Origin of the sequence: Streptomyces sp. NPDC056373 (genome assembly GCF_042262425.1) — a bacterium.
Classification (GTDB): domain Bacteria; phylum Actinomycetota; class Actinomycetes; order Streptomycetales; family Streptomycetaceae; genus Streptomyces.
This window is the reverse complement of the sequence record NZ_JBHJPX010000004.1, coordinates 167,477-224,028: the sequence shown is the minus strand read 5'-3', so window position 1 is coordinate 224,028 and position 56,552 is coordinate 167,477. Positions and strand designations below refer to the sequence as shown.

Below are 56,552 nucleotides of genomic sequence, written 5' to 3'. Positions count from 1 at the left end.
CGTTCGAACTTGCGAGCACTGTCCGAGATGTCGGGCCTTGTCACCCCCACCGCAAGGAGAACCCGCATGAACCCCGGTTCCCGCACGTCCCGCACCCTCCGCAGACGCACCGCCCTGCTCGCTCTCCCCGCAGCGGCCCTGCTCGCCCTGATCCCCGGCACGGCGTCGGCGTACCCCAACCCCGGTCGTGTCACCGGGGACGTCGTCACCCACGATCCGTCGATGATCCGCACCTCGTCCGGCCAGTACCTGCTCTACGCCACCGGCGGCGGCATCGCCGGCAAGGCCAGCGGTGACCGCACCGCCTTCAGGAACAGCGCAGACGCCTTCTCCAGCAGGCCGGGCTGGTGGCGGAACTATTCGTCCGTTCCGGAGGCCTGGGCGCCGGACATCTCGTACCAGGGCGGCAAGTACCTGATGTACTACTCCGTCTCGACATTCGGCTCGAAGACCTCCGCCATCGGCCTCGCCACCTCCGGCACCGGCCGGCCGGGCAGCTGGACCGACCAGGGAACCGTCTACACCTCGAACCCTTCCCGCGACTTCAACGCCATCGACCCGAACCTCTTCGTGAACGACGACGGCAAGTGGTGGCTCTCGTTCGGCAGTTGGTCGACCGGGATCAAGATGATCCGGATCGATCCGTCCACCGGGAAGCAGCTCGCCTCCGACACCACCCGGTACTCGCTGGCCTCCCGCCCCACCGGGACCGAGGCCGTCGAGGCGCCGTTCATCGTCAAACGGGGCGGCTACTACTACCTCTTCGCCTCGTACGACACCTGCTGCAACGGGACCGGCTCGACGTACAAGGTGAAGGTCGGGCGCGCCTCCGCTGTCACCGGGCCCTACCGCGACAAGAACGGCGTCGACCTGATGAACAACGGCGGCACACCGGTCCTCGAGTCGCACGGCAACGTCATCGGCCCCGGCGGCCAGTCCATCCTGAAGGACACCGAAGGCGACCTGATCGTCTACCACTACTACGACGGCAACGCGGGCGGCACACCCAAGCTCGGCATCAACCTCCTGAACTGGAGCAGCGGATGGCCCGTCGCCCACTGACCCCGCCGGTGGCCCCGCGCCGGAGATGAACCGGTACGGGTCCTGCCTGCCCGGGCTACCCGGCCTGCCCCATCCCCGCCGCGTTGGGCCAGTTCTGGGCCGCCGGCCAGCCCGTCGCCGGGGCCGGTGTCAGTCCGTTCGTGCCTCGGACCTGGGCTGCCGTCAGGCCGCCCCGGGCCGGGACGCCGGGCGGGGTGGGGCCGGTGAACGGGGCGGCCATGGGCGACGGCGTGGGGACGGGGGCCGGCGCCGGAGCAGGGACCGGCGCCGGGGCTTGGGCCACGGGGGCCAGGGGTGGTGCCGGGGCGGCCATCGGCTGGGGAGCGGGCTGCGCCACCGGCTGGGGGATCTGCGGCTGCGGCATCTGCGGCTGCGGCATCTGCGCCGCAGCCGGCATCGGCATCCCGCCGCCCGCACCCGCCGGTACGGCGGACGCGGCGGCGGGGAGCGGCATGCCGATGCCGGTGGCCGGGGTGGGCGCCGGTGCCGGCCCGCCGACGGCACTCGCGGCGGCAGGAGTGGGTGCCTGTGTGGGGGAGAAGCCCTGGCCACCGCCCGTTCCCGTGCTCGCGGCGGCCGGAGCCGCGACGAGCCCCGGCCCCCCGATCCCCGCCGCGGCAGCCGGCATCGCTGCCGGCGCCGTTCCCATCGCCTGCGCCGCGAGCCCCCGCATGCCCGACCCGTTCGTCTCGCTCACCAGCCGGTCCACGGCCGCCGTACCCGAGCTGTAGCTGGTCCCGTTGCCCAGCTCGGGTACGGCGGCTCCCCTCCTGGACGTCCCGTAGAGCACCTGTTCCAGGCCGGACACCAGGCGACGCACGTCCACCTGGGGGCGCACCACGAGACGCAGGAAGCGGCTGGACGAACCGATCTTGTTGCCGCACTCGCGGACCAGGATCCGGTGCTCGGTGAGCATCCGGTCCCGGACCACCGTGCCCTCGGCGCCCACGGGGAGGCGCACGAAGAGGAAGTTGCCCTGCGACGGGTAGACCGTCAGCCCGGGCAGGGAGGACAGCTGGCCGGCCATGTCGAGGCGGTCGCGGCGCACCTGCTGCAGGCTCTGCGCGTACTCGGCGCCGTGCTCCTTCAGCATGAAGACGACATGCTCGGCGAAGGAGTTGAGGTTCCACTTCGGGAGCATGGAGCGGATGCGGCCCGCGAGCGCCGGGTTGGCGACCAGGTAGCCGAAGCGGATGCCGTGCAGGCCGAAGTTCTTGCCGAGGCTGCGCAGCACGACCACGTTGGGCCGCAGCATCGCCTCCTGGACGACGGACGGCTCGGCCTCGGCGTCCGCGAACTCCAGGAACGACTCGTCGATGACGACCAGGTCGAGGTCGGCCATGGCGTCCATGAACTGCACGATGGCGTGCTTGTGCAGGAAGCCCCCGTCGGGGTTGTTCGGGTTGCAGATGACGGCGACGCGGGTGCCGCGGGCCCGGATGAACTCGGCGTACTGCGCGAGGTCGAGGGCGAAGCCGCTGGACTCCTGGAGCGGGTACATGTCGACCCGCTTGCCGGTCTCCATGGGCTGGTCGGTCCAGCGGCCGAAGGTGGGGACGGGCACGGCGAGGGACTCGCGCACCAGCAGGTGGTCGATCCAGGTGATGAGCTCGGTGGAGCCGTTGCCCATGGCCACGCACTGCGGCGGCAGCTGGAGCAGGCTGCACAGCTCGGCCGTGATGGTGTCGGCGCTGCTCGGGTAGTACGTGATGATGTCGCGCAGCCGGGCCGCCATGTCCTCGAACATGGCCGGGGTCGGGAAGTAGGGGTTGCAGGGGATACAGAAGTCCACGGGGCCGGCTCCCTCGCCGCCCTCACGTGTCAGAGCCGCCATCGACGGGCTGTGAGCCGCGGTACTGCGGAACAGCGACGTGACGTTGTCGGCCATGGAACCTCCGTATGAGGCGGGTCCGTTGGGGACGGACGGACCCGACGTTTAAGGGCGGCCCGCGCGGGGGAGCGCGGGCCGCCCTTTCATACGGAGACCACGGTGACACCGTTCAACGGTCGGTAAAACGGTCGGAACCGGTGTCCGGTCCGTGAAGACCTGTCAGCGGCCTCAGCAGCCGAACGTGTGGATCGTCGTCGTCCGGTACGTCTGACCGGGCCGCAGCACGGTCGACGGGAACTTCGGCTTGTTCGGCGAGTCCGGGAAGTGCTGCGTCTCCAGGCACAGCGCGTCGCCCTGCCGGTAGGTGCGGCCGGACGGGCCGGTCAGCGTGCCGTCGAGGAAGTTGCCGGAGTAGAACTGCAGGCCCGGCTCGTTCGTGGCGATCTTCAGGGTGCGGCCGGAGGCCGGGTCGCGCAGGGTCGCGACGTGCTCGGGCCGGGCGGTGATGCCCTTGTCGAGCACCCAGTTGTGGTCGAAGCCCTTGGCGGTCACCAACTGCGGGTGCGAGGTGCGGATGTCCCGGCCGATCGGCTTGGTCCGGCTGAAGTCGAACGGCGTGCCCGCGACCTTGGCCAGCTCACCGGTCGGGATCAGACCCGCGTCGGTGGGCGTGTAGCGGGAGGCGGCTATCTGCAGCTCGTGGTCCTCGATCGTGCCGCTGCCCTCGCCGGCCAGGTTCCAGTAGACGTGGCTGGTGAGGTTGACGACGGTGGCCTTGTCCGTGGTGGCCTCGTAGTCGATGCGCCAGTCGCCGTGCCGGGTGAGCGTGTACGTCACCTTCGTCTTGAGCGTGCCCGGGTAGCCCATCTCGCCGTCGACGCTCGTGTAGTACAGGTGCAGGCCGACGTCGGAGCCCTTCACGAACGGCTCGACGTCCCACACGCGCTTGTCGAAGCCCTGGGTGCCGCCGTGCAGGCTCTGCTCGCCGTCGTTGACGGACAGCTGGTAGTTCTTGCCGTCGAGGGTGAACTTGCCCTTGCCGATGCGGTTGCCGTACCGGCCGATCAGGGCGCCGAAGTACGGCGTCTTCGCGACGTAGTCCTCGAGGTTGTCGAAGCCCGCGGAGACATTGGCGTAGCGGCCGCGACGGTCGGGGATCTCCAGGGACTGGACGACACCGCCCCAGGAGAGGACCTTCAGGCGCGTGCCGCCGTTCTCCAGTGACCAGCTGTAGACCTTCGTGCCGTCGGCGAGCTTGCCGAAGAGCGTCTTCACCGGCTTCCTGCCTCCCGTGGCGTGTGCCGTACCGCCGAGCGTGGTGGCGGCGATGCCCGCCGCCGCTGCTCCGGCGATGACCGTGCGTCTGTTCAGTTCCATGCGTGCGGCTCCCGTGATGAGGAAAGGGCCCCGCCTTCCGGCGGGGCCCGGAGCTGACCTACGAACCGACCTTGCGCTTGTTCCATACGTCGAACCCGACCGCCGCCAGCAGCACCAGGCCCTTGATGACCTGCTGCCAGTCGGTGCCGATGCCGACGAGGTTCATACCGTTGTTCAGCACGCCCAGGACCAGGCCACCGATGATCGCGCCGAGGACGGTGCCGACACCGCCGCTCATCGACGCGCCGCCGATGAACGAGGCCGCGATCGCCTCCAGCTCGAAGTTGAGGCCGGCCTTGGGAGAGGCCGCGTTGAAGCGGGCGGCGAAGACCAGACCCGCCAGGGCCGCGAGCATGCCCATGTTCAGGAAGACCAGGAAGGTGACCTTCTTGTCCTTCACACCCGACAGCTTGGCCGCGGGCAGGTTGCCGCCGATCGCGTAGATGTGGCGGCCGATGATCGCGTTGCGCATCACGTAGCCGAAGCCGACGAGCAGCACGCCCAGGATGAGCAGCACGATCGGGGCGCCCTTGTAGCTGGCCAGCAGCATCGTCAGCGTCAGCACGGCGGCGCCGATCGCGACGAGCTTCAGCAGGAACAGCTTGGTGGGCGGGACGTCCAGGTCGAACTCCTGCTGCCGCTTGCGGTCACGGACCTCCTGGAAGATCACGAAGGCGATCATCGCGAAGCCCAGCAGCAGCGTCAGGTTGTGGTAGTTGGTGTTCGGGCCGACCTCCGGCAGGAACCCGTTGGCGACCTTCTGCAGGCCCTCCGGGAACGGGCCGAGCGTCTGGCCCTCCAGGAAGATCTCGGTAAGACCGCGGAAGATCAGCATGCCCGCCAGGGTCACGATGAACGACGGTATGCCGCCGTACGCGATGAAGAACCCCTGGATGGCACCCGCGACCGCGCCCACGGCCAGGCACAGCACCACGGCGAGCAGCCACGGTATGTCGTGTTTGACCATGAACACGGCGGCCATCGAGCCGACGAACGCCGTCAGCGAGCCGACCGAGAGGTCGATGTGGCCCGCGATGATGACCAGCATCATGCCGATCGCCAGGATCAGGATGTAGCTGTTCTGCAGCACCAGGTTGGAGACGTTGCGCGGCAGCAGCAGGTCGCCGTCGGTCCAGACGGCGAACAGGACCACGATCAGGCCCAGGGCGATCAGCATGCCGTACTGCCGCATGTTGCGGCGCATGCCGTCCATCACCAGCTGCAGCAGGCCGTCGCCCCCGGCCCCGCCGCTCTTGCCCGGCGGCGCGGGGGCCGGGCTCTTGGCGGTCACGTCCGTGCTCATCGGGTTACCTCTTTGTCCTTCGTCATCTGACGCATCAGCGATTCCTGGGAGGCCTCGGCCCGCGAGAACTCACCCGTCAGCCGTCCCGCGGCCATCGTGTAGATGCGGTCGCACATACCGAGCAGCTCGGGCAGCTCGGAGGAGATGAAGACGACCGCCTTGCCCTGGGCGGCCAGCTGGTCGATGACCGTGTAGATCTCGTACTTCGCGCCGACGTCGATACCGCGTGTCGGCTCGTCCAGGATCAGCACGTCCGGACCCGAGAAGATCCACTTGCTGAGGACGACCTTCTGCTGGTTGCCGCCGGACAGCTTGCCCACCGGCTCGAAGACGGTCGGCGCCTTGATGTTCATGGACTTGCGGAAGCGCTCGGCGACCTGCCGCTCCTCGTGCTCGTCGACCACACCGCGCTTGGCGACCTTGCCCAGGGCGCTGAGCGAGATGTTCCGGTTGATGGTGTCGATGAGGTTGAGGCCGTAGTGCTTGCGGTCCTCGGTGACGTACGCGATCCCGTGCTTGACCGCCTCGGGGACGGTCTTGGTACGGATCTCCTTGCCGTCCTTGAGGACCGTGCCGCCCGCGTACCGGCCGTACGTCCGGCCGAAGACGCTCATCGCGAGTTCGGTGCGGCCGGCGCCCATCAGGCCCGCGATGCCGACGATCTCCCCGCGTCGCACGTGGAGCGAGACGTCGTCGCACACCTTGCGCTGCTGGTCGATCGGGTGGTGCACGGTCCAGTCCCGGATCTCCAGGGCGGGCGCCGCGCCCTCCTCGGGTTCGTGCGGCGACCGCTCCGGGAAGCGGTTCTCCAGGTCGCGGCCCACCATGCCGCTGATGATCCGGTCCTCGGAGGTCTCCGCGGCCTTCACGTCGAGGGTCTCGATGGTCTGGCCGTCGCGCAGGATCGTCACCGAGTCGGCGACCTTGCGGATCTCGTTGAGCTTGTGGGAAATGATGATCGAGGTGATGCCCTGCTTCTTCAACTCCAGGATGAGATCCAGGAGTTTGCCGCTGTCCTCGTCGTTCAGCGCGGCGGTCGGCTCATCCAGGATGAGCAGCTTGACCTTCTTCGACAGGGCCTTGGCGATCTCCACGAGCTGCTGCTTGCCCACGCCGATGTCGGCGACGCGGGTGTCCGGGTGGTCGGACAGACCGACCCGGCGCAGCAGTTCGGTGGCGTGCCGCAGGGTCTCGGTCCAGCTGATGATCCCCCGGGTGGCGTGCTCGTTGCCGAGGAAGATGTTCTCCGCCAGGGAGAGGTAGGGCACCAGAGCCAGTTCCTGGTGGATGATCACGATGCCGCGTTCTTCGCTGGCCCGGATGTCCTTGAACTGGCAGACCTCTCCCTCGAAGAGGATGTCGCCCTCGTACGTGCCGTGCGGGTGGACGCCGGAGAGGACCTTCATCAAGGTCGACTTGCCGGCGCCGTTCTCCCCGCAGATGGCGTGGACCTCGCCCTGGCGGACGGTCAGTGTGACGTCCGACAGCGCCTTGACGCCGGGAAAGGTCTTGACGATCGAGCGCATTTCCAGGACGGGTCCCGCCATGGTCGTGCCTTCCAATCAGTGGTGAGCGTCGGTCGGTGGCGGGACTACTTGAGGTCGGCTGCCGTGTGGTAGCCGGAGTCGATGACGACCTTCTGGTAGTTGGACTTGTCGACGCTCACGGGCTTCAGCAGGAACGCGGGCACGACCTTCACGCCGTTGTCGTAGGTCTTGGTGTCGTTGAGCTCCGGCTTCTTGTCGTTCAGCGCCGCGTCGACCATGTTCGTGGCCACCTTGGCGAGTTCGCGGGTGTCCTTGAAGACGGTCTGGGTCTGCTGGCCCGCCTCGATCGACTTCAGCGAGGCGACCTCGGCGTCCTGGCCGGTGACGACCGGCAGCGGCTTGCTCTTGGAGCCGTAGTCGTCGGACTTCAGCGCCGACAGGATGCCGATGGAGATGCCGTCGTAGGGGGAGAGGACGGCGTCGACGCGCTCCGTCTTGTAGGCCGACGTCAGGATGTCGTCCATGCGCTTCTGGGCGGTGCCGCCGTCCCAGCGCAGCGTGGTGACCTGGTTGAGCTTGGTCTGGCCGGAGCGGACGACGAGCTGCTTCTTGTCGATGTACGGCTGCAGGACCTTCATCGCGCCGCCGAAGAAGTAGCGGGTGTTGTTGTCGTCGTTGGAGCCGGCGAACAGCTCGATGTTGAAGGGGCCCTTCTTGGAGCCGTCCTTCAGACCCAGCTTCTCGACGATGTAGCTGCCCTGGAGCTCGCCGACCTTCTCGTTGTCGAAGGAGGCGTAGTAGTCGACGTCCTTCGTGCCGAGGATCAGGCGGTCGTAGGAGATGACCGGGATGTTGGCGTCCTTGGCCTGCTTGAGCACGTTGTTCATCGACTTGTTGTCGATGGCGGCGATGATCAGTGCCTTGACGCCCTGCGTGATGAGGTTCTCGACCTGGGAGACCTGCTGGTCCGGGTCGTCCTCGCCGTAGACCAGCTTGGGCTTGTAGCCCTTGGCCTCCAGGTTCTTCTTGACGTAGTCGCCGTCGAGGATCCAGCGCTCGGAGGACTTGGTCGGCATCGCGATGCCGATGGTGGCGCCCTTGGTGTCCCCCGAGCCCTCCTTGCTGCCGCCCTCGCCGCTCTGGCCGCAGGCGGACAGGGTCAGGGCGAGGGACGCGGCTCCGGCTATGGCGGTGAGAGCGGCTCTGCGGTTACGCATGATCGTCATCCTTGATCTGTGGCAGGGCTCGGTCCAGGCGCGAAGTCGATCCGGGTGGTCGTGCCGGAAAGACCGAGAAGAGGTGTGGTGGATTGTGGTCGGCTGTGTCTTCTTTTGTAAGCCGAGTTTCCGGAACGTTATGACGAGATTTCGAACCGTTGCAGATCGCCCGGCAGTCGGGACCCGAGCGGCGCCATGTCGCCGTCCGCTCCGTGGCGGGCCAGGAGGTCCAGGGCGAGCCGTCCGCGCCGCACCCGCTCCTTGGCCGTGGCCAGGGTCAGCTCCCGCATGTGGTGCCCGTACGGGTAGATCCCGGGGGACTTGGACAGGCCGAACTTCAGGTACAACGGGGCCCCGCGTCTGATGAGTTCGGCCACCTCGTACATGCGGACGTAACCGCCGAGGTCGTCGGGTGCCTCGATGTACATGTCCATCGGAGCGCCCGACACCCGGCGGATCTCGGTGAGGTGATCGAGCGTCAGGTCACTGGGCACGTTGACCGAGTCGGCGCCGAGGCGCTCGTAGACCGCGTACGCGGCCGGGTTGACCGGGCCGATGAGCGCGGAGACCTTGAGCGTCGTGTCGGCCGGGATGATGCCGGCCGCCCGTGCCCGGTGCAGCGTCCACAGCACGCCCTCGTCGGCGACGAGCAGGCACTTGACGCCCAACTCGGTTGCCCGCACGGCGTCTTCGACACAGCCGGCGACGGCGTCGTGGCCCCGGGCGCGCAGCCCGGCCCCCCGCGAGTCGGTGCGCGTGGATCCGCCGATGTCCCAGGTGCCGCGCGGCCCGGTGAACAGGCAGAGCTCGATGTCGCGTTCGCCGGTCGACTCGACCATCTCGGTGATCTCGGAGTCGGTCAGCATCCACACGCCGCTGCCCTGGCTGATCCGGTGGATCGGCACGTCGAGCCGCGAGGCCTCCTTCAGGACCACCGCGAGTGCCTCGGGACCCTCGCAGGAGGGGATCTCGGTGCGCCAGCGGCCGCCGCCGGGGAAGGAATGTGCGGAAGTGTCGGCGGGGTCGGGGGCGGGCGCGCTCAGACCCAGCGCGGTGAGCGCCGGCTCACCGGGCCTGCGGGCTGCCGTGGCGGAAGCGTCGGTCACAGGACTGTCCTTCGGTTCGATATTTCGGACGAGGTTCGCGGCTCTGGGTGGGGCACGGCCCGGCTCGGTACACGGCCGGGCGGAGGGCGCGGCCGGGGCCACGCCGGTACGGGAGCACGGCCCGGCAGGGGCGCAGCTGGGTGTACGCCGGTACGGGAGCCGTCAGGTTGCTCTCGTACCGGCGTACGTCTAGGGGCGGAGCAGTACCTTGCCCACCTTCGGATCGCCGGCCCCGACCAGCTCGATGGCCTGCGAGAACTCGGTGAGCGGCAGCTCGTGCGTCACCAGCGGCAGCGGGTCGAGCAGACCGGCGGCGAACACCCGCACCGTGTGCGCCCAGGCGTCCGGCGGCGCACCGAAGACGCTGTGCACCTCCAGCTGCTTCACCACGAGGTCGGTCGGGTCGAGGCCCTCGGCACCCGGCGCCGGGATGCCGGTCAGGACCAGCCGCCCGCCGCGCCTGAGCAGACCGGCGGAGATCCGGGCGGCGTCCGCGGACCCGGCCGTCTCGATCACCACGTCGATGTCGTCCGGGAGTTCCTGGTCCTTGGTCCGGAAGTCCGTCGCGCCGTACCGGCGCGACAGCGCCTCACGGTCCCTGCGGGTGCCGACCACCAGCAGCTCGGCCGGTGAGTTGGCCTTCAGGAACTGCACGGCGAACATGCCGAGGGTGCCGGTGCCGACCACGGCGACGCGCTCACCGGGCTGCGCGTTGCCCTTCAGCGCGGCGGCCGCGATGCAGGCGGCGGGCTCCAGCAGGGCCGCCGCCGTGAGGTCGCAGTCGTCCGGCAGGGCGTGCAGAAGACGGGCCGGGAGGGTCAGCGTGGCAGCCATCGCGCCCGGCTGGGTGAACCCGGTCTCCTCGTATCCGGCCGTGCACAGCGTCGTGTCGCCCGCGTGGCAGCGATCGCAGACCTGACAGTTTCGAAAGCCCTCGCCGACGACCTTGCGGCCCACGAGCGAGGCCGGGACACCGGCGCCCACGGCCTCCACCGTCCCGGACCACTCGTGGCCCGGGGTCAGCGGATAGCGCACATAGCCCTCGGGGCGATTGCCCTGGTAGACCTCGCGGTCGCTGCCGCAGATCCCGGCGGCGTGCACCCGGACCAGGGCCTCACCGGCCTCGGGCCGCCGGGGCTCGTGCGGGACGAGCCGGTGTTCGCCCGGGGCCTCGACGACGACCGCGGTGCTCACTTCGCGCCCTTCGGCTTGCGCTGTTCCCAGCCCTCCGCCCAGAGGTCGAAACGTGCCTGCTGCTGGGGGAACTCGGCGGCGGCGTCGACGTCCAGCTCCACACCGAGGCCCGGGGCGTCGGAGAGGTGGAAGCAGCCGTCCTCCGGGTTCACCTGCGGGGCGCCCTTGACGACCTTCTTGATCTCCGCGTCGGCGAAGTCGTTGAAGTGCTCAAGGATCTTGAAGTTCGGGGACGTGAAGCCGACCTGGAGGGACGCGGCGGTCAGCACGGAGCCGCCCACGTTGTGCGGAGCGACCAGCATGTAGTGCGTCTCGGCGGTCGCCGCGAGCTTGCGGGTCTCCCAGATGCCGCCGATGTGGCCGACGTCCGGCTGGATGATGTCGACGGCCTGGCTCTCGAACAGCTCGCGGAACTCGATCCGGTCGTGGATGCGCTCACCGGTGGCGACCGGCATGTCGACCTTGGCGGCGACCTTCTCCAGGGCCTTGAGGTTCTCCGGCGGGACCGGCTCCTCCAGCCACGCCGGCTTGAACGGTGCCAGCTCCTTGGCCAGGCGCACGGCCGTGGCGGGGGAGAAGCGGCCGTGCATCTCCAGCATCAGCTCCGCCTCGGGGCCGATGGCGTCGCGGACGGCCTCGATCAGCGAAACCGCGTAGAGGGTCTCCTGGTGGTCCAGCTCGAAGTGGCCGGTGCCGAAGGGGTCGATCTTCAGCGCCCGGTAGCCGCGCTCCATCACGCCCTGGGCGGCCTTGTGGTAGGCCTCCGGGGTGCGCTCGGTGGTGTACCAGCCGTTGGCGTACGCCTTGACCTTGTCGGTGACCTTGCCGCCCAGCAGCTGCCAGACGGGGACGCCGAGGGCCTTGCCCTTGATGTCCCAGCAGGCCATCTCGATCACGGCGATGCCGGACATGACGATCTCGCCCGCACGGCCGTAGTCGCCGTACTTCATGCGCTTGACGAGGTCCTCGACGGCGAAGGGGTCGGACCCGAGGATGTGGTTGGCCTCGGCCTCCCGCAGGTAACCGAGGAGGGCGTCGGTGTGTCCCAGCATCCGGGTCTCGCCGACTCCGGTGATCCCCTCGTCGGTGTGCACCTGGACGTAGGTCAGGTTGCGCCAAGGCGTCCCGACCACGTGTGTGCTGATTCCGGTGATGCGCACGGCGGTTGTCCCTCGCTGCTTCGTCGGCTCGTTCTGTCAGTTTGTTCCGTCAGCGTCCCGTTCGCGTTCCGGCGCCTCGGCTTGTTCGAGATTTCGGCACACGTTCGAAATGCTGGCGTGACAGTAAGGATCGGGCGGTGGGGGTGTCAATGGGTCACGCGCATAACGGTTTCGACAGTTTCGAAACCGGGGAGCGACCGTGTCCGTACAGAACCTTCACAGCCGGCTCTAGGAACGTGACCGGCGCGGAACTTAATCTTCCCGCGTCATGGACTACTGCGACCCGTGCCGACGGCACCTCAACGGCGCCCTCGCCTGCCCGGGGTGCGGCACCTCGGCCGATGTGCTGCGTCGGCGCGACCCGGTGTACGCGGGGTACGACGCCACCGCGTCGGGGCCCGTCGGTGCCGTGCCGGAGGGGCCGGCGGGACCGCACGAGCCGCACGCCGCCGGCGAGAGACGTGACGACACCTACGGCGACGGGCGTGACGACGCATACGGCGACGGGCATGACGGCCCGTACGGCGATAGGCGCGACGACGCGTACGACGACGGGCGCGACGCCCCGTACGACGATGGGCGCGACGACGCGTACGGCGATGAGGACGGCGAGCGCGTGGGGCGTGCGGCCCGGCGGCGTGGACACGGGCGCGGCCCGGCCCCCGACGGGCCGGGAGGGTCGAGCCGGCGGGACCGCAAGGCCGCGGCGCACCGCCGTCGGCGCCGCCGCACCCTGTTCGTGGCCGCCGGGTTCGTACTGGCGGCCGGCGGTCTGAGCCTCGCGGAACTCGGCATGGACGCCCCCGGCTCGAAACCGAAACCGGCCGCGGCCGGTGGCGAGTCGGCGGACGGCGACGCCTCGCCCGAGGCGGGGGAGCCGGGCAGCGGTTCGGGCGGCAGGGGAGCGGGGTCTGACGGCGCGCCAGGTTCCGCTTCGCCGACGGCATCTGACACGCCGTCCGCTTCCGCGTCCCCGAAGGACGAGAGCTCGGAGTCCCCCAAGGGCGGCGAACCGTCGAAGGATCCCGAGTCCGCGGCCGGAGGCGCCCCCAGCGGCCCGGCGCCCGCTCCCACGGCCGCCCCGCCGACCTCGGGCCCGGGCCCCGCCCCCACTTCGGATCCGGCCACCCGGCCCCCCGAGCCGGAGCCTTCCGCCTCGGAGCCGTGCAAAAGGTTCCTCTGGTGGTGCACCTAGCGTCCGCTCGGCCGGTTGCGCCAGGCTGCACCGGCCGGGGCGTCGGCCACACGTGCGCGGTCGCGGCCCGGCCGTGCGGGCGGCCGGCACGCGACGGGAGCGGTTCCGCTCCCTGCCGGGACGCGAACGGCCCGTGCGCCGGTCGGGTTCGGCCGCGCCCCGGACAGGTGGCCCCGCCCGGTCCTGCGCGGCGTAGTCCCTCGGCGGCATCGGTCACGTACCGCCGCGCCCCGGGCAAGCCGCCGCACGCGGTCCTGAGCCACCGGATCTCCTGACGACGGCGGGCCCCGGCCTCAGCCCAGCATGCGCCGCAGCGTGTCCCGCAAAGCCACCCGCTCCTCCTCGGCGAGCCCGGCCAGGGGCTCCCGGGCGAACCGCAGCGACTCCCGCAGGCTCCGGGCCACCTGCCGCCCCTGTGCCGTCGCCGCCGCCACCTTCACCCGGCGGTCGGCGGGGTTCGGCTGCCGCTCGACCAGGCCCCGAGCCTCCAGCCGGTCCACGATCCCCGTCACGTTCGACGGCTCGCACTTCAGCTGCTGCGCCAGCCTCCGCATCGGCAGCGGCTCGAGACACAGCAGGCTGAGCAGTCGTGCCTGCGCGCCGGTGAGGGCGTGCTCCGCGGCCGCCGACTCGTAGTCCTCGTGGAAGCGCGCCACGACCTCCCCGATCAGTTCGACGACGTCGAGAGTCAGCTGATCCGGGCGGGTGCCCGTGATTTCGGGCGTCGGTGTGGTGGAAGCCATGCCTCCGAGGGTACCCGGTTATTTGACAACCTGAAATATTCAGGAGCATGGTTGTTTCAGGTACTGAAACATCGAGTCAGTGAGGTAAGGCGCACCATGACCGACACCCCCACCCTCCCCGCCGTCAGCCGCGAGTGGCACCTGGCGAGCCGTCCTGTCGGCTGGCCGAAGCCCGAGGACTTCGCCTTCGTCGAGGTGGACGTACCGCAGCCGGGCGAGGGGCAGGTCCTCGTCCGGAACAAGTACCTCTCCGTGGACCCCTACATGCGCGGCCGTATGAGCGACGCGAAGTCCTACGTCGCCCCGTTCGAGATCGGCAAGGTCATGCAGGGCGGTGCCGTCGGCGAGGTCGTGGCCTCGAACGCCGAGGGGCTGTCCGTGGGCGACCACGTGCTGCACTTCTTCGGATGGCGCGAGTACGCGGTCGTCGGCGCCAAGAGCGCCGTCAAGGTGGACCCGGAGGCCGCGCCGCTGTCGACGTACCTCGGTGTGCTGGGCATGACCGGCCTCACCGCCTACGCGGGCCTGCTGCGCACCGCCGCCTTCAAGGAGGGCGACACCGTCTTCGTGTCCGGTGCCGCCGGCGCCGTGGGCGGCCAGGTCGGCCAGATCGCCAAGCTGAAGGGCGCCGCCCGCGTCGTCGGCTCCGCCGGTTCGGACGAGAAGGTGAAGCTCCTCACGGAGGAGTACGGCTTCGACGCCGCCTTCAACTACAAGGACGGGCCCGTCGCCGAGCAGCTGCGCGCCGCGGCCCCCGACGGGATCGACGTCTACTTCGACAACGTCGGCGGTGACCACCTGGAGGCGGCCGTCGGCTCCCTCAAGGAGGGCGGCCGGATCGCCGTCTGCGGCATGATCTCCGTCTACAACAACACCGAGCCCGCCCCGGGCCCGAAGAACCTCGCCCGCCTGATCGCCACCCGCGGCCGTATCCAGGGCTTCCTGGTCGGCGACCACTACGACCTGCAGCCGCAGTTCGTGCAGGAGGTCGCGCCCTGGGTCGCCTCCGGCGAGCTGAAGTACCGCGAGACCGTCGTCGAGGGCATCGAGAACAACCTGGAGGCCTTCCTCGGCGTCCTGCGCGGCGACAACACCGGGAAGATGATCGTCAAGCTCTGACGCCTTCCGTCAGGATTCCGGCATGCGGTAACTTGTTTCCGAATCCGTCCCGGCCCGGGCGCGAGCCGCGGCGGACGAGGTGAGGAACACAACCGCATGCCGATCCAGCAGCCCGACGTCCTGTACACCGCCGTCGCCACCGCCGAGAACGGTCGCGACGGCCGGGTCGCCACCGACGACGGCAGGCTCGACGTCGTCGTCAACCCGCCGAAGGAGATGGGCGGGAGCGGCGCCGGCACCAACCCGGAGCAGTTGTTCGCCGCCGGGTACAGCGCCTGCTTCCAGGGCGCTCTCGGTGTCGTGGCCCGCCAGGAGGGGGCCGACCTCTCCGGTTCGACTGTGACCGCGAAGGTCGGCCTCGGCAAGAACGGGGACGGCTTCGGGATCATCGTCGAGATCTCGGCCGACATCCCGAAGGTGGACCGGGGGACCGCCCGGTCACTGATCGAGCAGGCCCACGAGGTCTGCCCGTACTCGAGGGCGACCCGTGGCAACATCACCGTGACGCTGGTCTGACCGCGCTCGTTGCGTACGCGGAGGCCGCACCCCTGGACGTGGGGTGCGGCCTTTGCCCGTGCCGCTCAGAGGGCGAGCGCCGCCCCGTGGACCGCCCGCGCCAGCCGGCCGTTCTCCGGGGCCGCCCCGCCCGGGAAGGCGAACCGGCGGCGCGTGTAGCCGTAGGCGAGGCCGCTCCACGGGTCCGCGAAGGCCTGTGAGCCGCCCGCGCCGCTGTGCCCGATCGTCCCGGCACCGAGGAACGGGTGCCACGTGTCAGCCGTCATCTGGAAGCCGAGCCCGAACGACTTGTGGGTCCGGGCCACCAGGTCGTAGCCGGTCGAGTGGAACTGACCGAACTCCGCCACCGTGTCCGGCTTCAGCAGCGCCGGCTGTTCGCCCACCCCGCTGATCGCCGCCGCGTACAGCCCCGCCAGGCCCCGCGCGGACGCCACCCCGCCCACCGACGCCGGGCCCTTAGCCCGGATCAGCGGCATGTCGGGAAGCGAGACGAGCTCGGTCGGCTCCGCCGCGTTGCCGTTGAAGGCGATCGAGGCCAGCGCGTGCGGACCCGTCGGCGTGGCGTCCAGCACGGCCTGCTGCTCGGGGGTCGGGTCCATCGGCTGGACGGTGCGGAAGCGCGGCTCCTCGGGCGCGGGCAGGCCCAGGTGGAAGTCCAGCCCGTAGGGGGACCTGATCCGCTCCTGGTAGACCTCCTGGAGCGTGCGGCCCGTCGCGCGGCGTACGACCTCGCCGGCCAGGGCGCCGGCCACCAGCGCGTGATAACCGAACGCCGTGCCGGGGCGCCAGAACGGCCGCTGGTCGGCGAGGCGTTCCGCGAGCTGGCGGTCGTCGGCCAGCTCCGCGAGCGTGAAGCCGGTGTCGGTGCCGACCACGCCCGCCCGGTGCGCCAGCAGGTCCCGCAGCGTCAGGGCGCCCTTGCCCTCGGCCGCGAACTCCGGCCAGTAGTACGTCACCTTGCGGTCCAGTTCGAGCGTGCCGTCCTGGACGAGCAGGGCCACGACCAGGTAGGCGGCGCCCTTGGTGGACGAGAACACACCGTAGAGGGCGTCGGCGTCGGTCCCCGCCCACAGGTCGACCACCTTCCGGCCGCGGACGTAGGCGCACAGCTGTCCCTCGTAGTCGGCCCGCTCCCCGGCGACGAAGGCGGTGAACTCCTCGCGCACCGCCTCGAAGCCGTCCGCCACGCTGCCGTGGATCTCCTGCGTCATCCGCTCTCCTTGACTGAAGCGCTGTGTGCCACTGTGAACAATGCCCTTGCCACCTGCGGGAATTCCCCCTTGGGGTGGTCCCGGAAGAGTGGTTCGGTGCCGAACAGGACCGTCTGACCTCCGCTGACGACCGACGCCTGCCCGGCGGCAGCGGCGGGACCGCCGGAGCCGCCGGGCAGCGGTCGCCAGTGCCCGGAGACGAGCGGGTTCCCGGTCGCGTACGACTGCTCCACGCGCACACCGGGGCCCGGGTCGGTGAACCAGAGCGGGGCGTAGACGAAACCGCGGGCCGGGGCGTCCCGCGTGATGCCGCCGGAATTGCGCACCCGCACCACGCCGTTCGCGTCCGCGTTGCCCTCCACCGGCTTGACCGCCAGCCGCCCCGCCGCCGCGTTCAGGGCCGCTCCGGCTGCGCCCCGGCCGACCAGGCCGTGCCCGCCGAGGAAGGCGTCCAGGGCCTGCCGGGCGGGTTCGGTGAGGTCCGCGCGGTCCAGGCCGGCGGACACGAACAGTACGTCCGCGCCCGACCAGTCGAAGCCCGCGTTCAGGACGGAAGTCGAGACCGGCGTGACGTCGAAGCCCATCTCCCGCAGGGCGAACAGCTCGCCCGGCGTGACGGCGGCGGCGACGCGGAGGCGGTGGAGCGGTGCCGTGCCGGACTGCCGTGCGACCGTGAAGGAGACGTCGTGGGTGCGGGCGGCCGTGCGCGCCTCGCGGCGGGCCGACGCGGGGACGACGGCGCTGCCGTCCGCCGCCCGCCGCACCGCAACGCCCTGCCGGAGCAGCGAGTTGAGGGCGGCGATCTCGCGCGGATCGGTCAGGCGCAGCCGCAGGTCGCCGTGCGCGGGCACGTGCGCGACCGGCGCGGCCTCGCCGACCGGGCGCAGGGGCGCGCCCCGCAGGCTGCCCGAGGGCACCCGCTCGACCGTGGCGCCCCACAGACTGCCCAGGCTCCAGCCGGAGATGTCGTACATCACCGAGACCTTGCCGCTGATGTCCCGGCCGTCGGCCAGCAGCGCGTTCGCCATGCCGCGCTTGGGCTGGTGCAGGTCGACGACGTACGAACCCCGGGGGTACGTCCGGCCCGCGAGCCGGAAGGGGCGGGTGGCGCGGGTGACGCGGACGTCGTTGGCGATGAGGTGGTCGACCAGACGTGCGGCGGCGGGGCCCGAGCGCTGCGTGCGGGTGCCGCCCGGCGGGATGACATAGGCGCGCGGGAACGTGGTCGTGTAGACGTCCTCCGGGCCGATGCCGGGAACGCCAGGGACCGTCTGCGGGGACACCGGTACCTGCGCGGCGCCCGCCGCGCCGCGCCGGAACACCTCGATCTGGTCGTGGATCAGGGTGCCGCGGTGCTCGCGCACGTGGTTCAGGGTCGCGCGGACGGCCGCGCCCGCCACGGCCGTGTTGATCGCCGAGCGGCGGCGCAGCTCGGGGACGGGCAGTTCGTCGTACTCCTCGTTGTTGACCGCCAGCGGGATCTCCACCGTGTGGGCGGCCACCGTGCCGTGGAAGGCCGCGTACTGCGGGGTGAAGATCGGCGGCCAGTCGTCCCAGCCCTCCTTCTGGTCGCGGAAGGGGATCTGGGCCGCCTCCACGCCGTCCTTCGCCGGCGTGTAGCCGAGGGCGTCGACGGCGGACTCCATGCCGAGGGCGTTGGCGTACGAGTTCTTCAGGAACAGGTCGTACTCGTAGTTCTCGCCGTGCGGGGGAGTGGTGGGCTCGATGAGGGTGCCGTTGACGTAGCCGTGCAGGTCCAGCAGGACGGCCGGCTGCGTGCCGAGCTCGATCCGCCGCATCGCCCGCGTCTCGGGCTGCGAGGCGGTGACGAAGTCGCGGTTGAGGTCGAAGCCGTTCGCGTTGGCGCGGGTACCGGCGATACGGCCGTCCGGGTTCGCCGTGATGTTGAAGTACAGACGGCTGTGCGCGAGGAGATCCCTGGTCCTGGTGTCCCGCGCGATGGCGAGCTGCTCGATGACCTTCAGGGAGGCGTCCGTGCCCTCCCACTCGTTGCCGTGGATGTTGCTGTTGACGAAGACCGGCGTCTTGTAATCGCGTCTGATCTCACGGGACTCCGCCGCTGCGGCGGGCGCGTTCTCGATCAGCTCGCGCATGCGTTCCTGGGCGCGTGCCTGCCGGGTGGTCTCCGGGGCGGTGACGGTGACGAGGTAGAGGCGGTGGCCGCCGGCCGAGCGGCCCGTCACCTCCACGCTCACCCGGTCGCCGAGGCGCTGCAGGGCGTTCAGCTTCGGCGCGATCGCGTGGTACGGCGTGAGTCCCAGCCTCAGGGACTTGTCGCCGGGGTTCTCCGGGTCGGGGGAGAGGGCCAGACGACGGGGGTAGGAGCGGGCGGGGGCGGCGGTGGGCGCGTCCGCGGTCAACGCGCGTCGCGCCGCGCTCGCGGGAGCCTGTGCCGCCCGGTCGTCCACGGCGGAGCCCTCGCGGGTGACGGGTAACGGGTCGGCGCCCGCGGGGCCGGGGGCGAGCAGGAGCGAACCCGCCGCGGCGAGGGCCAGGGCGGTGATCAGTGCAGGTCTCGCAGGAACGCTTCTCTTGATGCGCACGCGTACCTCCTCCTGGAGCTTCCTGAGATCGGTACGGCGAGGTGTACCGGTTCGACTCAACGGCAACAAGAGCGCGTTGGTGTCACCCGCGACCCGGATGGCTCTCACCGGCGCATCCGGCCTGACCAGGGCGACCCGCGACAGCGGTGTGACCGGAGCGCGTCAAGAGCGCGACACGGGCCCGGATAGGGTTTCCCCATGCGCGATCTAGGAGCGGGTTTCCGGTACCTCCTGAAGGGCCAGCGATGGGTGGCCCGGCACGGCAGGCAGTACGGCTTCGGGCTGCTCCCCGGTCTGATCACCCTCGTTCTCTACGCGGCGGCGCTCGTCGCGCTGGCCCTGTGGGGCGAGGACCTCGTGGGCTGGGCGACGCCCTTCGCGGACGACTGGTCCGGCCCGTGGCTCGGGCTCTTCCGCGGCTTCCTGACCGCCGTGCTGTTCGCCCTCGGACTGCTCCTCTCCGTCGTGACCTTCACCGCGGTGACCCTGCTGATCGGGCAGCCCTTCTACGAGAACCTCTCCGAGAAGGTCGACCGGGACGTGTCCCCGGACGGGCACGCCCCCGAGTCGGGCCTGCCGTTCTGGCGTGAGCTGTGGATCTCCGCCCGGGACAGCCTGCGGATCGTGGTGCGGGCCGCCCTGTGGGGGGTGCTGCTGTTCGCGTGCGGCTTCATCCCCGTGGTCGGGCAGACGGCCGTCCCGGTGATCGGGTTCTTCGTCACCGGGTTCTTCCTCACCGAGGAACTGACCGCCGTCGCCCTCCAGCGCCGCAGCGTCGAACTGCGCACCCGCCTCACCCTGCTGCGCTCCCGCAAGGCCCTGGTCTGGGGCTTCGGCACGCCGCTCGCCGTGGCGTTCCTGGTGCCGTTCGTCGCGGTGTTCCTGATGCCGGGCGCCGTGGCCGGCGCCACCCTCATGGCACGCGACCTGCTCGGCGAGGACATCCGCGAGGGCGACGAAGGCGGCGAGGAGGGCGACGGGACCGCTACGACGCTTCCGCAGCCACCTTCAGGATGGTCCTCACCTGGGCGATGATGTCCAGCCGGTTGCGCACGAACTCCGGGTCGGTGATCTCCGTGGTGTTCCCGGTGCCGAACTGCAGCACCGGCGTGTGCACATGCCCGCCCGGCAGCGTGTCGTGCAGCCCGAGCCGGTCGCGCAGCAGGGTCGCCCGGTAGGCGATCTCGTTGGAGAGGTAGTCGCCTCCGCCGCCCGCGCGAGCGGTGGAGCCGGGCGTCGGCCCGTCGGGGCGTACGACGGGCTCGGAGCCGCCGGCCGGGATCTCGGTGACGCTCGTGTTGTCGTACACCGGGAAACGGCCGGTCTGCGCGGCGGTGATCGCCGCGTGGGGCAGCGTGGTCGTCGTCCACTGCGGCTGCGAGGCCGGGTCGGAGACCGGCACGGTCTCGGTGCGGCCGACGTTCTCGTTGTCCCCGAAGCCACCCCGCCAGGCCCCGTTGGTCCGCTCGACGTCGAACCGGCCGACCCGGCCCTGGCTCACCGTCGTGAACAGGTCGACCTTCTGCAGGTGCGGCCGCAGGGTCCGCTCCACCGTTCCCTCGGTGAAGTCCTGCCAGCGCACCGGGAACACGGCCGTCTCGACCCGGGCCGGGCCGTCCGCCGTCTCGATCACCGTGCCGTCGAGGGCCAGCGCGGTGGCGCCGGACGGGTTGGAGATACGGATGTCCCGGTCCAGGGTGAACGGGTCGAAGCCGGTGAGCAGGATCCGCTTCAGGCCCTTGCCCTGCGGATACCGGACGGCGTCCTGGCCGCGCGAGGTGCGCTCCAGTTCGTCCAGCAGCGCGGCCCGCTGCCCGTCCGTCAGGCCGAACGCGGGCTGCCACGTGCGCACTTCACGCGTCATGCCGAGCCGCGCCCAGTACAGCGGCCGGTCGTCGTCCCGGCTGAGGTCCCCGCCGGAAGGGCCACGCCCCTGGGCCCGGTCGACCGCGTGCCGCCAGAGCGACGAGCCCTCGCGCGTGACCGCCCGTCGGGCCTCCCCGTAGGAGCGGGCCGATGCGAGGGCCCGGGCCAACCGCGGGGCCGGGGCGTCGAATCCGGAGCGGCGCAGGATCTCCTGGGGTGCCGCCCGGTCGAGCCGCTGCTCCTCGACGGTGGGAGAGAGGGCCGCCGGGGCGGCGCCTTCGGCCGTCGGGGCGGCACTCGCGGCCGTCGGGGTGGCGAAGCCGCTCAGCAGGGCGAGACCGAGCACGCCGAGGCGAACGCGTAGGGATATCAAGGGTGTTCAGGCCTTCCGTCGCGGTGGGGGGGCGGTGCCGGACGGCCGCAGTATCGCGTGACGCGCGGGGTCCACGCCATGGTGGGTTCACGCCATGGGCGGTGCTCAGGCGCCTGGCGTCGGCGGCATGCGGATCACGCTGGACAACCCGGCCTCCGCGCCCCGGCCCCTGAGCCCTTACTGCTCCCAGGTCGCCCGCATCGAACACCCCGACGGCAGCGCCCTGTTGTTCGTGTCCGGGCAGATCGCCGAGGGCGCCACGCTCGCCGAGCAGACCCGGGGCGTCTTCGAGACCCTCACCGCGCTGCTGGAGGCCCACGGCGCGACCCTGGCCGACGTGGTCAACATCCGCACGTACCTGACCGACATCTCCGAGCTGGACCAATACGGTGCCGTACGGCGGGAGTTCCTCACCGGGACCCCGCCGACCAGCATGACCTTCGAGGCGGCCCGGCTCTTCCGGCCCGAGGCCCTGATCGAGGTGGAGGTCGTGGCCGCCGTACCGGCCCGCTAGCCGCTGCCCTCGCCCAGCCGTCAGGAAGTCACGGGACGCCTCACGCGTGCTTCGCATTCCGCCGAGGCAGGATGACGACATCGACATCGACGAGGAGGCCGGCGTGGCGGGGACAGCGGAGGTACGGCGCGAGGCAGCGGTCGAGGCCGCACTCGGCAAGCTCGACCTGGACGCCAGGACACGGCTCCTGGCCGGCCAGGACCTGTGGAGCCTGCCCGCCATCCCGGAGGCCGGACTGGGCTCGCTGGTCATGTCCGACGGGCCGATCGGGGTCCGGGGAGTGCACTGGAGCGCCGACGACCCGTCCGTCGCCCTGCCCTCCCCGACCGCCCTGGCCGCCACCTGGGACCCCGGCCTCGCCCACCGGGCCGGGGTGCTGCTGGCCCAGGAGGCCCGCCGCAAGGGCGTCCACCTCCTGCTCGCCCCCACGGTCAACCTGCACCGCTCCCCGCTCGGCGGCCGCCACTTCGAGGCCTACAGCGAGGACCCGTACCTCACCGGCCGGATCGGCGCCGCGTACGTCCGCGGCGTCCAGTCCGGCGGCGTCGGCACCACCGTCAAGCACTTCGTCGCCAACGACGCCGAGACCGACCGCCTCACCGTGAACAACCTCCTGAGCGAACGCGCCCTGCGCGAGCTGTACCTGGCCCCCTTCGAGGCGATCGTCGAGAACGCCCACCCCTGGGGCATCATGACCGCCTACAACTCCGTCAACGGCCCGACCATGACCGAGCACCACCACCTGGTCAACGAGGTCCTGCGCGGCGAGTGGGGCTTCGACGGCGTCAACGTCTCCGACTGGACCGCCGCCCGCTCCACCACCGGCGCCCTCACCGGCGGCCTCGACCTCGCCATGCCCGGCCCCCGCACCGTCTACGGCGAGGCCCTCGCCCGGGCCGTCCGGGACGGCGAGGCCGACGAGGCACTGGTCGACGAGGCCGTCCGCCGCGTGCTGCGCCTGGCCGCCCGGGTCGGCATCCTGGAGGGCGCCGAACCGGCCGTCACCGACCTGCCCGGCACCGTCGACGGCGAGGCGCTCGCCCGCGAGATCGCCCGCCGCTCCTTCGTCCTCGTCCGCAACGCAAGGGGCGTGCTGCCGCTGAAGCCCGGCCGCATCGCGCTGATCGGCGCCGCCGCCCGCGACGCCCGCGTCCTCGGCGGCGGCTCCGCCACCGTCTTCCCCGCCCGGGTCGTCTCCCCGCTCGACGGACTCACCGCCGCCCTCCCCGACGGCACCCTCACCCACGCCCTCGGCGCCGACCCCAACACCGAACTCCCCGTCGCCGACCGGGGCTTCGAGCTGCGCGCCGTCTGCCGGGACGCGGCCGGCCACGTCATCGGCACGCGCTCGGCCCCCAGCGGCCACCTCCAGTGGATGGGCGCGGACCTCCCCGAGGGCGTCACCCACGAGAACCTGCACAGCGTCGAACTGACCGGCACCCTCACCCCGCACGAGAGCGGCACCCACACCTTCGGCATCAAGGGCCTCGGCCCCTTCAAGCTCACCGTCGCGGGCACGACGTACTTCGACGACGTCCAGCGCCCCACCGGGGACGGCGACCCCTTCGCGGCCTTCTTCGGCGTGCCGGTACCCCGCGCCCGGCCGGAACTCACCGCGGGCGAACCGGTCGAGGTCTCCCTCACCTACACGCTCCCGCCGCTCGGCGACCACCCCATGCGGGTCGTCGGCTTCACCCTCGCCCACCAGGATCCGCAGCGCGATCCCGACGAGCTGATCGCCGAGGCCGCCGCGGCAGCCCGGGCCGCCGACACGGCCGTCGTCGTGGTCGCCACCACCGAGCGCGTCGAGTCCGAGGGCTTCGACCGCACCGACCTGCGCCTGCCCGGCCGCCAGGACGACCTGGTCCGCGCCGTCGCCGCCGCCAACCCGAACACCGTCGTGGTCGTCAACTCCGGCTCCCCGGTGGAGCTGCCGTGGCGCGACGACGTCGCCGCCGTGCTCCTGTCCTGGTTCCCCGGCCAGGAGGGCGGCGCGGCCCTCGCGGACGTCCTCACCGGCGCCCACGAGCCCGGCGGCCGCCTCCCCACCACCTGGGGCTCCCTCACCGACGCCCCGGTCACCCGGGTCGTCCCGGAGAACGGCGAGCTGGCCTACGACGAAGGCGTCTTCATCGGCTACCGCGCCTGGGAGAAGCACGGCCGCCGCCCCGCCTACCCCTTCGGCCACGGCCTCGGCTACACCGACTGGACCTACGAGCACGTCGAGGTGGCGAAGACGGCGGAGACCGACGGGACGACCACCGCGAAGATCCGCCTCCGCAACACCGGCGACCGCCCGGGCCGAGAGGTCGTCCAGCTCTACCTCGCCCCGGGCACCCCCGACCCCACCCGCCCGGCACGCTGGCTGGCCGGTTTCGCGAGCGTCGAGGCCGCACCCGGCGACAGCGTCGAGGCCACGGTGGAACTGCCGCGCCGCGCCTTCGAGATCTGGGACGAGGCGACCGGCTCGTGGTCTTTTGTGAAGGGTTCGTACGAGATCCAGGTCGGACGCTCGATCACGGACCGCAGGATCACCGCGACGATTAACGTCTGATCCGGGACATGTTCCCCACCAGGCAGCCCCGGTCCGGGACCTGACCTCCGGACCGGGGCTCGTGGTCTGTCACGGGCCGCTCAGCGGGTGGTGAACGCGTACACCGTCTCCGAGCGGAACACCTCGCCCGGCCGCAGCACGGTCGTCGGGAAGTCAGGCCGGTTCGGCGAGTCGGGGAAGTGCTGGGTCTCCAGCGCGATGCCGTCGCAGGGCGCGAAGGGCTCGCCCAGGTGGTCGGCCGTGTACAGCTGGAGACCGGGCTCGGTGGTCGCCACCGTCAGCACCCGCCCGGACGCCGGATCGTGCAGCTCGGCGACCTCCACCGGGCCGTCCGTCACGCCCTTGTCGAGCACGAAGTTGTGGTCGTAGCCGGAGCCGGTCTTGCGCGTCTCGCGGAAGTCGAACCGTGTACCGGTCACTTCCTCGGGGCCACCGTCGGGGATGAGATCCGCGTCGACCGGCGTGTACCGGGAGGCGGCCAGCCGCAGCTCGTGACCGCCCGCGTCACCGGAACCGGCCAGGTTGAAGTAGCTGTGGTTCGTCAGGTTCACCACCGTCGGCGCGTCCGTCACCGCCTCGTAGGCGATCCGCAGCGCGCCGGACCCGTCGAGCGTGTACGTCGCCGAGACCTCCAGCAGGCCCGGGAACCCCTCCTCGCCGTGCGCGCTGATCCGGGTCAGCCGAACCCCGTGCGCGACGGGCTCCGCGTCCCACACCCGCTTGTCGAAGCCCCGCACGCCACCGTGCAGCGAATTCGGACCGTTGTTCTGTTCCAGTGCGTACGTGCGGCCGTCCAGGGTGAAGCGGCCGCCGGCGATCCGGTTGGCGTACCTGCCGACCAGGGCGCCGAGGTACGGCTCCGGATGGGTGAGGTACCCGTCGAGATCCGGGAACCCCAGCACCACGTCCCCGGCCCGGCCCTCCCGGTCCGGCACCTCCACGGACTGCACGATCCCGCCGTACGACAGGACCCGCACCCGTACGCCCGCCCGCTCCAGGGTCCAGCGGTGCACCGGGGTCCCGTCGGAAAGTGTTCCGAAGAGTTCGTTCATGTGCGGAACTCTAAGTCAGAGTGCGGGTCAGGGCTTCTTCGCGGTCACGGTGCGGTACGCGATCTCCGCCAACCGGGCCTGTCCGTTCACACTGGGGTGGAAGTAGTCCCAGCGGCTCAACTGGGCCGTCCCGAAGCGGTAGTCGTACACCGCGCCCCCGTCGTAGCGGCACCGCTCGTCCTCCGCGCAGACCTCCTTCAGGACCTTGTTGTAGTCCTCCACGCGCTTGTGCACGGTGTCCCGCCGCAGGGTCGCCGCCGGGTCCAGGGCGTCCGCGTCGCCCAGCATCGAAGGGCAGATGCCCAGCTTCCACACCTGCTTGCCCATCGGGCTGGTACGGCCCTCGGACCACAGCCGCTTCAGGTTCGGCACGCTCGCCACGAACACCTGCGCCTTGGGCAGGGCTTTGCGCAGGGAGCGCAGGGAGTCCTCGAAGTCGGCACGGAAGGCGGAGACCGGAGTCATCGCCGAGGGCGTGGACCGGCAGGCGTCGTTGGCGCCCACCATCACCGTCACCAGCTGCGGTTCGCGCCGCACCGCCCGCGCCATCTGCCCCGGCAGATCGGCCATCCGCGCCCCCGTCACGGCGTAGTTCCAGCTCCGCCGGGCGGCCCCCGACCTGCCCAGCAGCCGCACCGCGAGCGAGTCGACCTCGGGGCTGGCGCCGGTCGCCCAGGACGCGTCCGGACAGTCCGACAGCACGTCACACGCGTCGAACCCGCGCGTGATGGAGTCCCCGACGGCGGCGACGGAACCCGGGCTGCGGTCCCACAGGGGCGTGGGCTTCGGCGACGGCTTCGCCGATCCGGACGGGGCGGCGGAATCACCCCCCACGGCATCACACCCGGTGAGACCCAGCACGGCCGCCGCGACCACGGCCAGAACGCCCCGTGCGCGACGGCTTCGCTTCCGCATCCCTCGACCATCCCCTCGCCACGCCGTGCATGTCTCCCCAACCCATAACAACGCACGAGGGTTCCCGGCCGATCAGGTGCAACGGCTCACACCCGTACAAGCGTCCCCATGGGTGAATGGCAGGCGTTTCCCGGCACCTGGAGCGACCGTACGTCACACTCCTTGCGCCCCCGCACGGTAGCCTCGCCATCAACGTGACCCGCCCGGTCACAGCCGTTCCACCCGTTTGCACCATGTCCCGCTCTGCCCGGAGGTTCCGGTGACGACACGTGGAGTTCTGTACGTGCACTCCGCGCCGCGCGCGCTGTGCCCGCACGTCGAGTGGGCCGTCGCCGGGGTGCTCGGCACACGCGTCAGCCTGGACTGGATCCGCCAGCCGGCCGCCCCCGGCACCTGGCGCTCGGAGTTCTCCTGGCAGGGCCAGGTCGGCGCGGCGTCCAAACTCGCTTCCGCGCTCCGCGGCTGGCACCTCCTCCGCTTCGAGGTCACCGCCGAACCCTGCGCAACCGCCGAGGGCGAGCGCTACAGCTGCACCCCCGACCTGGGCATCTACCACGCCGTCACCGGCATCCACGGCGACATCCTCATCCCCGAGGACCGCCTGCGCGCGGCGCTGCACCGCAGCCGGCGCGGCGAGACCGACCTGGAAGCCGAGATCGGCAAACTCCTGGGCAAGCCCTGGGACGACGAACTGGAGCCGTTCAGATACGCCGGCGAAGGCGCCCCGGTCCGCTGGTTGCACCAGGTGGTGTAAACGCCGCGAGGGGACGCGCCCCTAGGGGCGCGGGGAACTGCGCGAACAACCCCCACGGACCCGCACCCGGCACACAACGTCACACAAACGGCGATGGCCCGAACCCCCCCCAGGGAGTTCGGGCCATACAACGCTCGGGATCAAACCGTCCGGAACGCCAGCACCACGTTGTGCCCACCGAACCCGAACGAGTCGTTCAACGCGGCGATACGCCCCTCGACGGGCAGCTTCCGAGCCTCACCCCGCACGACGTCGGCGTTCGCCTCGGCCTCGGGGTCGAGGTTCTCCACGTTGATCGTCGGCGGCGCCACCCGGTGGTACAGCGCGAGCACGGTCGCGACCGTCTCCACACCACCCGCACCACCCAGCAGATGCCCGGTCATCGACTTCGTCGCGGACACCGCGAAGTGGTCGGCGTCGTCGCCGAACACCTTCCGCAGCGCCTTCAGCTCGGCGATGTCCCCGGCCGGCGTGGACGTCGCGTGCGCGTTGACGTGCACGATCTCCGCCGGGTCCAGGTCGTTGCGGTCCATCAGGTTCTGCAGGGCGTGCGAGATGCCCCGGCCCTCCGGCTCCGGCTGCACGATGTCGTGCGCGTCGGCGGAGATGCCCTGCCCGACCGCCTCGGCGTACACCCGGGCCCCGCGCTTCGCGGCGTGCTCGGCGGACTCCAGGACCACGACACCGGCGCCCTCACCGAGGACGAAGCCGTCGCGGGCGGTGTCGTAGGGACGCGACGCGCCCTGCGGGTCGTCGTTGTTCTTGGACATCGCCATCATGTTGCCGAACGCGGCGATGGGCAGCGGGTGGATCGCCGCCTCCGTGCCACCCGCGACGACGACGTCGGCGCGGCCGGTGCGGATCATCTCGATGGCGTAGCCGATGGCCTCGGCGCCCGAGGCACAGGCGGAGACCGGCGTGTGCACGCCCGCCCGGGCACCCACGGCCAGACCCACGTTGGCCGACGGGCTGTTGGGCATCAGCATGGGCACGGTGTGCGGGGAGACGCGGCGGACGCCCTTCTCCTTCAGCACGTCGTACTGGTCGAGCAGCGTCGTCACGCCGCCGATACCGGAGGCGATGACCGCGCCCAGCCGGTCGGGGTCGATGGCCGGGTCCTCGCCGGCCTTCGCCTCGAAACCGGCGTCGGCCCAGGCCTCCTTGGCCGCGACCAGCGCGAACTGCGCCGAGCGGTCCAGTCGGCGGGCCTGCGGCCGCGGAATGACCTCGGTCGGCTCCACGGCGACCGGGGCCGCGATCTTGACGGCCTGGTCGGCCGCCCAGTCCTGCTCCAGGGGCTTGACGCCGGACTTGCCGGCGATCAGGCCCTCCCAGGTAGAGGCTGCGTCGCCACCCAGCGGTGTGGTTGCGCCGATACCGGTGACGACCACGGTGCGATTGGTCGGGCTCACGGGAATTCTTTCTCCAACGGATCCGAGGATTAAGCGGCGCCACCGCCGGGTGGCGGGGCAGTCAGCCCGTAGGGCCAGATCGGCTGATCAGCCCTGGTGCTTGAGGATGTAGTCGGTCGCGTCGCCGACGGTCTTGAGGTTCTTGACGTCCTCGTCGGGGATCTTGACGTCGAAGCGCTCTTCGGCGGCGACGACGACCTCGACCATGGACAGCGAGTCGACGTCCAGGTCGTCGGTGAAGGACTTGTCCAGCTGGACGTCCTCAACCGGGATGCCGGCGATCTCGTTCACGATCTCGGCGAGACCGGCGACGATCTCTTCCTGAGTGGCGGCCATGTTGGCGCTCCTTCGTAGATATCCAGAGGGTGTGGCAGGTGTTTCCTCCCGTGCCGGACCGCATGATCCGGCACGGAGTGCCTAGGGGAGGGTAACGACAGTCGCGGCGTAGACGAGACCCGCCCCGAAGCCGATGACGAGCGCGGTGTCGCCGCTCTTCGCCTCGCCGGTCGCCAGAAGCCGCTCCATCGCGAGCGGAATCGAGGCGGCCGAGGTGTTGCCGGTGGTGCGTACGTCACGTGCGACCGTGACGGACTCCGGCAGCTTGAGAGTCTTCACCATCGAGTCGATGATCCGCTCGTTGGCCTGGTGCGGAATGAAGACGTCCAGGTCCTCCGCGGAGATGCCGGCGGCGTCCAGCGCCTCCTTGGCGACCTTCGCCATCTCGAACACGGCCCAGCGGAACACCGCCTGGCCCTCCTGCGTGATGGCGGGGAACTTGGCGACCTCGCCGGAACGGTAGTCCGTCCACGGCACGGTCTGCTTGATGGTCTCGGACTTGTCGCCCTCGGAGCCCCACACGGTGGGGCCGATGGCGGGCTCCTGGGCCGGGCCGACCACGACCGCGCCGGCGCCGTCGCCGAACAGGAAGGCCGTCGCCCGGTCCTCCAGGTCGGTCAGGTCGCTCAGCCGCTCCACGCCGATGACCAGGACGTACTCGGCCGAGCCCTCGACGATCATGCCCTTGGCGAGGGTGAGGCCGTAGCCGAAGCCCGCGCAGCCCGCCGAGATGTCGAAGGCGGCGGCCTTGGCGGTGCCCAGCTTGTCGGCGATCTCGGTGGCGACGGCCGGGGTCTGCTTGAAGTGCGAGACGGTCGAGACGATCACTCCGCCGATCTGCTCGGCGGAGATCCCGGCGTCGGCGATCGCCTTGCCGGACGCCTCGATCGACATCGCGGCGACCGTCTCCTCGTCGTTCGCCCAGTGCCGGGTCTCGATGCCGGAGCGCGAGCGGATCCACTCGTCGGACGAGTCGATCGTCTCGAGGATCACCTCGTTCGGCACGACCCGGGTCGGGCGGTAGCCGCCGACGCCGAGGATGCGCGCGTACGGGGCGCCCTTGCTGGGCTTGATCTTCGCCATGCGGTCGGCTCCTTGGGGGCGGCGGTCAGGCGTGCTCGGCGATGAGCTCGCGAGCCGCGTCGAGGTCGGCGGGGGACTTCAGGGCCAGCGTCTTCACCCCGGGCAGGGCCCGCTTGGCGAGGCCCGTGAGGGTGCCACCGGGGCACAGCTCGACCAGGGCCGTGACACCGAGCTCCTTGAAGGTCTCCATGCACAGGTCCCAGCGGACCGGGTTGGCGACCTGGCCGACCAGGCGGTCCAGCACCTCGCCGCCGGCGGCGACGGCCCGGCCGTCCTTGTTGGAGACGTAGGTGACCTTCGGGTCGCCGGGCGCCAGGGCCTCGGCGGCCTTGGCCAGCGTGTCGACCGCGGGGGCCATGTGGTGCGTGTGGAACGCGCCGGCGACCTTCAGGGCGACGACCTTGCGCACGCCCTCGGGCTTGTCCGCCTCCAGCGCGGCGAGCTGCTCCTTGGTGCCGGCCGCGACGATCTGGCCCGCGCCGTTGATGTTCGCCGGGGTCAGACCCAGCTTCTCCAGGTGCGGAACCGTCACGGCGGGGTCGCCGCCCAGCAGCGCCGCCATGCCGGTCTCCGTGACCGCGGCGGCCTCCGCCATACCGAGCCCGCGGGTGCGGACCAGGCGCAGCGCCTCCTCGTGCGGGAGCACCCCGGCGAGCGACGCCGCGGTGATCTCGCCGACGCTGTGACCGGCGATCGCGCCGACCTTCTGCGCCAGCTCCGCCGGGTCGTCGAACAGCAGGTTCGCGGACGCGAGTCCGGCCGCGACCAGCAGCGGCTGCGCCACCGCGGTGTCGCGGATCTCCTCCGCGTCGGCCTCGGTGCCGTAACGGATCAGGTCGAGCCCCGCGGCGTCGGACCAGGCCTCGAGGGCACCGCGAACACCGGGGAGGTCGAGCCATTCAGTCAGGAAGCCGGGCGTCTGAGCGCCCTGGCCGGGAGCGACGAGTACGAGCACTCTCACACTCTCTCTTGGTGACGGGCACAACCGCCCGTGGGGACAGGGACGAAGAACACGGAGGGGTTTTGTCGACCCTCCACAAAACCTTAGGGCTGAGGATCTCCATCGACCAGACGCCCCAGGATCAGCGCGATCCGCAGGGTGAACGCAGAGCGTACATCGGAGGGTGACCAGCCGGTGACGTCAGTCACACGTCGAAGCCGGTAGCGGACGGTGTTGGGATGGACGAACAGCATCCGGGCGGCGCCCTCGAGGCTGCTCGCCTGTTCGAGATAGACGCTGAGGGTCTCCAGGAGCGCGGCCCCGGCCTCCTCCAGCGGTCTGTAGATCTCCTCCACCAGTTGCTCGCGGGCCGAGGGGTCCCCGGCCATCGCCCGCTCCGGGAGCAGATCGTCCGCGAGGACCGGGCGCGGAGCGTCCTGCCAGGCGGAACACGCCTTCAGCCCGGCCGCGGCGGCCTGCGCGGACCGGGTCGCGGCCAGCAGGTCCGGCACCACCGGGCCCGCCACGACCGGCCCGGCCGCGAAGGGGCCGATGAGCGACTTGGCGACGGCCAGCGGATTGTCGCTGCCGCCGGCGATGACGACCAGCCGGTCGCCGAGCACCCCGGTGAGCACCTGGAGCTTGGCGTGCCGGGCGGCCCGGCGGATCGCCTCCACGGTCAGTTCGGAGTCGCCGTCGGGTGCCGTGCCGAGCACCACGCACACGTGCTCGGGCGAGTTCCAGCCGAGCGCGGCGGCCCGGGACACGGCTCCCTCGTCGGCCTCGCCGCTGAGCACGGCGTTCACCACCAGGGACTCCAGCCGGGCGTCCCAGGCGCCGCGCGCCTCGGCGGCCTGCGCGTACACCTGGGCCGTGGCGAAGGCGATCTCGCGGGCGTAGACGAGCAGCGCCTCGCGCAGCACCCGTTCGTCGCCCGGGGCCGCGACCTCGTCGATCGCGCTCTCCATGACCTCGATGGTGGTGCGCACCATCTCCACGGTCTGGCGCAGGGTGATCGCCCGGGTCAGCTCGCGCGGCGCGGTGCCGAACACGTCGGTGGAGATGGCCTGCGGGGCGTCCGGATGCCGGAACCACTCGGTGAACGCGGCGATGCCCGCCTGCGCGACCAGACCGATCCAGGAACGGTTCTCCGGGGGCATGGCCCGGTACCACGGCAGCGTCTCGTCCATCCGCGCGATGGCCTGCGCGGCGAGCGATCCGGACGACTTCTCCAGCCGCTTCAGCGTCGCGGCATGGGCATGGGGGTCGTGGGCTGCGGCTTCGTTCTTGCTGGTTTCGGGTTCGGGCACGGGGACAAGACTGCCTTATCCGGACGGGAAGGTGGGCCGCCGGGGTCTACGGTGGACCACGTGATGGACGTACGGCGCGCGGGCGAGCGCTACCCCGGAGGGGACGCGACCGCAGGGATCGAGACGTGGCACGCCTTCTCCTTCGGGCCCCACTACGACCCGGACAACCTCCGTTTCGGCGCGGTGCTCGCGTGCAACGAGGAGCGGCTGGCGCCCGGGGCGGGCTTCGACGAGCACCCGCACAGCCACACCGAGATCGTGACCTGGGTGGTGGAGGGCGAGCTGACCCACCGGGACTCCACCGGGCGCGAGTCGGTCGTACGCCACGGGGACGTGCAGCGGCTCAGCTCGGCCGGCGGCGTGCGGCACGTGGAGCGCAACGACGGCCCGGAGCCCCTGACTTTCGTCCAGATGTGGCTGGCCCCCCTCAGCCCCGGCGGCGACCCCTCCTACGAGGTCGTCCACGGCATCGCCGACTCGACGCCCTACGCCGTCCCGGAGGCCGGCGCGATGCTGCACGTGCGGCGCCTGGGGGCGGGGGAGCGGACGGCGGTGCCGGACGGGCCGTACGCGTACGTGCACGTCGTGCGCGGTGACGTCCGGCTGGACGGCGAGGAACTGGGCGCCGGAGACGCCGCCCGGATCACGGACGCCAAGGGCCTGGAGGCCGAGGGCGTGACCGACGCGGAACTGCTGATCTGGGAGATGGGCTGAGCGTCCGAGCCCGTTCTAGAGCTCTGCCAGCACCGCGTCGGTGAACGCCGGCCACGCCTCGATCGCCCACGGCCCGAACGCCCGGTCCGTCAGGGCGACGCAGGCCGCTCCCGCGTCCGGGTCGACCCACAGGAACGTACCGGACTGCCCGAAATGCCCGAAGGTGCGCGGCGAGGACGAGGAGCCCGTCCAGTGCGGCGACTTGGAGTCGCGGATCTCGAACCCGAGCCCCCAGTCGTTGGGGTTCTGGTGGCCGTACCCCGGCAGGACGCCCTTGGTGCCGGGGTAGTGCACGGTCATCGCCTCGGCGACCGTACGCGGATCCAGCAGCCGCGGTGCCTGCACCTCGGCGGCGAACCGCAGCAGGTCCTCGGCCGTCGACACCCCGTCCTTGGCCGGGGAGCCCTCCAGGGTCGTCGAGTTCATGCCCAGCGGCTCCAGCACGGCCTGCCGGAGGTACTCCCCGAACGGGATGTCGGTGGCCTTCTCGACGTGGTCGCCCAACTGCTCGAAGCCGGCGTTGGAGTACAGCCGCCGCTCCCCGGGCGGGGCGGTGACCTTGTGCTCGTCGAAGGCGAGGCCCGAGGTGTGCGCGAGCAGGTGCCGGACCGTCGAGCCGGCGGGCCCCGCCGGCTCGTCGAACTCGATCGCGCCCTCCTCGTACGCGACGAGCACCGCGTAGGCCGCCAGCGGCTTGGTCACCGAGGCGAGCGGAAACCGCTGCCCGGCCGGTCCGTGGAGGCCGAGGACGGTGCCGTCCGCTCGTACGGCACCCGCCGCGGCGGTGGGAACCGGCCAGTTCTCGATCAGGGCGAGGCTCTTCAGCGACATGCGTTCGAGCCTATGCGCTCAGAGCGCGAGCTCCAGCAAAGGGTCGGGCTTGGGGCGGAAACCGAGGGAGATGTACAGCGGCTCGGCCTCCGGCGAGGCGGTGAGCTGCACGCGCCGGGCGCCGCGCTCGCGGAACCACTCCAGCAGTGTGTTCATGCAGGCCCGGGCGTACCCGCGGCGCCGGGCGTCCGGGTCGGTGGCGACGCTGAACACGAAGCCCACCATGCCCTGCGGATCGCCCGCCTTGCCGATGCGGTAGTCGATCGTCCCGGCCACCAGGCAGGCCAGCGCCCCCGGCCGCTCCGGGTGGTCGACGACGAACGCCGTGAAATCCCCTTCCGGATCGGCCAGTTTGGCCCTCAGGGTGGGGAGCGACTCCCCGTGCCAGGTGATGGAGGGGTCGGAGGCGAACACCGAGTCGATCATGATTTGGCGCAGCCGCAGGACTTCCTCGGCGTCCTCGGGCAGGGCGCGACGTACAGCACTCATAAGTCCGTACGCTAACCAGCCGGATCCGGAAACGTCCTGCCGATTTCTTACCGTCGGCGCTTGCTTGGAGTGCACTCCAAGGTTCTAGCGTGGGGGCCATGACGGTGATGGAGACCACGGGGACCAGGACCGACACCTGTGCCGGCCCGCCGCAGCAGAACCGGCGCCGGGACGGTGACGACCACTACACGATCAGCGAGGTCGTCGCCTTCACCGGCCTGACGGCACACACCTTGCGCTGGTACGAGCGCATCGGCCTGATGCCGCACGTCGACCGGTCCCACACCGGTCAGCGCCGCTACACCAACCGCGACCTCGACTGGCTCGACCTCGTCGGCAAGCTCCGTCTGACGGGCATGCCGGTCGCGGACATGGTCCGGTACGCGGAACTGGTGCGTGAGGGCGACCACACCTATGTCGAGCGCTTCGAGCTGCTGAAGACGACCCGTGAGGACGTCCTGGCCAGGATCGACGAACTCCGGGGCACGCTCGCCGTGCTCGACCGGAAGATCAGTTTCTACGCGGACGCCGGGCGGGCCCTGGCGTCGGAGAGGTCCCGATGACGGACGGCAGGATCACGACGGCGAAGCTCGGCGACCACGGTCCCGAGGTGAGCGTCCAGGGCCTGGGCTGCATGGGTATGAGCTTCGGCTACGGCCCCGCGGACGCGGACGCGTCCCGGGCCACGCTGGAGCGGGCGCTCGAACTGGGCGTCACCTTCTACGACACGGCCGACGCGTACGGCGCCGGCGAGAACGAGCGCTTCCTGGCGCCGTTCTTCAAGGCCCACCGTGACGAGGTCGTCGTCGCGACCAAGTTCGCCCTGTCGATACCCCCGGACGACCCGACGCGCCGGGTCGTCCGCAACGACCCGCCCTACATCCGCCAGGCCGTCGAGGCGAGCCTGAAGCGCCTGGACGTCGAAGCCATCGACCTCTACTACATGCACCGGCGCGACGTGAACGTGCCGATCGAGGAGAGCGTCGGCACCATGGCCGACCTGGTCCGCGAGGGCAAGGTCAAGCATCTCGGCCTGAGCGAGGTCACGGCCGGTGAACTGCGCGCCGCCCACGCCGTCCACCCCATCGCCGCCGTGCAGTCGGAGTGGTCGCTGTTCAGTCGTGACATCGAGACGCACGTCGTCCCCGCGGCCCGCGAGCTGGGCGTGGCCCTCGTGCCGTACTCACCCCTCGGCCGGGGCTTCCTCACCGGCTCCTTCACCGACGCGGACCAGGACCTGACCGCCGGTGACTTCCGCCGCCAGCAGCCCCGTTTCACGGGCGACAACGCCACGGCGAACGCGACGCTGCTGGAGCTGATCCGCTCGGTGGCCAAAACCCATGACGCGACCCTCGGCCAGATCGCCCTGGCCTGGGTCCAGCAGCAGGCGACGGTCCACGACCTCCCGGTCGTCCCGATCCCCGGCACCCGCAAGCCCTCCCGGATCGAGGAGAACACGGCGGCGACCGGGATCGTCCTGACCGACGAGGAACTGGATCTCCTGGACGGTATAGCGGCCCAGGTGGCGGGCACGCGCTACGCGGACATGGCGTTCACGTCGGCGGGCCGCGAGTAGCGCCCTCGGGGCGCGCCCCTCCGGGGCGCGGGGAACTGCGCGACCGGCCACACACGACCCGCACTCGCCGGCGCGCAGCACCCCGCAAACGCTAGAGCTCCGCCAACAACTCCGCCTTTTTGACTGAAAACTCCTCATCCGTCACCAACCCGGCCTGATGCAACTCGCCGAGGTGCCGGATCCGATCGGCGATGTCGGCCGGATCCCGCCTCGGCGCGGGCACGGCGGCCACCGGACTGGACGTCCGCACCGCGGCCAGCACCGCCGCAGCGAACGGCAGCGACTCGTGCACGGGTCCGTACCCGAGCCCGAAGACCACCGCAGCGGGATCCTGGTCGGCCTGAGTGCCGGAGGCCCCCGCATTCCGGCCCAAAAGCCGCAAATGCCCCTCGAAGACCTCCGGCGACCGCCACTCCACCCCGTTCAGCTCTCCGACGGAGAAGCTCTGGTCGCCGGCCTTCCACTTCGCCGACGAGGCCCCAGTCCAGAACCACCGGAAGTTCACGGTCCGTCCGTCGAAGGTCGCCTTCCCGTCGTACGCCTTGAACGACAGCGGTCCCTCGGGCGCCTTCACCAGGAACCGGTCGGCCGGCCCGGACTCCGTCAGCAGACCCCGCAGTTCGTCGGCGTAGTACTCCGCGAGGACCTCGCGCTCGGCGGGCAGCACCAGCCGGTAGGGGTCGACGTTCTCCTTCAGCTGCCCTGCGGCCGCCTCCAGCAACGGGTCCGCCCCGGGGCGTGGTTCGACGCGCAGTACGACCGTGCCGCGCTTCCCGTGGGTCAGGGTCACCCCGGCGATCGCCTCCAGGGGCACGCGACGTTCCCCGAGGGCCTGGAAGAGCTTGGGTGTTCGGATTCCCCGCTCGTAGCGGATGAGCACGGAGTCGGACTCGAACTCCCAGGCGGCATGAATTCCGGCCAGTACGTCACCCATGCGGCTCATCGTATGCGGCACGCGCTCCTCCGTCCCCCTCCCGAGCAGACCGCAATTTCTTCGCCTCTACGCGCGTCAGGCCGCCGCCGTGCCGGACATACCGGTACGGCAGACGCCGTCTTCGTGCGCGCAGTGCACCGAGCGGTATGCGCCGACGCCGATCTCTGCAAAATTGAACAGACTTGCCGTTCCGGGCTCGAAATAGCCCGCGTGACCCTTCGCGCCCGCCGCCGAGAGCACCCGCGCGCCGAACCCGGCGGACACCGGATCGGCTCCGTGGCCCAGCCCGCCGACCTCCAGGTAGGGCACGTCCTGGATCCAGTCGTCGGAGTCCCGCATCGCCCACACCCGGGCGGTGGTGTGCAGCTGGGCGGCCTTCTCGACCCGCATGCCGGGGCTGCCGGCCACCGCGATGTCGGACACCCGGCCCGGCAGCGAGTGCGCGGCGACGCCGCACACCACGGAGCCGTAGCTGTGGCAGAACAGCGAGACCGGCGAACCGCCCGGCAGTGCCCGCACCAGCGAGTTGAGCCGTACGGCACCTTCCTCGGCGCGCATCGCCGTGGCCGAGTCGATGCCGAGTCCGCTGGGTGCCGTGTAGTCGGCCCAGGCGATCACGGCCGTCCGGGTCGACGGGCTCACCTGCCGCTCGGCCGCGTACAGGGACTTGGCCATGCCGACGGGCGCGGAGTACTTGCGGTTGGTGCGCTGGAAGGTGAGCAGGTCGGTGTCGACGCCGGGGACGACGACCGAGACCCGCTCCGCCTTGCGCAGGTTGCCGAAGACCTCCGCCACCCGGCCCCCACCCTCCGGGTCGAAGGCCAGAATGTGCCGGCCCTGCTCCATGAGGTCCCCGAAGCGGTGCATCCTGCGGCCCGCCTCGTGCTGCCCGGCGGGGGTGAGGCGCTTGTCGTGCATGCGTTCCCGCTCGACCTTGCGCGCCTTGGCGATCGCGAGGTGATTGGCGCGGTAGCGCAGCTCGACCGGCGCGCCGTTCATGTTGCCCACCGCGAGCGAGTACTTGCGGACCAGGGTCGACCGGTCCGGCTCGGTGAGCGTCGAGAAGAAGCGGGCCAGCTTCGCCGGCTCGGACTGCGGGTCCGGCAGCCGGTGCCCGCCGATCCGGCCGTGCTCCCAGGCGGAGAGCGAGGCTTGGAGCGGCGTGGCGCCCCGCTGGTTGCGCAGGGCCGTCCAGCCGGTGGTCGCCAGCATGACGAACACGACGGCCAGAGCGAGCAGTGCGCGCCAGACGTTCAGTTGCGGGGAGGTGTCGAAGGAAGTCACTGAAAGGACACACTAGGAGAACGAGAGGGTCTCGCGTTAACCAAGTGAGCGGGATCACGTTTCGGTGGAGGGGTTAAGGGGACTGCTCCGCACGCCAGTTCCCGGCCAGTGCGGGACCCACCTGATCCAGGTATGTCGTGGTGAGTTCGCGCATTCCGTCGAGGGTGACGTCGTCCCCCGCGGACCACAAGCGTTCGGTGACACGAATCACCCCGCCGAAGAGGGCGACGACGATCCTCGGCCGCGGGTCCAGGTCCACGTCGAGCCCCTCGCGCTCGGCGATGATGCGCGCGAGCTGCTCCTCCAGCTCCGCCGAGCGTCGCAGATGGGCGGCGAGCAGCGCGGGCGTCGACTCGATCACCCGGTAGACGCGCATGTGGAGCTCGATCGGCACGAGCTCCACGACGGCCTCGTTGATCGCGTCCCAGCTCTCCAGCACGGACCGGCGCAGCGCCTCCAGCGGCACCTCGTCCGGGGGGCGGGTGCGCAGGGCCTCGACGACGAGCGTCTCCGCGAGGCGCGGCACGAAGAACGCCGTCTCCTCCTTGCCGCCGAAGTAGCGGAAGAAGGTGCGCTGCGAGACGTCCACGGCGGCGGCGATGTCGTCGACGGTCGTCTCCTCGTACCCGCGCGTGGCGAAGAGCTCCAGGGCGGCCCGCAGCAGTGCGTCCCGGGTGCGCCGCTTCTTGCGTTCGCGCAGGTTCAAGACATGCCTCTCGTGCTCGGTGTTTTCCCAGTTCAGGCTATACGGGGATGTCGTGTCAGCGACTGACTGGTGAATCGGTTTGTCAACTGTCAGTGGCTGACACTAGCCTCCCGGTATGACTAGTCAGACCACCATCGACACGACGGGGTCGGGGGGCAGTGCGCCGACGGATCCGTCGGACGCGACGCCGGGCAAGGGGCTGCGAGGGCACCCCTGGCTCACCCTCATCACCGTCGCTGTGGGGGTCATGATGGTGGCCCTCGACGGCACCATCGTGGCCATAGCCAACCCGGCCATCCAGAAAGACCTCGGCGCCACCTTCGCCGAGGTCCAGTGGATCACCAACGGATACTTTCTCGCCCTCGCGGTCTCCCTGATCACCGCCGGCAAGCTCGGCGACCGCTTCGGCCACCGCCAGACCTTCCTCATCGGCGTTGTCGGCTTCGCCGCCGCCTCGGGCGCGATCGGCCTGTCCGACAGCATCGCGTTCGTCGTCGTCTTCCGTGTCCTTCAGGGCCTGTTCGGCGCGCTGCTGATGCCGGCCGCCCTCGGCCTTCTGCGGGCCACCTTCCCGGCCGAGAAGCTGAACATGGCCATCGGCATCTGGGGCATGGTCATCGGTGCGTCCACCGCGGGCGGCCCGATCCTCGGCGGTGTGCTCGTCGAGCACGTCAACTGGCAGTCGGTGTTCTTCATCAACGTGCCGGTCGGTGTCCTCGCCGTCGTCCTCGGCGTGCTGATCCTGCTCGACCACCGCGCCGAGAACGCCCCGCGCTCTTTCGATCTGCTGGGCATCGCCCTGTTGTCGACCGCCGTGTTCTGCCTGGTGTGGGCGCTCATCAAGGCCCCGCCGTCCGAGTGGGGCTGGGGCGACGTCAAGACGCTGTCGTTCCTCGGTGCTTCGGTGCTGTGCTTCGTGGTCTTCGCCTTCTGGGAGACGAAGGTGAAGGAGCCGCTGATCCCTCTCGCGCTGTTCCGCTCCGTGGCGCTGTCCGCCGGTGTCGTGCTGATGGTGCTGATGGCCATCGCGTTCATGGGCGGCCTGTTCTTCGTGACCTTCTACCTCCAGAACGTGCACGGCATGAGCCCGATCGACGCCGGTCTGCACCTGCTGCCACTCACCGGCATGATGATCGTCGGCTCGCCGCTGGCCGGCGCGATGATCACCAAGCTCGGCCCCCGGGTCCCGCTCGCGGGCGGCATGGCGCTCACGGCGATCGCCATGTACGGGATGTCGACGCTGGAGACGGACACCGGCAGCGCCATCATGTCGCTCTGGTTCGCCCTGCTGGGCCTCGGTCTCGCGCCGGTCATGGTCGGAGCGACCGAAGTCATCGTCGGCAACGCCCCGATGGAACTGTCGGGCGTCGCGGGCGGCCTCCAGCAAGCGGCCATGCAGATCGGTGGCAGCCTCGGTACCGCTGTACTGGGCGCCGTCATGGCCTCCAAGGTCAACAGTGACCTGGCGGGCAACTGGGAGAAGGCGGGTCTCCCGCCGCTCACCCCGGAGCAGGAGCACCAGGCCTCCGAGGCGGTCCAGGTAGGTGTCCCGCCGGTGGCGCCGGGCACACCGGACACGATCGCCGCGAAGATCACGGGCGTCGCGCACGACACATTCATCTCGGGCATGAGCGCGGCCTCGCTCGTCGCAGCCGGGGTCGCCGTGGTGGCGGTGCTGGTCGCCTTCCTCACCAAGCGCGGTGAGAACGCGGAAGCCGGCGCGGGCGCGGCACACATCTGACGGCACCCGGCGGTTCGTTCCCTCATCAGGGTGAACAGAGCCGCCGAACCCTCCCCTTGGCACGCGCCGCAGGTCACAGTGGGTCAAGTCCTCCGCAGGGCATGGAGGGCGGACGCTGCGGCGCGCTGCCGGAGGGGGGTGGCGCGCAGGCAGCGGAATGGACGCGTACCGACGGGGTACCCGCCATGTCATACCCGAAGAGAACCCCAACCGATCGAGGGTTTACGGGAGTTGATGATGGCGAGCTTTGGACACGGTACGCGCAGGCACCCCCGCTCACGTGGCCGGACGTGGTCACGGGCCGGGACGGATCGCGCGACGCTCGGACTCATCGGAGTCATCTGCGCCGTTGCAGGCTTCTTCGTGCTGGGGATCGTGCTCGGTCCCGCCGCGATGGTCTGCGGCTGGCTCGCCATGGGCCGTGCGTGGTCGGGCGCTCGCCCCACCGCGGCCGTCGTCGCCCTGGTCCTGGGCGCCATCGACACGCTCCTGGCCATCATCTGGCTGTCCGGAGCGGCCACACCGGGCATCGGCATGTTCTGACCCGGGTGAGGAATGCGGGAAGAGCCCCCGGCCGCTCGGCCGGGGGCCCTCTCATGGCTCGACCCGCGCCCCCTTGAGCTCCGCCACCTCCACCCGCAGCGCCCGCACCTCCTCCGCCAGCTCCCGGATCGCCTCGGTCTGCCGCCGCTCCTCGACGTCGTCCTTCTCGAAACGCGCGATGAACCAGGCGGCGATGTTCGCCGTCACCACACCGAGCAGCGCGATCCCGGACAGCATCAGCCCGACCGCCAGCATCCGCCCCAGCCCGGTGGTCGGTGCCATGTCCCCGTACCCCACGGTGGTCATCGTGGTGAACGCCCACCAGACCGCGTCCCCCAGGGTGTGGATGGACGCACCGGGCTCGTCCCGTTCCACTTCCAGCACGGCCAGCGCACCGAAGACGAGCAGCCCCAGGCACGACCCCGCGACGTACGTGGTGACCCGCACCTGCGACGCCATCCGCGCCCGCTGCCCGGCGAGGAACAGCATCGACACCAGTTTCAGGAGCCGCAGCGGCTGCGCCAGGGGCAGCACCACCGCCAGCAGCGCCAGCGGATTGCCGCGCACGAACCGCAGCCGGTCCTCGGCGAGCCACAGGCGGACCAGATAGTCGGCGGCGAACGCGGCCCACACCACCCAGTTGGTGACATGGCAGGCGGTGAGCAGGTCCTGCGGAGCCCGCGGGGCCACGATCGGTATGGCGTAGGCGATCGCGAAGAGCACGGCCAGCGCCAGCAGCGGGCCCTGGGTGCGTCGTTCCCAACGGGCCAGAGTGGTCGAGGCGGTCATCGGGAGCGTCATGGAAGCATGGTAGGAAACGCGCGGGGCGGCACCCCTCGGGTGCCGCCCCACGGATTCGGTCCTCGACGTCCCTACGCGTCGCCGCCCGCCGCCCCGGGGTCGGCGGCCGACACGTCGAGCAGCTGGTACCGGTCGATGGCCTGCTTCAGCACGGAGCGGTCGACCTTGCCGTCACGGGCCAGTTCGGTCAGCACGCCCACCACGATCGACTGCGCGTCGATGTGGAAGAACCGCCGGGCGGCGCCCCGCGTGTCGGCGAAGCCGAAGCCGTCCGCGCCGAGCGACTGGTAGGTCTGCGGCACCCAGCGCGCGATCTGGTCCGGAACCGCCCGCATCCAGTCGGACACGGCCACGACCGGCCCCTGCGCGTCCGCGAGCTTGCGCGTCACGTACGGCACGCGCTGCTCCTCCTCGGGGTGCAGCAGGTTGTGCTCCTCGCAGGCCACGGCCTCGCGCCGCAGCTCGTTCCAGGAGGTGGCCGACCAGACGTCCGCCTTGACGTTCCAGTCCTCGGCCAGGATCCGCTGCGCCTCGATCGCCCAGGGGAGCGCCACACCGGACGCCAGGACCTGCGCGGGGATCGAGCCGGCCGTGCCCTCGCTGAACCGGTAGAGACCCTTGAGGATGCCGTCGACGTCCACGTTCTCCGGCTCGGCGGGGTGCTGGATGGGCTCGTTGTAGACGGTCAGGTAGTAGAAGACGTCCTCGCCGTGCGGGTGCGCCTCGGAGCCGCCGTACATCCGGCGCAGGCCGTCCTTGACGATGTGGGCGATCTCGAAGCCGAACGCCGGGTCGTACGCCACACAGCCCGGGTTCGTGGACGCCAGCAGCTGCGAGTGGCCGTCCGCGTGCTGGAGGCCCTCACCGGTCAGGGTCGTGCGGCCGGCGGTCGCGCCCAGGACGAAACCGCGCGCCAGCTGGTCGGACATCTGCCAGAACTGGTCGCCGGTGCGCTGGAAACCGAACATCGAGTAGAAGACGTAGACCGGGATGAGCGGCTCGCCGTGTGTCGCGTAGGCCGAGCCGGCGGCGATCAGCGATGCCGTGCAGCCCGCCTCCGAGATGCCGTCGTGCAGCATCTGGCCGTTCGGCGACTCCTTGTAGGCGAGCAGCAGGTCGCGGTCGACCGACTCGTACTGCTGGCCGAGCGGGTTGTAGATCTTCGCACTCGGGAAGAACGAGTCCATGCCGAACGTGCGGTACTCGTCCGGCGCGATCAGCACGAACCGCTTGCCGATCTCCTTGTCCCGCATGAGGTCCTTGAGGAGCCGGACGAAGGCCATGGTCGTCGCGATGGACTGCTGACCCGAGCCCTTCTTCACGGTCGCGTATGTCTTGTCCTCGGGCAGCGCCAGAGGCTCGGAGCGGACCACGCGCGTGGGGACGTAACCGCCGAGACCCTTGCGGCGGTCGTGCATGTACTGGATCTCCTCCGAGTCCCGGCCCGGGTGGTAGTACGGCGGCACGCCGGACTCCAGCTCCTTGTCCGGGATCGGCAGGTGCAGACGGTCGCGGAAGCGCTTGAGGTCGTCGACCGTCAGCTTCTTCATCTGGTGCGTGGCGTTGCGGCCCTCGAAGTTCGGGCCCAGCGTCCAGCCCTTGATCGTCTTGGCGAGGATCACCGTCGGCTGGCCCTTGTGCTCCACGGCCGCCTTGTACGCCGCGAAGATCTTCCGGTGGTCGTGACCGCCGCGCCCCAGGTGCAGGATCTGGTCGTCGGTCATGCCCTCGACCATCGCGCGCAGCCGGTGGTCGTCGCCGAAGAAGTGGTCGCGGATGTACGCGCCGGTCTCCGTGGCGTAGGTCTGGAACTGCCCGTCGGGCGTGGTGTTCATCCGGTTGACCAGCACGCCGTCGCGGTCCTGGGCGAGCAGCGGATCCCAGCTGCGGTCCCAGACCAGCTTGATCACGTTCCAGCCGGCACCGCGGAAGATCGACTCCAGCTCCTGGATGATCTTGCCGTTGCCGCGCACCGGGCCGTCGAGGCGCTGCAGGTTGCAGTTGACGACGAAGGTCAGGTTGTCCAGGCCCTCGCGGGCGGCGATGGACAGCTGGCCCAGCGACTCCGGCTCGTCCATCTCGCCGTCGCCGAGGAACGCCCAGACGTGCGACTTGGAGGTGTCGGCGATCCCGCGCGCCTCCATGTAGCGGTTCATGCGCGCCTGGTAGATCGCGCCGATCGGGCCGAGGCCCATCGAGACCGTCGGGAACTCCCAGAAGTCCGGCATCGACCGCGGGTGCGGGTACGACGACAGCGCGTGGGGCGCCTTGGACTTCTCCTGGCGGAAGCCGTCCAGGTGCTGCTCACTGAGCCGGTCCAGCAGGAAGGCGCGGGCGTAGATGCCCGGCGAGGCGTGCCCCTGGAAGAAGACCTGGTCGCCGCCGAGACCGTCGTCCTTGCCGCGGAAGAAGTGGTTGAAGCCGACGTCGTAGAGGGACGCGGAGGACGCGAACGTGGCGATGTGGCCGCCGACGCCGATGCCCGGGCGCTGGGCCCGCGAGACCATCACCGCGGCGTTCCAGCGGGTGGCGTTGAGGACCTTGCGCTCGATCTCCTCGTTGCCCGGGAAGAACGGCTCGCTCTTCGTGGGGATGGTGTTCACGTAGTCCGTGCTGCGCATCTCGGGCACGGCCACGCGCTTCTCGCGGGCCCGCTCGATCAGCCGCAGCATCAGGTAGCGGGCCCGCTCCCGGCCGCGCTCGTCGACGGCGGCGTCGAGGGAGTCGAGCCATTCCTGGGTCTCTTCGGGATCGAAGTCAGGAACCTGACTCGGAAGGCCGCCAATGATGATCGGGTTGCGATCGGATGCGGAAGCCACGCTGTTCCTTACCTGTCAGAGGGCCTGCGAGGGCCGCTGTTTCGCTGTCGTCGCCGGGGCGTCGTCGCTGGGGGGCGCGCCGCTGTCCATGGTCCACCTCAGGGCCGGGAAACGTCATCTCTACCGAGCGGTAACCCAGACGTGAGATCGACTCCGTGACGTTTGGGGCGAATACCTTCGAGTCTCGTACCCACAGACGATTCCCAAACGCCCAAACAGGGCAGAAAGGTGTGGTGTGCGTCACCTGGGGTCATGATGGTGTGCCTGGAGTTGCGGTGACACCGCCAGGATCGTCACCGTTTCGGCGGTCTGAACGGCCGGGTACTTGCGCGATCCGTCCCGCCCGTGTGGACTACGGCCAATGCTTCGCGCACGCGCGTGGCTGAGTTATTCCCAAGACATGATCAGGAGGCAACCCGTGAGCGCGACCGCGGACCACGCGGAGGAGCGGACGAACCCTGCCGCCAGGCTGGGGTTCCAGCCCGGGCAGGTGGTCCAGGAGATCGGCTACGACGACGACGTGGACCAGGAGCTCCGCAAGGCCATCGAGGGCATCATCGAGGCCGACCTGGTGGACGAGGACTATGACGACGTGGCCGATGCCGTTGTGCTGTGGTTCCGTGACGACGACGGCGACCTGACGGACTCGCTGGTCGATGCCACCACGTACATCGAAGAGGGCGGCGCGATCCTGCTCCTGACGCCGAAGACCGGCCGTTCGGGGTACGTGGAGCCGAGTGACATCTCGGAAGCCGCCACCACCGCCGGTCTGACGGCGTCCAAGAGCGTCAGCGTCGGCAAGGACTGGAGCGGCAGCCGGCTGGCCACGCCGAAGGCAGCCAAGTCCAAGCGTTAGTCGTACGGCGGGGCGGGCCGGCGTCTGTCGGCCCGCCCATCGGCCTGTCCGGGTGTCTGCGTAGGGTGGTCCCACCCGAAAAGCCCCACGAAGGGACACCGATGGCGATCCAGGCCGGCGAGAAGGCCCCCGACTTCGAGCTCAAGGACAACCACGGCGCTGCCGTGCGGCTGTCCGACTTCCGGGGCCGCAAGAACGTGGTGCTGCTCTTCTACCCCTTCGCCTTCACCGGCGTGTGCACCGGCGAGCTGTGCGACCTGCGCGACAACCTGCCGCAGTTCTCCGACCGCGACACGCAGCTGCTCGCCGTCTCCAACGACTCCATCCACACCCTGCGCGTCTTCGCCGAGCAGGAGAACCTGGAGTACCCGCTGCTGTCGGACTTCTGGCCGCACGGCAACGTCTCGCGCGCCTACGGCGTCTTCGACGAGGACAAGGGCTGCGCGGTGCGCGGCACCTTCGTCATCGACAAGGAGGGCGTCGTGCGGTGGACCGTCGTCAACGGCCTGCCGGACGCGCGCGACCTGAACGACTACGTGAAGGCGCTCGACTCCCTGTGACGCCGGTCGGGCGGCACACGCCCGACACCCGCTGAATTCTCGGCTTCAGGGCCTGCGAGCGGCGGGAACCCGTCACTAGGATCGACTCGTTGATCCGACATCCGAGCACAATGGGGCATCCCGCCCCTGGACACCAATGGAGGACTCGTGGGAGTCAGCCTCAGCAAGGGCGGCAACGTATCGCTGACCAAGGAGGCGCCGGGCCTGACCGCGGTCATCATCGGTCTGGGGTGGGACGTCCGCACCACGACCGGCACGGACTTCGACCTGGACGCCAGCGCGCTGCTGCTGAACAACTCCGGCAAGGTCGGCAACGACCAGCACTTCATCTTCTTCAACAACCTCAAGAGCCCCGACGGCTCCGTCGAGCACACCGGTGACAACATCACCGGTGAGGGCGAGGGCGACGACGAGCAGATCAAGATCAATCTCGCGGCCGTCCCGGCCGACATCGAGAAGATCGTCTTCCCGGTCTCGATCTACGACGCCGAGACCCGCCAGCAGTCCTTCGGCCAGGTCCGCAACGCGTTCATCCGCGTCGTGAACCAGGCCGGCGAGGCGGAGATCGCCCGGTACGACCTGAGCGAGGACGCCTCCACGGAGACGGCCATGGTCTTCGGCGAGCTCTACCGGCACGGCGCGGAGTGGAAGTTCCGCGCCATCGGCCAGGGCTACGCCTCGGGCCTGCGCGGCATCGCGCAGGACTTCGGTGTGAACGTCTGAACCGACCGCCTCAGGGCCCCGGCACCGGGGCCCGCGGGTCTTCTCGTCCGGCGCCGCACGGTTTACGTGCGGCGCCGGACGCGCAGGACCACCTCAGTGACACCATCGGGCCGGTGGGCCCAAGGGGAGGGACAGCATCATGGGCGTCACGCTCGCCAAAGGGGGCAATGTCTCCCTGTCCAAGGCCGCACCGAACCTCACCCAGGTGATGGTCGGACTCGGCTGGGACGCGCGCTCCACCACCGGAGCGCCCTTCGACCTCGACGCCAGCGCCCTGATGTGCGGCGGCGGCCGGGTGCTCGGGGACGAGTGGTTCGTCTTCTACAACCAGCTCAAGAGCCCGGACGGCTCGGTCGAGCACACCGGTGACAACCTCACCGGCGAGGGCGAGGGCGACGACGAGTCGCTGCTGATCGACCTCGCCAAGGTGCCGCCGCAGTGCGACAAGATCGTGTTCCCTGTCTCCATCCACATGGCCGACGAGCGCGGCCAGACCTTCGGCCAGGTCAGCAACGCCTTCATCCGCGTGGCCAACCAGGCGGACGGCCAGGAACTCGCCCGGTACGACCTGAGCGAGGACGCCTCCACGGAGACGGCGATGATCTTCGGGGAGCTCTATCGCTACCAGGGCGAGTGGAAGTTCAGGGCCGTCGGGCAGGGGTACGCGTCGGGCCTGCGCGGCATCGCGCTGGACTTCGGGGTCAACGTCTCATAACGCGTTATGAGCAAAATCCGGGCCCCATAGGGGTGCGGAGGGGGTCCGACTAGACTTCGGCTTCAAAAGTTCGTAAAGCCGGGTACGGCGCGGGGGAGCCCCGTACACACACGATTGGGTAGCCAGTGGTTCTGAAAACCTTCGGGTGGTCGTTCGCGGTCACCGCGCTCGGCCTGGTCGCGGCGGTCCTGTTCGGCGGGTGGACCGCGCTCGGCATCGTCGCGATCCTGTCCGTCCTCGAGATCTCGCTGTCCTTCGACAACGCGGTGGTCAACGCCGGGATCCTGAAGAAGATGAATGCCTTCTGGCAGAAGATCTTCCTCACCGTCGGCATCCTGATCGCCGTGTTCGGCATGCGGCTGGTCTTCCCCGTCGTGATCGTCGCGATCAGTGCCCAGCTGGGCCCGATCAAGGCGGTCGAGCTCGCCCTGAACGACAAGGACCGCTACCAGCAGCTGGTCACCGACGCCCACCCGTCGATCGCCGCCTTCGGTGGCATGTTCCTGCTGATGATCTTCCTGGACTTCATCTTCGAGGACCGGGACATCAAGTGGCTCGGCTGGCTGGAGCGCCCGCTGGCCAAGCTCGGCAAGGTCGACATGCTGTCGGTCTGCATCGCGCTGATCGTCCTGCTGATCGCGTCGATGACCGTCGCCACCCACGCCCACCAGCACGGCGGCACCCACGTCGACAAGGCGGAGACGGTCCTGCTCGCCGGCATCGCCGGCCTGATCACCTACATGATCGTCGGAGGGCTCTCCGGCTACTTCGAGGACAAGCTCGAAGAGGAGGAGGAGCGCGAGCACGAGGCCGAGGAAGAGGCCGAGCGCACCGGCAAGCCCCGCTCCGCCGTCGCCCTGGCCGGCAAGGCCGCGTTCTTCATGTTCCTCTACCTCGAGGTCCTGGACGCGTCCTTCTCCTTCGACGGCGTGATCGGCGCCTTCGCCATCACCAACGACATCGTCCTGATGGCCCTCGGCCTCGGCATCGGCGCCATGTACGTCCGGTCGCTCACGGTCTACCTGGTCCGCCAGGGCACCCTCGACGACTACGTCTACCTGGAGCACGGCGCGCACTACGCCATCGGCGCCCTCGCCGCGCTTCTGCTCATCACCATCCAGTACCAGATCAACGAGATCATCACCGGCCTCATCGGCGTCGTCCTGATCGCCGCCTCCTTCTGGTCCTCCGTCCGCCGCAACAAGGCGCTCGCGGCCGCCGAGGGAAAAGCCGGCTCGGACGAGAAGACTGAGGTCCCGTCCGGGGTGTGACACCCCTCCGAGCGAGGAACGCTCTGTGCGGGGCGGCCACCGAGGACTCCTCGGTGACCGCCCCGTCGGGTCTTCATGGGCCGTGGGTACGGCGGTGACCTGCGGTCTCCGAGTGAACGTGGGGGCGGAAATGGGCCTGTTCGACGGACTCCGGCGTGGCGATGTGCAGTTCGACTCGGGCCACGCGGCGACGAACGCGATCGAGCTGACCAAGCGGCGCTCGCAGATATCACTCACCAAGCAGGACGCCGCCACCGGCCATCTGCGCGTCAACCTCAGCTGGCGGATGCGCACCTCCGACATCGGCGGAAACCAGCGCGAGAGCCTGCTGCGCCACCCCTTCCGTGCCCTCAAGCCCCCCGAGGTCGTCGGCCACAGCCAGAGCATGGTCAACGTCGACCTCGACCTCGGCTGCCTCTACGAACTCCAGGACGGCAGCAAGGGCGTCGTCCAGCCCCTCGGCGGCTACTACGGCGACGTCAACGCCCCGCCCTACGTCAAGCTCAGCGGCGACGACCGGTTCGGCTCCGGGTCCGGCGAGACCATGTACATCAACCTCGACCACCGCGACAACATCAAGCGGCTGCTGGTCTTCGTCTACATCTACGACCAGACACCCGCCTTCGACCGCACGCACGCCAGCGTCACGCTCTATCCGAGCAGCGGCCCGCGGATCGAGATCCACCTCGACGAACGCCAGCCGCAGGCCCGCTCCTGCGCCGTCGTCATGATCGAGAAGGTGAAGGACGAGATCGTGGTCCGCCGCGAGGCGAAGTTCGTCTACGGCTTCCAGGCCGAGCTGGACCGGCTGTACGGCTGGGGACTCCAGTGGGGGCGGGGCTACAAGACCAAAGTCGACCGCTGACCGGGGGGAGCCCAGGCGCACGCCGGGGCGGGGTCCGGCTAGCGGCCGATGAACTGCGGGCCCTGCGGGGGCAGGCGGAAGTCCGCGTCGGGGGCCGTGGTGGCCGCCGGCGGGTAGCCGTAGCCGGTCTGTCCCCCGGCTGCGCCCGCCGCGGCCGGTGCCTGCGGGTAGCCGTAGGCGGGACGGCTCGTGGGCTGCGGGTAGCCGTAGGCCGGCTGCGTGGCCGGCGGCTGCTGCGGATACCCGTAGCCGGGCTGCGTGGGCACCGCGTTCGGCTGCTCCGGGGGCAGCGGCAGGGAGACCTCCGGGGCCTGCTGCGCGGGGCCGCCGCCCGTCTGCTGCGCGGGCGTGTTCGTGGTGGGGGGCGCCGGGACCGTGGTGGTCGGCTCCTCCAGGGCCTCCGACTCGTCCACCGAGATGCCGAAGTCGGTCGCGAGCCCCTTCAGCCCGTTCGAATAGCCCTCGCCCAGCGCCCGGAACTTCCAGCCCTCCCCACGGCGGTACAGCTCGCCGCAGATCAGCGCCGTCTCCTCGCCCGTCTCCGGCTTGACGTCGAAGTACGCCAGCGCCTCGGCGCCGGTGCCCGCCGCGTCGTACAGCAGAATGCGCAGCGCCTGTACGCGGTCGAACGTCACGCCGTCCGCCGATGCGACCAGCAGAATCCGGCTGACCTCCGACTCGACACCGGTGAGCTCTGTCTGGATCGTGTCGGTCAGGCCCTCGGCGACCCGCTTCTTGCCGAGCCGCCACACCTTTCCGGCCGGGTGCCGGGGCTGGTTGTAGAAGACGAAGTCCTCGTCGGAGCGCACACGACCGTCGGGGCCGAGGAGCAGCGCGGAGGCGTCGACGTCCGGAACCCCCTGCCCGGGAGTCCAGCGCAGCACGGCCCGTACCGTGGTGGCTTCCAGAGGGACGTTGGACCCCTTCAGCATCGCGTGCGTCATGCGGTCATCCTGCCTTCTCGGTCCTGCTCACGACAACGCGGGGGGCCGCGGTCACGAGCGGCGCGCCCGGCCGTGGCGGACTATCGTCGTCATGGCCGGGCCTGGCTGTGCTTGCCCGCGTTACCTGAAATTCATGCCTGACGGGAACCTCTGACATGGACTTCTACGTACTATTACCGGCCACCTTTCATCGATTCGCAGGCCGCATCACCACCACGGGGGAGTTCCATGCGTCATTTCGGGCACATCGCCCCTGAGGTGCGAAAGCGCCTCTTCTTCCGTGAGTCGTGCGTGTTCACCCCGGACTCCCCGGCCCGGCTGCTCGCCGCGGCCCTGGGCGCCACGCTGTACAGCCCGGCCACGAGACCGCGCCTCGCCGACGACGTCCTCAAGCAGGGCGGGCGGGGTGTGGTCTCGATGGTGCTGTGCCTGGAGGACTCCATCGACGACGCGGACGTCGGGCCCGGCGAGGAGAACCTGGTCCGCCAGTTCACCGCCCTCGACGACCTCCCGGACGCCGACCTGCCGCTGCTGTTCATCCGGGTCCGCGCCCCCGAGCAGATACCCGACCTGGTACGACGCCTCGGCCCCGCCGTCCGGCAGCTGTCCGGATTCGTACTGCCCAAGTTCACCGAGGAACGCGGCATCCCCTTCCTGGAGGCCCTGGCCACCGCCGAGGCCGAAAGTGGCCGTCGGCTTTTCGCCATGCCCGTGCTGGAGTCCCCGGAGCTGCTCTACCGGGAGTCGCGCGTGGAGACCCTGGAGGGCATCTCCCGCGCGGTGGACAAGTACCGCGACCGGGTGCTCGCCCTGCGCCTCGGGGTGACGGACTTCTGCTCCTCCTACGGGCTGCGCAGAGGCCCCGACATGACGGCGTACGACGTGCAGATCGTCGCCTCCGTGATCGCCGACGTGGTGAACATGCTGGGCCGCGCCGACGGCACCGGCTTCACCGTCACGGGGCCGGTGTGGGAGTACTTCAGGGTCCAGGAGCGCATGTTCAAGCCGCTGCTGCGGCAGAGCCCCTTCCTGGAGGTGCAGGCCGCGGAACTGCGCGAGAAGCTGATCGAGCACGCCATGGACGGCCTGCTGAGGGAGATCTCCCTGGACCACGCCAACGGCCTGCTGGGCAAGACCTGCATCCACCCCTCGCACGTGCTGCCGGTGCACGCCCTGTCGGTCGTCAGTCACGAGGAGTTCTCGGACGCCCAGGACATCCTGCGCCCCGAGCGCGGTGGCGGGGGTGTGCTGAGATCGGCGTACACGAACAAGATGAACGAGGTGAAGCCGCACCGGGCCTGGGCCGAGCGGACCCTGCTGCGGGCCGAGGTCTTCGGCGTGGCGAACCAGGACATCGGCTTCGTGGAACTGCTGGCGGCGGGATTGCCGGGCTGACGGCACGGCGCAAGCCATTCATTCAGAAGGCCGAGAAGACGGAGAAGGCGGAGAAGGCAGTGAACGAGGGGGAGCGCCACGAGGTGCGCGCTGCGGCGGCCGGGCCGGCAGCCGGGGCCGACGGGGCCGACGGGGCCGGCGGTGTCTGGTCCGGCGACTGGGTCGCCGAGCGGCTCGGCGTCGAGCTCGTCGGCGACGACGGCCTGACCGGCCTGCTGGGGCTGGCGCTGCGCCGCAACCCCAAGCGGGCCCATCTGCTCGTGTCGAACGTGCTGGGCAAGCACGTACCGCAGTCGCCGTCCGTCGTGTACGGCTACGGCTGGGAGCTCGGCCGCCGGGTGCGTGAGCTGCTGGGCGACGACGAGGCCCGCCGGGCCGTCGTCCTCGGCTACGCGGAGACCGCGACCGGCCTCGGCCACTGTGTCGCCGACGGGCTGGGCCTCGCCCCCTACCTGCACTCCACGCGCCGCCCGATCGCCGGTCTCGACCCCGCCGGCGGCTTCGAGGAATCCCACTCGCACGCGACCTCGCACCTGCTGCTGCCCGAGGACCCGGCCCTGCTGGCCGGTGACGGACCGCTGGTCCTGGTCGACGACGAGTTCTCCACGGGCAACACGGTGCTGAACACTGTCCGTGATCTTCACGCGCGGTATCCGCGGCGGCGGTACGTCGTGGTGGCGCTGGTGGACATGCGGTCCGCTGCCGATACGGGGCGCCTCGCGGAGTTCGCCGGGGAGATCGGTGCGCGGGTGGATCTCGTGGCAGCGGCTTCGGGGACCGTGCGGCTGCCGGAGGGGGTCCTGGAGAAGGGGCAGGAGCTGGTGGGGCGGTACGAGGCGGAGAGTGCGGCGACCGGTGAGTCGTCGTCCGCCGCGCCGTCGGGACCGTTCGCGCAGTTCCCCGCGCCCCCGGACGACGGCGTTGCCGTCGAAGGGGGGAGTGCGGCGACCGGTGAGTCGTCGTCCGCCGCGCCGTCGGGGCCGTTCGCGCAGTTCCCCGCGCCCCCGGACGACGGCGTTGCCGTCGAAGGGGGGAGTGCGGCAACCGGTGAGTCGTCGTCCGCCGCGCCGTCGGGGCCGTTCGCGCAGTTCCCCGCGCCCCCGGACGACGGCGTTGCCGTCGAAGGGGGGAGTGCCGCGACCGGTGAGTCGTCGTCCGCCGCGTCGACGGAGCCTGTCGCGCAGCTCCCCGCGCCCCTTGAGGGCGTGGCCGAGACGTTCCTTTCAGGGGCGCGGGGAACTGCGCGAACAGCCCCCACCGACCCGCACCCGGACGAGGACCGCACCGCCCCCCACGTCACCCGCGTGGACCTGCACTGGCCCGTCGGCCTCCCCGACGGGGGGCGACATGGCTTCACCCCCGCCCAGCGCGCCCGGCTGGAGGCCGCCCTGCCCGCGATGGCGGCCAGGATCGCCGGGGCTCTGCCCCACCACGCCCGCCGCGTTCACATCCTCGGCTTCGAGGAGCTGATGTACGCGCCGCTGAGGCTCGCCCGCGAGCTGGAGCGCGACACCGGCCTCGAGGTCCGCTACTCCACCACCACCCGCTCACCCGTCCTGGCCGTCGACGACCCCGGCTACGCCATACGCACCCGCCTCGCCTTCCCCGCCCACGACGACCCCGCCGACGGCCCCGGCGAGCGGTACGCCTACAACGTCGCGGGCGCCGGGTTCGACGCCGTCGTCGCCGTCGTCGACTCGGCCGCCGACACCCCCGCCCTGCACGCGCCCGACGGTCTGCTGGCCCGGCTCGCCGCGCACACCCCCGAGGTCCTCCTCGCCGTCGTACCGTCGTACGCCCCTGAAAGGCCCCGCATGCTGCCCGAGCCCCTCCGCGGCCCCCGCTTCTCCTCGTACGCGCCCGAGGAGGTCGGCTGGCTGCTCCAGGACCTCTCGGACGTGACGCTGGAGGCGCCGACCGAGGAGCGCGAGGAGGCGATCCAGAGCGGCGGCGCGCACTACGCGGAGTCGCTGCCCGTGGAGTACCAGCCGAGCGAGCGGTACCAGGAGCTGTACCACGCCGCGCTGGAGGACTCTGCGGTCCGGATCGCCCAGGCGGTCGGCGTCGTCACCGAGACGGTCCTCGCGGAGCGGTCCCCGCGTCCCGTCCTGGTCTCCCTGGCCCGCGCCGGCACCCCCGTCGGCATCCTCATGCGCCGCTGGGCCCAGCACCGGCACGGACTCGACCTGCCGCACTACGCCGTGTCGATCGTCCGCGGCCGGGGCATCGACGCCAACGCCCTGCGCTGGCTCGCCGAGCACCACGACCCCCGGGACGTCGTCTTCGTCGACGGCTGGACCGGCAAGGGCGCCATCACCCGCGAACTCGCCCAGGCCCTGGAGGAGTTCGAGAAGTCCGACGGCATCAGCGGCTTCAGCCCCGAGATCGCCGTCCTGGCCGACCCGGGCTCCTGCGTACGGACCTACGGCACCCGCGAGGACTTCCTGATCCCCTCCGCCTGCCTCAACTCCACCGTCTCCGGCCTGATCTCGCGGACCGTGCTCCGCGCCGACCTGGTCGGCCCGCACGACTTCCACGGCGCGAAGTTCTACCGCGAACTCGCCGCCACCGACGTCTCGGTGGCCTTCCTGGACGCCGTGGCCGCCCGCTTCCCCGAGGTCGCCGACGCGGCCGTCGCCCAGGCCGAGGAACTCCTCGCGGCCGACCGCTCGCCCACCTGGGAGGGCTGGGCCGCCGTCGAGCGCATCAGCGAGGAGTACGGCATCCACGACGTGAACCTCGTCAAGCCCGGCGTCGGCGAGACCACCCGGGTCATGCTGCGCCGCGTGCCCTGGAAGGTCCTGGCACGCGCCGGGGCGGGCAGCGACCTCGACCACGTGCGCCTGCTGGCCGGGCAACGCGGTGTCCCCGTCGAGGAGGTCGAGGAACTGCCCTACACCTGCGTCGGCCTGATCCACCCCAAGTACACCCGGGGCGCGACCGGCGCCGACGGCAAGGCGGTGGCCCTCTGATGCCCGCACTCGTCGCCAGCGACCTCGACCGCACCCTGATCTACTCCGCCGCCGCCCTGGCCCTGACCATGCCGGACGCGCGGGCGCCCCGGCTGCTGTGTGTGGAGGTGCACGAGAGCAGGCCGCTGTCGTACATGACGGAGACGGCCGCCCGGCTGCTCACCGACCTGGGCGACGCGGCCGTCTTCGTGCCCACGACCACCCGGACACGCAAGCAGTACCTGCGCATCAACCTGCCGGGTCCCGCGCCCACGTACGCGATCTGCGCGAACGGCGGCCATCTGCTGGTGGACGGTGAGTCCGACCCCGACTGGCACGCGCAGGTCACCGCACGGCTGGCCGACCAGTGCGCGCCGCTGACCGAGGTGCAGGAGCATCTGCTGAGGGCCGCCGACCCCGTCTGGGTGCGCAAGCACCGCGTCGCCGACGACCTCTTCGCCTACCTCGTCGTCGAGCGGGAGTTGCTCGACGAGGACTGGGTGAAGGAACTCGCCGCGTGGGCGGAGAACCGCGGCTGGACGGTGTCCCTCCAGGGCCGCAAGATCTACGCCGTTCCCAAGCCGCTCACCAAGAGCGCGGCGATGCGGGAGGTCGCGCGGCGGACCGGGGCCGATCTCACGCTCGCCGCGGGTGACTCCCTGCTCGATGCCGACCTGCTGCTCGCGGCCGACCGGAGCTGGCGGCCGGGGCACGGGGAGCTGGCCGACACCGGGTTCACGGCTCCCTCGCTCAGGGCGCTTCCCGACCGGGGTGTCCTCGCCGGGGAGCGGATCCTGCGGGAGTTTCTGGGGGCAGTTGAGGGCGCCTGAGGACTCGGGTGTCCTGGTCGTCGTGCGGGTGCGGCGTCGTCGTGGCCGTTCGCGCAGTTCCCCGCGCCCCTTCGGGGCGCCGGAGCAGCCGTAGGACCACGAACCCCAGCGCCGCGAGCACCACCACGGCCAGGACCACCTTCGAGTAGGCGGAGACGATGTCCGAGACCCGGTGCCAGTTCGCGCCGAGGAAGTAGCCCGCGAGCACGAACGCCGTGTTCCAGATGGCGCTGCCCAGGGTGGTCAGGCCCAGGAACACCGGCAGACGCATGCGCTCCACGCCCGCCGGCACGGAGATCAGGCTGCGGAAGATCGGGATCATCCGGCCGAAGAACACGGCCTTGGTGCCGTGCTTGAGGAACCACGCCTCGGTCTTCTCGATGTCCGCGACCTTCACCAGCGGCAGCCGGGCCGCGATCGCCACCGTCCGGTCACGGCCGAGCAGGGCACCGACCCCGTACAGCGCGAGCGCGCCGATCACCGAGCCGGCCGTCGTCCAGAGCAGGACGGCGAGCAGGCTCATCCGGCCGCTGCTCGCGGCGAACCCGGCCAGCGGCAGGATCACCTCGCTGGGCAGCGGCGGGAACAGGTTCTCCAGGGCGATGGCGAGACCGGCTCCCGGCGCGCCCAGCGCGTCCATCAGGTCGTTGACCCACTGCGGCCCGGCGTCCGCTGCGATGGCTGTCATGCCACCCACGCTAGGGAACCGAAGCTGAAGGGCTCCTGAGGAAATCCGGCGGCCGCGTCAGCCGCAGCAGCCGCCTCCGCAGCAGCCGCCCCCACCGCCGCCCGCGCGGGGCGCGGGTGCCG

51 protein-coding genes (1 of these 51 cut by a window edge) are annotated in these 56,552 nt (G+C 70.7%); 22 read left to right on the top strand and 29 right to left on the bottom strand.

Annotated elements, in window-relative coordinates; all coding sequences use genetic code 11:
• Positions 1-66 precede the first annotated feature (66 nt).
• Positions 67-1,062 carry an arabinan endo-1,5-alpha-L-arabinosidase gene (locus tag ACFCXS_RS10170; protein WP_376642746.1) on the top strand — a complete coding sequence of 332 codons (996 nt, stop codon included), beginning with the start codon at positions 67-69 and terminating at the stop codon, positions 1,060-1,062.
• Between the two features lie 55 nt (positions 1,063-1,117).
• On the opposite strand, the gene ACFCXS_RS10165 is transcribed toward ACFCXS_RS10170, so the two are convergent.
• From ACFCXS_RS10165 to ACFCXS_RS10130, 8 genes are all read right to left on the bottom strand, one after another.
• Positions 1,118-2,950, bottom strand: a complete 1,833-nt coding sequence (locus ACFCXS_RS10165) for a pyridoxal phosphate-dependent aminotransferase (RefSeq protein ID WP_376642744.1) — start codon at positions 2,948-2,950, stop codon at positions 1,118-1,120.
• A 171-nt stretch (positions 2,951-3,121) separates the two neighbouring features.
• Positions 3,122-4,270, bottom strand: coding sequence for an aldose epimerase family protein (locus ACFCXS_RS10160; RefSeq protein WP_376642742.1), 1,149 nt, complete (start codon positions 4,268-4,270; stop codon positions 3,122-3,124).
• Between the two features lie 58 nt (positions 4,271-4,328).
• Positions 4,329-5,573 (bottom strand): multiple monosaccharide ABC transporter permease, encoded by a 1,245-nt coding sequence (gene mmsB, locus ACFCXS_RS10155; protein WP_376642740.1) that lies wholly within the window; start codon positions 5,571-5,573, stop codon positions 4,329-4,331.
• A complete protein-coding gene (gene mmsA, locus ACFCXS_RS10150) occupies positions 5,570-7,120 on the bottom strand; it encodes a multiple monosaccharide ABC transporter ATP-binding protein (RefSeq protein ID WP_376642738.1) in 1,551 nt (516 codons plus the stop codon). Before mmsA ends, mmsB begins: the two co-directional genes overlap by 4 nt.
• A 44-nt stretch (positions 7,121-7,164) precedes the next feature.
• Positions 7,165-8,277 (bottom strand): multiple monosaccharide ABC transporter substrate-binding protein, encoded by a 1,113-nt coding sequence (chvE, locus tag ACFCXS_RS10145; protein WP_376642736.1) that lies wholly within the window; start codon positions 8,275-8,277, stop codon positions 7,165-7,167.
• 137 nt (positions 8,278-8,414) lie between these two features.
• Positions 8,415-9,383: a hypothetical protein gene (locus tag ACFCXS_RS10140; RefSeq protein ID WP_104780775.1), complete on the bottom strand. Its 969-nt coding sequence runs from the start codon at positions 9,381-9,383 to the stop codon at positions 8,415-8,417.
• A 189-nt stretch (positions 9,384-9,572) separates the two neighbouring features.
• Entirely contained in the window at positions 9,573-10,577 is a 1,005-nt protein-coding gene (locus ACFCXS_RS10135) for a zinc-binding dehydrogenase (protein WP_376642733.1), read from the bottom strand.
• Entirely contained in the window at positions 10,574-11,737 is a 1,164-nt protein-coding gene (locus ACFCXS_RS10130) for a mandelate racemase/muconate lactonizing enzyme family protein (protein ID WP_376642731.1), read from the bottom strand. The genes ACFCXS_RS10135 and ACFCXS_RS10130 overlap by 4 nt, the downstream gene beginning before the upstream one ends.
• A gap of 268 nt (positions 11,738-12,005) precedes the next feature.
• Between ACFCXS_RS10130 and ACFCXS_RS10125 the strand changes: the two genes are divergently transcribed.
• Positions 12,006-12,932, top strand: coding sequence for a hypothetical protein (locus ACFCXS_RS10125; RefSeq protein ID WP_376642729.1), 927 nt, complete (start codon positions 12,006-12,008; stop codon positions 12,930-12,932).
• Between the two features lie 293 nt (positions 12,933-13,225).
• Here the strand turns inward: ACFCXS_RS10125 and ACFCXS_RS10120 are convergent, their stop codons facing one another.
• A complete protein-coding gene (locus tag ACFCXS_RS10120) occupies positions 13,226-13,675 on the bottom strand; it encodes a MarR family winged helix-turn-helix transcriptional regulator (RefSeq protein WP_376642727.1) in 450 nt (149 codons plus the stop codon).
• 96 nt (positions 13,676-13,771) lie between these two features.
• Here ACFCXS_RS10120 and ACFCXS_RS10115 point away from each other — a divergent pair, with 96 nt between their 5' ends.
• Both ACFCXS_RS10115 and ACFCXS_RS10110 read left to right on the top strand, forming a co-directional pair.
• Positions 13,772-14,794: an NADP-dependent oxidoreductase gene (locus tag ACFCXS_RS10115; protein WP_376642726.1), complete on the top strand. Its 1,023-nt coding sequence runs from the start codon at positions 13,772-13,774 to the stop codon at positions 14,792-14,794.
• 96 nt (positions 14,795-14,890) lie between these two features.
• Complete coding sequence (locus ACFCXS_RS10110) at positions 14,891-15,310, top strand: organic hydroperoxide resistance protein (protein WP_376642724.1); 420 nt, start codon at positions 14,891-14,893, stop codon at positions 15,308-15,310.
• A gap of 65 nt (positions 15,311-15,375) precedes the next feature.
• On the opposite strand, the gene ACFCXS_RS10105 is transcribed toward ACFCXS_RS10110, so the two are convergent.
• Entirely contained in the window at positions 15,376-16,521 is a 1,146-nt protein-coding gene (locus ACFCXS_RS10105; RefSeq protein WP_376642722.1) for a serine hydrolase domain-containing protein, read from the bottom strand.
• Entirely contained in the window at positions 16,518-19,085 is a 2,568-nt protein-coding gene (locus tag ACFCXS_RS10100; protein ID WP_376642721.1) for a M14 family zinc carboxypeptidase, read from the bottom strand. The genes ACFCXS_RS10105 and ACFCXS_RS10100 overlap by 4 nt, the downstream gene beginning before the upstream one ends.
• A gap of 198 nt (positions 19,086-19,283) precedes the next feature.
• On the opposite strand from ACFCXS_RS10100, the gene ACFCXS_RS10095 reads away from it, so the two are divergent.
• Positions 19,284-20,120, top strand: a complete 837-nt coding sequence (locus tag ACFCXS_RS10095; RefSeq protein WP_376642719.1) for an EI24 domain-containing protein — start codon at positions 19,284-19,286, stop codon at positions 20,118-20,120.
• Here ACFCXS_RS10095 and ACFCXS_RS10090 read toward each other — a convergent pair.
• A complete protein-coding gene (locus tag ACFCXS_RS10090) occupies positions 20,071-21,324 on the bottom strand; it encodes a pyroglutamyl peptidase (RefSeq protein ID WP_376642717.1) in 1,254 nt (417 codons plus the stop codon). The two genes, ACFCXS_RS10095 and ACFCXS_RS10090, sit on opposite strands and share 50 nt — an antisense overlap.
• Before the next feature lie 127 nt (positions 21,325-21,451).
• On the opposite strand from ACFCXS_RS10090, the gene ACFCXS_RS10085 reads away from it, so the two are divergent.
• Together ACFCXS_RS10085 and ACFCXS_RS10080 are read left to right on the top strand one after the other, a co-directional pair.
• Positions 21,452-21,838 (top strand): RidA family protein, encoded by a 387-nt coding sequence (locus ACFCXS_RS10085; RefSeq protein ID WP_376642715.1) that lies wholly within the window; start codon positions 21,452-21,454, stop codon positions 21,836-21,838.
• A gap of 103 nt (positions 21,839-21,941) precedes the next feature.
• Complete coding sequence (locus tag ACFCXS_RS10080; RefSeq protein ID WP_376643025.1) at positions 21,942-24,392, top strand: glycoside hydrolase family 3 protein; 2,451 nt, start codon at positions 21,942-21,944, stop codon at positions 24,390-24,392.
• An 80-nt stretch (positions 24,393-24,472) separates the two neighbouring features.
• Here ACFCXS_RS10080 and ACFCXS_RS10075 read toward each other — a convergent pair whose 3' ends face one another.
• Positions 24,473-25,444, bottom strand: a complete 972-nt coding sequence (locus tag ACFCXS_RS10075) for an aldose epimerase family protein (protein WP_376642713.1) — start codon at positions 25,442-25,444, stop codon at positions 24,473-24,475.
• A gap of 27 nt (positions 25,445-25,471) precedes the next feature.
• The gene (locus tag ACFCXS_RS10070) at positions 25,472-26,359 is read right to left on the bottom strand and encodes an SGNH/GDSL hydrolase family protein (protein WP_376642710.1); all 888 of its coding nucleotides are present in this window, start codon (positions 26,357-26,359) and stop codon (positions 25,472-25,474) included.
• A 259-nt stretch (positions 26,360-26,618) separates the two neighbouring features.
• Between ACFCXS_RS10070 and ACFCXS_RS10065 the strand changes: the two genes are divergently transcribed.
• Positions 26,619-27,113, top strand: coding sequence for a DUF3145 domain-containing protein (locus tag ACFCXS_RS10065; RefSeq protein ID WP_376642708.1), 495 nt, complete (start codon positions 26,619-26,621; stop codon positions 27,111-27,113).
• 140 nt (positions 27,114-27,253) lie between these two features.
• Here ACFCXS_RS10065 and fabF read toward each other — a convergent pair whose 3' ends face one another.
• From fabF to fasR, 5 genes are all read right to left on the bottom strand, one after another.
• Positions 27,254-28,525 carry a beta-ketoacyl-ACP synthase II gene (gene fabF, locus ACFCXS_RS10060; protein ID WP_376642706.1) on the bottom strand — a complete coding sequence of 424 codons (1,272 nt, stop codon included), beginning with the start codon at positions 28,523-28,525 and terminating at the stop codon, positions 27,254-27,256.
• 87 nt (positions 28,526-28,612) lie between these two features.
• Complete coding sequence (locus ACFCXS_RS10055; RefSeq protein ID WP_003989952.1) at positions 28,613-28,861, bottom strand: acyl carrier protein; 249 nt, start codon at positions 28,859-28,861, stop codon at positions 28,613-28,615.
• An 81-nt stretch (positions 28,862-28,942) separates the two neighbouring features.
• Positions 28,943-29,944 carry a ketoacyl-ACP synthase III gene (locus ACFCXS_RS10050; RefSeq protein ID WP_344457744.1) on the bottom strand — a complete coding sequence of 334 codons (1,002 nt, stop codon included), beginning with the start codon at positions 29,942-29,944 and terminating at the stop codon, positions 28,943-28,945.
• Between the two features lie 25 nt (positions 29,945-29,969).
• Entirely contained in the window at positions 29,970-30,899 is a 930-nt protein-coding gene (locus ACFCXS_RS10045) for an ACP S-malonyltransferase (RefSeq protein WP_361939187.1), read from the bottom strand.
• An 89-nt stretch (positions 30,900-30,988) separates the two neighbouring features.
• Positions 30,989-32,194 carry a fatty acid biosynthesis transcriptional regulator FasR gene (fasR, locus tag ACFCXS_RS10040; RefSeq protein ID WP_376642703.1) on the bottom strand — a complete coding sequence of 402 codons (1,206 nt, stop codon included), beginning with the start codon at positions 32,192-32,194 and terminating at the stop codon, positions 30,989-30,991.
• Between the two features lie 60 nt (positions 32,195-32,254).
• Between fasR and ACFCXS_RS10035 the strand changes: the two genes are divergently transcribed.
• The gene (locus ACFCXS_RS10035; RefSeq protein WP_376642701.1) at positions 32,255-32,908 is read left to right on the top strand and encodes a pirin family protein; all 654 of its coding nucleotides are present in this window, start codon (positions 32,255-32,257) and stop codon (positions 32,906-32,908) included.
• A 15-nt stretch (positions 32,909-32,923) separates the two neighbouring features.
• Here the strand turns inward: ACFCXS_RS10035 and ACFCXS_RS10030 are convergent, their stop codons facing one another.
• Positions 32,924-33,739: a serine hydrolase domain-containing protein gene (locus ACFCXS_RS10030; protein ID WP_376642699.1), complete on the bottom strand. Its 816-nt coding sequence runs from the start codon at positions 33,737-33,739 to the stop codon at positions 32,924-32,926.
• 18 nt (positions 33,740-33,757) lie between these two features.
• Positions 33,758-34,228, bottom strand: a complete 471-nt coding sequence (locus ACFCXS_RS10025; RefSeq protein ID WP_376642697.1) for a GNAT family N-acetyltransferase — start codon at positions 34,226-34,228, stop codon at positions 33,758-33,760.
• A 98-nt stretch (positions 34,229-34,326) separates the two neighbouring features.
• Between ACFCXS_RS10025 and ACFCXS_RS10020 the strand changes: the two genes are divergently transcribed.
• Positions 34,327-34,791 carry a MerR family transcriptional regulator gene (locus ACFCXS_RS10020; RefSeq protein ID WP_376642694.1) on the top strand — a complete coding sequence of 155 codons (465 nt, stop codon included), beginning with the start codon at positions 34,327-34,329 and terminating at the stop codon, positions 34,789-34,791.
• The gene (locus ACFCXS_RS10015; protein ID WP_376642692.1) at positions 34,788-35,804 is read left to right on the top strand and encodes an aldo/keto reductase; all 1,017 of its coding nucleotides are present in this window, start codon (positions 34,788-34,790) and stop codon (positions 35,802-35,804) included. Before ACFCXS_RS10020 ends, ACFCXS_RS10015 begins: the two co-directional genes overlap by 4 nt.
• Before the next feature lie 91 nt (positions 35,805-35,895).
• On the opposite strand, the gene ACFCXS_RS10010 is transcribed toward ACFCXS_RS10015, so the two are convergent.
• The 3 genes from ACFCXS_RS10010 to ACFCXS_RS10000 all read right to left on the bottom strand — a co-directional run bounded on the left by ACFCXS_RS10010 (position 35,896) and on the right by ACFCXS_RS10000 (position 38,728).
• Complete coding sequence (locus ACFCXS_RS10010) at positions 35,896-36,747, bottom strand: DUF4429 domain-containing protein (protein ID WP_376643024.1); 852 nt, start codon at positions 36,745-36,747, stop codon at positions 35,896-35,898.
• 66 nt (positions 36,748-36,813) lie between these two features.
• Positions 36,814-38,022: an alpha/beta hydrolase gene (locus tag ACFCXS_RS10005; RefSeq protein ID WP_376642690.1), complete on the bottom strand. Its 1,209-nt coding sequence runs from the start codon at positions 38,020-38,022 to the stop codon at positions 36,814-36,816.
• A 73-nt stretch (positions 38,023-38,095) separates the two neighbouring features.
• The gene (locus ACFCXS_RS10000; protein ID WP_376642689.1) at positions 38,096-38,728 is read right to left on the bottom strand and encodes a TetR family transcriptional regulator; all 633 of its coding nucleotides are present in this window, start codon (positions 38,726-38,728) and stop codon (positions 38,096-38,098) included.
• Positions 38,729-38,843: 115 nt separating this feature from the next.
• On the opposite strand from ACFCXS_RS10000, the gene ACFCXS_RS09995 reads away from it, so the two are divergent.
• Entirely contained in the window at positions 38,844-40,469 is a 1,626-nt protein-coding gene (locus ACFCXS_RS09995; protein ID WP_376642688.1) for an MFS transporter, read from the top strand.
• A gap of 234 nt (positions 40,470-40,703) precedes the next feature.
• Positions 40,704-41,012, top strand: a complete 309-nt coding sequence (locus ACFCXS_RS09990) for a small hydrophobic protein (protein WP_376642686.1) — start codon at positions 40,704-40,706, stop codon at positions 41,010-41,012.
• 51 nt (positions 41,013-41,063) lie between these two features.
• Here ACFCXS_RS09990 and ACFCXS_RS09985 read toward each other — a convergent pair whose 3' ends face one another.
• Together ACFCXS_RS09985 and aceE are read right to left on the bottom strand one after the other, a co-directional pair.
• A complete protein-coding gene (locus tag ACFCXS_RS09985) occupies positions 41,064-41,813 on the bottom strand; it encodes a potassium channel family protein (RefSeq protein ID WP_376642684.1) in 750 nt (249 codons plus the stop codon).
• Positions 41,814-41,884: 71 nt separating this feature from the next.
• Complete coding sequence (gene aceE / locus ACFCXS_RS09980; protein ID WP_376642682.1) at positions 41,885-44,632, bottom strand: pyruvate dehydrogenase (acetyl-transferring), homodimeric type; 2,748 nt, start codon at positions 44,630-44,632, stop codon at positions 41,885-41,887.
• Positions 44,633-45,050: 418 nt separating this feature from the next.
• Between aceE and ACFCXS_RS09975 the strand changes: the two genes are divergently transcribed.
• The 6 genes from ACFCXS_RS09975 (at position 45,051) to ACFCXS_RS09950 (ending at position 49,622) form a co-directional block, all read left to right on the top strand.
• A complete protein-coding gene (locus ACFCXS_RS09975) occupies positions 45,051-45,488 on the top strand; it encodes a DUF3052 domain-containing protein (RefSeq protein WP_031104104.1) in 438 nt (145 codons plus the stop codon).
• Between the two features lie 101 nt (positions 45,489-45,589).
• Positions 45,590-46,048, top strand: coding sequence for a peroxiredoxin (locus tag ACFCXS_RS09970; RefSeq protein WP_376642681.1), 459 nt, complete (start codon positions 45,590-45,592; stop codon positions 46,046-46,048).
• A 147-nt stretch (positions 46,049-46,195) separates the two neighbouring features.
• Entirely contained in the window at positions 46,196-46,771 is a 576-nt protein-coding gene (locus ACFCXS_RS09965; RefSeq protein WP_376642680.1) for a calcium homeostasis/redox stress adaptation protein, read from the top strand.
• Between the two features lie 139 nt (positions 46,772-46,910).
• Complete coding sequence (locus ACFCXS_RS09960) at positions 46,911-47,486, top strand: TerD family protein (protein WP_376642679.1); 576 nt, start codon at positions 46,911-46,913, stop codon at positions 47,484-47,486.
• 125 nt (positions 47,487-47,611) lie between these two features.
• Positions 47,612-48,757 carry a DUF475 domain-containing protein gene (locus tag ACFCXS_RS09955; protein WP_376642678.1) on the top strand — a complete coding sequence of 382 codons (1,146 nt, stop codon included), beginning with the start codon at positions 47,612-47,614 and terminating at the stop codon, positions 48,755-48,757.
• A 130-nt stretch (positions 48,758-48,887) separates the two neighbouring features.
• Positions 48,888-49,622 carry a Tellurium resistance gene (locus ACFCXS_RS09950; RefSeq protein ID WP_376642677.1) on the top strand — a complete coding sequence of 245 codons (735 nt, stop codon included), beginning with the start codon at positions 48,888-48,890 and terminating at the stop codon, positions 49,620-49,622.
• A 38-nt stretch (positions 49,623-49,660) separates the two neighbouring features.
• Here the strand turns inward: ACFCXS_RS09950 and ACFCXS_RS09945 are convergent, their stop codons facing one another.
• The gene (locus ACFCXS_RS09945; RefSeq protein WP_376642676.1) at positions 49,661-50,566 is read right to left on the bottom strand and encodes a TerD family protein; all 906 of its coding nucleotides are present in this window, start codon (positions 50,564-50,566) and stop codon (positions 49,661-49,663) included.
• Positions 50,567-50,794: 228 nt separating this feature from the next.
• Here ACFCXS_RS09945 and ACFCXS_RS09940 point away from each other — a divergent pair, with 228 nt between their 5' ends.
• From ACFCXS_RS09940 to ACFCXS_RS09930, 3 genes are all read left to right on the top strand, one after another.
• Positions 50,795-51,961, top strand: coding sequence for an HpcH/HpaI aldolase/citrate lyase family protein (locus ACFCXS_RS09940; RefSeq protein WP_376642675.1), 1,167 nt, complete (start codon positions 50,795-50,797; stop codon positions 51,959-51,961).
• A gap of 83 nt (positions 51,962-52,044) precedes the next feature.
• On the top strand, positions 52,045-54,933 hold the full coding sequence (locus tag ACFCXS_RS09935) for a phosphoribosyltransferase domain-containing protein (protein ID WP_376643023.1): 2,889 nt from the start codon (positions 52,045-52,047) through the stop codon (positions 54,931-54,933).
• Positions 54,933-55,742: an HAD family hydrolase gene (locus ACFCXS_RS09930; protein ID WP_376642674.1), complete on the top strand. Its 810-nt coding sequence runs from the start codon at positions 54,933-54,935 to the stop codon at positions 55,740-55,742. The genes ACFCXS_RS09935 and ACFCXS_RS09930 overlap by 1 nt, the downstream gene beginning before the upstream one ends.
• Here the strand turns inward: ACFCXS_RS09930 and ACFCXS_RS09925 are convergent.
• Positions 55,663-56,430: a DedA family protein gene (locus ACFCXS_RS09925; protein WP_376642672.1), complete on the bottom strand. Its 768-nt coding sequence runs from the start codon at positions 56,428-56,430 to the stop codon at positions 55,663-55,665. The two genes, ACFCXS_RS09930 and ACFCXS_RS09925, sit on opposite strands and share 80 nt — an antisense overlap.
• Positions 56,431-56,487: 57 nt before the next feature.
• Positions 56,488-56,552 carry the 3' end of a zinc ribbon domain-containing protein gene (locus tag ACFCXS_RS09920; RefSeq protein WP_376642670.1) on the bottom strand. The gene runs 157 nt beyond the window's last position, so the window shows 65 of its 222 coding nt (coding positions 158-222); its start codon lies beyond the right edge, outside the window; it ends in the stop codon at positions 56,488-56,490.

Excerpts from the sequence above, each read along its gene's own strand:
- ACFCXS_RS10170 (WP_376642746.1), top strand. The coding sequence starts at position 67 with ATGAACCCCGGTTCCCGCACGTCCCGCACCCTCCGCAGACGCACCGCC.
- ACFCXS_RS10165 (WP_376642744.1), bottom strand. The coding sequence starts at position 2,950 with ATGGCCGACAACGTCACGTCGCTGTTCCGCAGTACCGCGGCTCACAGC.
- ACFCXS_RS10160 (WP_376642742.1), bottom strand. The coding sequence starts at position 4,270 with ATGGAACTGAACAGACGCACGGTCATCGCCGGAGCAGCGGCGGCGGGC.
- mmsB (WP_376642740.1), bottom strand. The coding sequence starts at position 5,573 with ATGAGCACGGACGTGACCGCCAAGAGCCCGGCCCCCGCGCCGCCGGGC.
- mmsA (WP_376642738.1), bottom strand. The coding sequence starts at position 7,120 with ATGGCGGGACCCGTCCTGGAAATGCGCTCGATCGTCAAGACCTTTCCC.
- chvE (WP_376642736.1), bottom strand. The coding sequence starts at position 8,277 with ATGCGTAACCGCAGAGCCGCTCTCACCGCCATAGCCGGAGCCGCGTCC.
- ACFCXS_RS10125 (WP_376642729.1), top strand. The coding sequence starts at position 12,006 with ATGGACTACTGCGACCCGTGCCGACGGCACCTCAACGGCGCCCTCGCC.
- ACFCXS_RS10120 (WP_376642727.1), bottom strand. The coding sequence starts at position 13,675 with ATGGCTTCCACCACACCGACGCCCGAAATCACGGGCACCCGCCCGGAT.
- ACFCXS_RS10115 (WP_376642726.1), top strand. The coding sequence starts at position 13,772 with ATGACCGACACCCCCACCCTCCCCGCCGTCAGCCGCGAGTGGCACCTG.
- ACFCXS_RS10110 (WP_376642724.1), top strand. The coding sequence starts at position 14,891 with ATGCCGATCCAGCAGCCCGACGTCCTGTACACCGCCGTCGCCACCGCC.
- ACFCXS_RS10105 (WP_376642722.1), bottom strand. The coding sequence starts at position 16,521 with ATGACGCAGGAGATCCACGGCAGCGTGGCGGACGGCTTCGAGGCGGTG.
- ACFCXS_RS10095 (WP_376642719.1), top strand. The coding sequence starts at position 19,284 with ATGCGCGATCTAGGAGCGGGTTTCCGGTACCTCCTGAAGGGCCAGCGA.
- ACFCXS_RS10085 (WP_376642715.1), top strand. The coding sequence starts at position 21,452 with ATGCGGATCACGCTGGACAACCCGGCCTCCGCGCCCCGGCCCCTGAGC.
- ACFCXS_RS10075 (WP_376642713.1), bottom strand. The coding sequence starts at position 25,444 with ATGAACGAACTCTTCGGAACACTTTCCGACGGGACCCCGGTGCACCGC.
- ACFCXS_RS10070 (WP_376642710.1), bottom strand. The coding sequence starts at position 26,359 with ATGCGGAAGCGAAGCCGTCGCGCACGGGGCGTTCTGGCCGTGGTCGCG.
- ACFCXS_RS10055 (WP_003989952.1), bottom strand. The coding sequence starts at position 28,861 with ATGGCCGCCACTCAGGAAGAGATCGTCGCCGGTCTCGCCGAGATCGTG.
- ACFCXS_RS10050 (WP_344457744.1), bottom strand. The coding sequence starts at position 29,944 with ATGGCGAAGATCAAGCCCAGCAAGGGCGCCCCGTACGCGCGCATCCTC.
- ACFCXS_RS10030 (WP_376642699.1), bottom strand. The coding sequence starts at position 33,739 with ATGTCGCTGAAGAGCCTCGCCCTGATCGAGAACTGGCCGGTTCCCACC.
- ACFCXS_RS10025 (WP_376642697.1), bottom strand. The coding sequence starts at position 34,228 with ATGAGTGCTGTACGTCGCGCCCTGCCCGAGGACGCCGAGGAAGTCCTG.
- ACFCXS_RS10020 (WP_376642694.1), top strand. The coding sequence starts at position 34,327 with ATGACGGTGATGGAGACCACGGGGACCAGGACCGACACCTGTGCCGGC.
- ACFCXS_RS10015 (WP_376642692.1), top strand. The coding sequence starts at position 34,788 with ATGACGGACGGCAGGATCACGACGGCGAAGCTCGGCGACCACGGTCCC.
- ACFCXS_RS10010 (WP_376643024.1), bottom strand. The coding sequence starts at position 36,747 with ATGAGCCGCATGGGTGACGTACTGGCCGGAATTCATGCCGCCTGGGAG.
- ACFCXS_RS09995 (WP_376642688.1), top strand. The coding sequence starts at position 38,844 with ATGACTAGTCAGACCACCATCGACACGACGGGGTCGGGGGGCAGTGCG.
- ACFCXS_RS09990 (WP_376642686.1), top strand. The coding sequence starts at position 40,704 with ATGATGGCGAGCTTTGGACACGGTACGCGCAGGCACCCCCGCTCACGT.
- ACFCXS_RS09985 (WP_376642684.1), bottom strand. The coding sequence starts at position 41,813 with ATGACGCTCCCGATGACCGCCTCGACCACTCTGGCCCGTTGGGAACGA.
- ACFCXS_RS09970 (WP_376642681.1), top strand. The coding sequence starts at position 45,590 with ATGGCGATCCAGGCCGGCGAGAAGGCCCCCGACTTCGAGCTCAAGGAC.
- ACFCXS_RS09960 (WP_376642679.1), top strand. The coding sequence starts at position 46,911 with ATGGGCGTCACGCTCGCCAAAGGGGGCAATGTCTCCCTGTCCAAGGCC.
- ACFCXS_RS09950 (WP_376642677.1), top strand. The coding sequence starts at position 48,888 with ATGGGCCTGTTCGACGGACTCCGGCGTGGCGATGTGCAGTTCGACTCG.
- ACFCXS_RS09945 (WP_376642676.1), bottom strand. The coding sequence starts at position 50,566 with ATGACGCACGCGATGCTGAAGGGGTCCAACGTCCCTCTGGAAGCCACC.
- ACFCXS_RS09940 (WP_376642675.1), top strand. The coding sequence starts at position 50,795 with ATGCGTCATTTCGGGCACATCGCCCCTGAGGTGCGAAAGCGCCTCTTC.
- ACFCXS_RS09930 (WP_376642674.1), top strand. The coding sequence starts at position 54,933 with ATGCCCGCACTCGTCGCCAGCGACCTCGACCGCACCCTGATCTACTCC.
- ACFCXS_RS09925 (WP_376642672.1), bottom strand. The coding sequence starts at position 56,430 with ATGACAGCCATCGCAGCGGACGCCGGGCCGCAGTGGGTCAACGACCTG.